Source organism: Tessaracoccus sp. ZS01, from assembly GCF_022342445.1.
GTDB lineage: Bacteria > Actinomycetota > Actinomycetes > Propionibacteriales > Propionibacteriaceae > Arachnia.
Genome location: NZ_PQFE01000002.1, coordinates 222,082 through 278,241, shown reverse-complemented (window position 1 = coordinate 278,241; position 56,160 = coordinate 222,082). Strand labels below are relative to the sequence as shown.

Here is a 56,160-nt window from a genome sequence, read left to right as displayed (position 1 = left end):
GGCAACCTGTGGCTCGCCGTCGCCGGCGTCGTGTGGCTCGTCGTCGGCCAGCCCACCTCCAGCGGCACCTACGACGCCGTCATCCACGGGGTCTTCCTGGGCTTCGGGCTGGCCATGATCATGGCGCACGCCCCCATCATCTTCCCGGCCGTCATCGGGCGGCCGCTCCCGTATCGTTCGTCCATGTGGGCACCGCTCGTCGTGCTCAACGTGGGCATGGTTCTGCGCCTCTTCGGGGGGCTGGCGGGCATCCAACCCCTCTACCGAACCGGAGGCATCCTCACCGTGCTGGCACTCCTGATCTTCGCCGTGACCGTCGTGGTGTCGGTGGTGCGTTCATGAGGGGGCGCCGGTCGCTGCGCGACTTCACCCTGCTGGTCTGGCTGGTCGGCGCCGTCGTCATCGCGCTGGTGCATCGCTGGGTGCCCGAATCCACCTGGCTGATGGTGCACCTCGTCGGGCTCGGCGCCATCACCCACTCGGTCATGGTGTGGAGCGCCCACTTCACCGCAGCCCTGCTCAAGACCCGGCCGGACGACAAAGCCAGGAAGGTCGCCGATGTGCGGTTGGGCCTCCTCGCCGTCGGCGCGCTGGCGGTGTTCGTCGGGGTGCCGACCACGCAGTGGTGGCTGGTGCTCATCGGCGCGGTGGCCGTGTCGACGGCGGTGCTGTGGCACGCCTGGACCCTCATCCGCGACCTGAAGCGCGCGCTCCCCGGGCGCTTCCGGATCAGCATCCGCTACTACGTGGTGGCCGCGCTCTGCGTGCCGGTAGGAGCCGGCTTCGGCGCCGCGCTCGCCTGGGGCCTGGGTGACCGCTGGCACGCCAACCTCCTCGTCGCCCACACCATGACGATGATCCTGGGCTGGGTGGGCTTGACGCTGGTGGGCACCCTCGTCACCTTCTGGCCGACGGTGCTGCGCACCCGGATGGACGACCGCGCGGAGCGCCTCGCCCGCCAGACGCTACCCATCCTGCTGGGCGGTCTGGCCGTGATCATCGCCGGCTCGTTGACGGGGCTGCGGCCCGTCGCCGCCGTCGGCATCGCGGGATACGCCGTCGGGCTCCTGTGGTTCGGGCGCTGCCTCGTGGCCCCCACCAGGAAGCGGCCCCCGCGCGAGTTCGCCTCCGCGTCGATCCTGGCTGCCTGCGTCTGGGCGTGCGTCGCGCTGGTCGCCACGGCGGTGCACGTGTGGCGCGCCGACGACATCGCGCTCGCCACGGACTACCCGCTGCTCGCCGGCATCTGGGTGGTGGGCTTCCTCCTGCAACTGGTCACCGGTGCGCTGAGCTACCTCCTGCCGTCGGTACTCGGCGGCGGCCCGCGCGTGGTCCGGGCGGGCGCTGCCTACTTCGACCGCTGGGCCACCGCCCGGCTGGTCGTCATCAACGGCGGCCTGCTGCTGTTCCTGCTGCCGCTGCCCAGCTGGGTGAAGGTGACGGTCTCCAGCGCCGTGCTGGTGGCGTTGGCGCTGTTCATCCCGCTGATGGTGCTGGGCATCCGGGCGTCGGTGAAGGAGAAGAGGGCGGCCATGGCCGGCCTCGAACCCTCGCTGCCCGCAGAGCGGCCCAACGCGCTGACCGGCAGCGGCCTGGTGGCCGGCGTCGCCGCGCTGGCCGTCGTGGTCTCGCTCGGGTTCGGAATGGACCCCGGAGCGGCCGGCATCGTCCCCCCGGGCACCACGACGCAGGCGGTGGCGCCCACCGGCGAGACCGTCCGCGTGGCGGTCACCGCGCACGACATGCGCTTCGAACCCGCCAGCATCCAGGTGGACCCGGGCGACCGGGTCATCATCGAGCTCACCAACCTGGACGACACCAACGTGCACGACCTCATGGTGGGCGACGTCCGCAGCCCCCGGCTCGCAGCAGGGGAGACGGCGGAACTGGACCTGGGCGTGGTCGGGCAGAGCATCGAGGGTTGGTGCACCGTCGTCGGCCACCGGCAGATGGGGATGACGTTCTACGTCGTCGTCGGCGACACCGCTCCCGAGCCGGCCGCCACTCCCGGCGACGGTCACGCGGCCCACCAACCCGCCGCAGGCAACCCCGAGGCGGAGTTGGGCCACATCGTCGACCCCGTCGCACCAGAGCTGACAGACGAAACCGTCCGCCGCTACGAGTTCCGCGTCACGGAGGAGCCCCTCGAGGTGGCCCCCGGCCTGTGGCAGCGCAGGTGGACGTTCAACGGGCAGAGCGTCGGCCCCACCCTGCGGGGCACGGTGGGCGACACCTTCGAGATCACCCTCATCAACGACGGCACGATGGGCCACTCGATCGATTTCCACGCCGGCGCGGTCGCGCCCGATGCGCCGATGCGGACCATCGCGCCCGGCGAGAGCCTCGTGTACCGCTTCACGGCGGAGCGGGCCGGAGCCTGGCTCTACCACTGCTCCACCATGCCCATGAGCGCCCACATCGCCGCCGGCATGCACGGCGCCGTGATCATCGAACCGGAGGACGGCTGGCCCGCGGTGGACCGTGAATACGTGGTGGTCCAGTCCGAGGTCTTCGCTGACGACGCCGCCACCGCAGACGAGGCCACCGAGATCAACCCGGACCGCGTGCTCGCCGAGCAGCCGGACCGGGTGGTGTTCAACGGCATCGCCAACCAGTACGACCAGCGGCAGTTCGAGGCGAAGGTGGGGGAGAAGGTGCGCTTCTTCGTGGTCGACGCCGGGCCCAACCGGGCGTCGAGCTTCCACATCGTGGGCGGCCAGTTCGACACCGTCTACCGCGAGGGTGGCTACCTGCTGCGCGACGGCGAGGACGCCTTCGGCAACACCGGAGGCGGGGCCCAGGTGTTGGCGCTCCAGCCGGCCGAGGGCGGTTTCGTAGAGATCACCTTCAACGAGGCGGGGCACTACCCGGTGGTCAGCCACATCATGGTCGACGCGGAGCGCGGCGCCCACGGCATCGTCGAGGTCACGGACTGAAGACGCATCCGAACTCCACGCTTTCAGGCTGCCGAGAGCTCCGTGTCGTCGCCCAGCGACTCGCCGGCGACAGCGGGGACGCCGCCCAGGTCCACGAGGAAGCCACCGGGGAACTCCTCCGACAACAGATCAGCCAACCGGCGCGCGGTGCGGGAGCGGGCGTCGCGTTCGGCGTCCGCCGACACCGGCTCCAGCGGGTCCGTGCCGTGCAGCATCGCGCCCAGGTGGTCGTCAAGGATGGGATGGCCGCCGAGCGCGTCCATGTCGCCGAAGACGTCGAGTTCCGCACGCACCACCTCAACGGCCGGCAGGAGCGCCTCGGGGTTCGAGGTCAGCAGGGTGGCGCGGGTGCCCAGGGCGGGGAAGGTGGCCTCGTAGGGGAGCAGCGACATGGTGGTGTCCGTTCTGTTCGTCGGTGAATACAACCAAACCGGAGCTTTCTGTGCACATCCTGTGAGGCGTCTGGCAGGTCGGTGTGACCGGTTCCACTGCCCGATCTGGCCCCACGGGGGCACCTGAAGGTGAGCAATCCGAGGTCGCCGGTTAGGATCGATGCGTTACCTAGGAAGGGAATCGTCGTGTCCGAAGCCGGCCTGCAGGCAGCACGCCAGAAGATGATTGATGCCGGGGTACCCACTCCGGCCATTGAGGTGTTCACGCGCTTCTACCATCTGCTCGAATCCGGTGAGACCGGTGTCATCCGAGAGGACACGATCGAGCCGCTGCTCGACCCGCCGATGCTGACGGACGTGGACATCACCGACGCCGAGGCCCGCGACGCCATCGGCAAGACGGTCATCATCAAGCTCAACGGTGGCCTCGGCACCTCCATGGGCCTCGACAAGGCCAAGACCCTCCTCCCCGTGCGCGACGGGCTCAACTTCCTGGACCTCATCGTCCGCCAGGTGCTCGCCGCCCGCGAGCGCTACGACGCGCGCCTCCCGCTGCTCCTGATGAACTCGTTCCGCACCGACGACGACACCCTGGCGCACCTGAGCCGCTACCCCGAACTCCCCGTCGAGGAACTGCCGCTGAGCTTCGTGCAGAACCAGGAGCCCAAGCTCCGCGCCGACGACCTCACGCCGGTGTCATGGCCCGCAGACCCGTCGCTCGAATGGTGCCCGCCCGGCCACGGCGACCTGTACCCGGCGCTGGAGGGCTCCGGCGTGCTCGACGCGCTGCTCGAGGCCGGCTTCCGCTACGCCTGCGTCTCCAACGGCGACAATCTGGGCGCGGCCCCGAACGCCACCATCGCCGGCTGGTTCGCCAAGTCCGGCGCCCCGTACGCCGCAGAGTTGTGCCGCCGAACCATCAACGACAAGAAGGGCGGCCACCTCGCCGTCCGCAAGGCCGACGGGCAGCTGATCCTGCGCGACACCGCGCAGACCGCGCCGGAGGAGATGGACTTCTTCACCGACGAGCACCGCCACCCGTTCTTCCACACCAACAACCTCTGGTTCGACCTGCAGGTCCTGAAGGACACCCTCGTCGAGCGCGGCTCGGTGCTGGGGCTGCCCCTCATCCGCAACGAGAAGACGGTGGACCCGACGGATTCGTCGTCCACGCCGGTCATCCAGGTGGAGTCCGCCATGGGCGCCGCGATCGAGGTGTTCGAGGGCGCCACCGCCATCTGCGTCGGCCGCGACCGCTTCCTCCCGGTCAAGACCACCAACGAACTGCTGCTGCTCCGCTCGGACGTCTACAACCTGACCGACGAGGGCAAGCTCATCGCCTGCACGGATGCCTCGCCGGAGATCAACCTGGACTCGCGCTACTACAAGACGGTGCAGAAGTTCGCCGAGCGTATCCCGTCGGCGCCGTCGCTGCGCAAGGCCAGGTCGTTCCGGGTGGAGGGCGACTACACCTTCGGCTCCGGCGTCGTCGTCACGGGCGACGTCACCCTGGCGGATCCGGGCGACAGCCGCACGGTCGCGGACGGTGCCCGGCTTGACGGCTGACCCGCTCGCGCGTGCCCTCGCCCTGGCGCTGACGGGGGAGGAACTCCCCGTCGGGTCTGTCGCAACGTTGGCCGAGGAACTGGCCGCATTGGGCTTCACCCATGAGCGGCTGTCCGCACTCCGCCACGAGGCCCAGGCGGCGGAGCGCGTCTGGCCGTTCCCGGTGCCGCTGGACGTGCGACGCGAGGTGGGCTTCGCTCGCTTCGACGCGGCGCTGGCCACCGGCCGCCAGCAGTTGGGTCTGACCGGTCTGGTCGCGAACCGGCCTGCGGAGCGGCCCCTGAACTGCGACGAACAACGCCTCGTTCAGGACCGCCCGCCGCACTGGTGAGCCTGGCGGGACATGAAAAGGGGCGCCTCCCGTGGGAGGTGCCCCTTCGTGTTCCTCGAGATCAGAGGGTGCGGGCGCGGATGGCGTCGCGGATCTCCTCGAGCAGTTCCTCGGACTTGGTGATCGTGGGCGCCTCCGCCGCGGAACGGTCGAAGCGCTCCTTGGCCCTGGTGTACGGCAGCACGACGCCGAAGTAGACCACCGCGGCGATGATGACGAACGCCAGCAGGGCGGTCAGGAACGCGCCGACCGAGACGCCGCCCGGCTTGAAGTTCGAGAAGTCCGGGGTGCCGCCCAGGAGTCCCAGCACGTCCATGAACATCGCGGTGAACGACTCGATGACGGTGGCGAACGCGGCGCCGATGACGAATGCGATGGCCAACTCGATGAGGTTGCCACGCATCAGGAATTCTTTGAAGCCCTTCATAGTTCTTCAGACTTTCTGTAAACCGCCGGAGCGAATGTCTCACGACGGACGAATGCCCCGTCGTCGGACCGTGGGCCCGGTTTGACTCTAGCGAGGCACCGGTGCACACACAAGGCGACTGGCCATCACCCGGTGGCAGCGCCCAGCACGATGCGCAGGCCGCCGTCCTGCCCGAGGGCGGCCACCATGGGGGCCTCGGACGTGGGCACGTCCACGAGGACCATCGGCCCGGAAGTGCCTGTTGCAGTGGCCAACGGTGAGCCTCCGGAGGGCGCGGCGGCCAGCACAGCCACGCGTGCGTCGGTGGTGAGGATCTCCACCTCGTCATAGCCCGTGGCGATCAGGGAGATCCGGTCACCGGGGTTCAGCAGCGAGCGGAGATTGTCGTCGCGCAGGACGATGGGGACCAGCGCCCGGCCGGGTTCTGTGCTGCGGCTGGCGGCCAACATGCCGGGCTGGAGCACGGTGCCCCCGCCCAGGGAGACTGCGGTGCTGCGCCCCACCAGGGCGTCGGCTTCAGTGAAGGCGCCGTCGGGCACGGACTGCGGTGGCAGATGGGCGAGGCTCAGGTCCGAGGCCGTCAGCACGTGGCCCGCCGGCAGATCCGCCGAGATCACGACGGCGGGCTCAGTGGGCCCGTCCGCGGGGGCGAGGGAATTGCCCAACATCAGGACGGCCGCCGCGGCGAGCACTGCGCCCACCGCGCGGCGGTGCCAGGACACCCGTTGGGCGATGAGATCGAGGAGGCGCTTCATGCCTCCACTGTGGCCGGTTGGACCATCGATCCACCGTTATCCACAGGTCTGAGTGCGCGTCAGGCGGACTTGGCCTCGACCTTGGCGGCCGGCTTGGCCTCGGTCTTCGCGGGCTCCGCTGCCTTGGCGGCAGGCTTCGAGGAGCTGCGGTTGTCCGTCTTGTAGAAGCCGGAGCCCTTGAACACGACGCCGACGGCGCTGAACACCTTGCGCAGGCTGCCTTCGCACTCAGGGCAGACGGTGAGCGCGTCGTCGGTGAACTTCTGCACGACCTCGAGGTCGGTGCCACAGTGGGTGCAGCGGTACTGATAGGTGGGCATTGACTTCCTCCGTAGAGACAACCGCCCGCCATGATAGTTCAGCGGTCAACGATGACCCAACCGAGCTCGGTGGCGTAGCCATCCATGGGCACGTCATGGGGAAGCATCGGCACGCTGTCGACCACCTCATCGGACCTCGCGAGGGCCACCAGCAGGGCGTCGGGCCGTCGTCCGGTCAGCGCCCGGTCGTACCAGCCGCCGCCCGTCCCAAGCCGTGATCCGTCGCGCCCGACGGCGAGGCAGGGGAGGAGCACGAGGTCAGCCTCAGCGATGGCCTCCGCGCCCAGCCCCGGGCCTGGCGGGTGCGGGATGGCTCCCCAGCCCGGCACCAGCGCGTCCCAGCCGGGGAAGACCGCCCAGTCGGGAAAGCGGGTCAGCCGCGGCACCAGCACGCTCCAGCCCAGCGCCAGCAGGCCGTCGATGATCGCTCGTGTGCCGGGTTCACCGGGCCGCGACACGTAGACCGCCGCCGTCCCCACCGGCAACTCCGCGACGGCGGCGAGCACATGCCGCGCGAGGTCGGCGTCCACGCTGAGCCAGGTCGCGTCGGAGACGGCCGTCCGGGCGGCCGACACGGCCTGGCGCAGCGCGTCCTTCCGGAGCTGTTCGGGCATTGGCATATCGTAAGGGCCATGGCCTGGTTTGGACGCAAAAAAGAGGACCCCGTCGTCGAGGAGATCCCCGAAGAGCCGCGGCTCCCGGAGGCCCCTGCCCTGAACGCCTCAGGGCTGCGCAGCGTCGCAGACCACACCGCCTATCTGCTCGGCCTCGTGGAGCCGCTCGAACCGTTCGGCACCCCGCTGCTGGAAGCCTGGGACCAGGTGATGTGCGAGGACATCGACTCGATGATCAACGTGCCGCCCAACTCCACCGCCAAGGTGGCCGGGTACGCGGTGCGCGCGGCGGATCTCGTCGACGACCAGGGACACCTGGCTGAGCCCCTGCAGATCGCCGAGGCCACCGTCGAGCGGTTGCCCGAGGGCGCGGCGGTCGTGGTGGCCGCCGGTGACGTGCTGCCGCGCGGCGCCAACGCTGTGCTACCCGCGACCTTCGCCACGCTGGAGGACAACCGTGCGCACCTGATCGAGAAGGTCACGGAGGGTGAGTACGTGCGCGCCGCCGGCGAGCATCTGAGCGTCGGCACCCGCCTCCTCAGCGAGGGCGAGGTCCTCGACGACCGCGCCATGGGCCTCCTGGCGGGGGCCGGCATCGACAAGGTGATGGTGCGGCCCCGGCCGCGCGTCGTGGTCGTCAGTTCTGGCGAGCATCTCGTGGACCCAGGCGCCACCCTGTCGCACGGTGACGCGACGGACGCCAACTCCTACATGATCTCCGCCGCAGCCCGGGCCGCCGGCGCCACGGTGTTCCGCGTGGCAGTGCACTCCAACGACCCCGAGGCGCTCCGCAACGCCATCACGGACCAACTCATCCGGGCAGACCTCGTCATCTCGACGACGGGTGGGCGCCGCGAGGACTACGAGGCCGTCGTCGACGTCATGAACGATCTCGGCATGGTGGATTCCGTCGACGTGGCCATGTCGCCTGGTCGCACCCAGACGTTCGGCCTGATCGGCGAGGACGACGAGCGGGTGCCCATGCTGATGCTGCCGGGCAACCCGGTGAGCGCCTATGTGTCGTTCCACGTCTTCGCGCGGCCGCTGATCCGCCGCCTGATGGGCGCGCGCACCGAACACCGTGCCTTCCGCGCGATCACCCGCACCATGTTGCGGTCCATGCACGGCACCATGCACCTGCTGCGTGGCCGGGTGCAGCTCGACGGCAGCATCCGCTACGTCGAACAGGTCTCGCTGCCGCACGCGCTGGGGGAGCTGACGGAGTCGAACGCCCTGATCCTGCTCGACGAGTCGCTCGAGTCGGTGAAGGCCGGCCAGGCCGTCAAGGTGTGGTTGTTCGACGAGGAGGACTGAGCCCCGCTGCCATCCGCCGCCTGCGCGGCGTGCGCGCGCGGTGCCGAGAGTGGCCGCGAGCATGAAGAAACCCCCGGGCTTCCACGCTGAAGGCGTGCGGGCCCGGGGGTTCTCCTTCGGTCAGCCTCGCTTCTCGGGTCCTCCGAACATCACGATGTTGTTGAACACCCACTGGTTGCTCTGCGAGAAGGTGTACCCACCCGCAGGCTTCGCCGTGGCCGCGTACACCGTCGTCCAGGTGTAGGAACGGCAGGCCCCACGGCCCGTGGCGGCGGTGTCGCACTCGGTGCGCCACTGGCGGCCCGCGGAGGTGAACTCGCCCGCGTAGCCGAGCGGGTTGCCCTTCCACGCCTCGCGCGTCATGTACGGCAGGTAGGTCAGGTTGTTGAACGCCCAACCGGACTCCCGAACGAACTGCCCGTTCTCCATCTTGACCACGGTGGCCCAGATCTCGGTGCGGCACCGCTCCGTCTGCGAGTACGCCTCACACGTGGTCATCCACTGGCGGCCGTTGAAGGTGTGCGTTCCGGCCTTGGTGTAGGGGACGGTCGGCACGTACTTGTCCGAGGCCGGCGTGGTCGTCGGCTTGGGCGAGGGCGTCGGCTTGGCAGACGGCGACTTCGACGGGCTCGGTGACTTCGACGGGCTCGGCGAAGGCGACGGAGACGGCGACGCGACCGGCTCCTCCTCGACCGTCAGCGGCACCGTGGCCGTCTGCGTCACTCCACCGGCAGTCACGCTGAGGGTGCCGGTGTGGTTACCTGCCGGCAGCGTGGCGGAGGACGACAGCTCGAAGATCGAGTTCACCTGACGGTGGTCGAAGTCGGCGCCGGCCCCGTCGAGGTACGGACGCTCGGCAGTGACCGTCAGCGGCAGCACGTCGTCGCCCACCTGCAGGGTGGCGGTGATGCCGGCCGGCGTCGCCTTGGGCAGCGAGGCCCAGCCGACCAGACCCAGTGCGTCGTCGACCTGCAGCGCAGGCAGTGCGTGGCCGCGGACGTCCAACTCCCACGTGCCGTCGCCCGGGTAGAAGTTGCGGCCGGAGACGGTGAGGGAGGTACCCAGCGTTGTCAGGCGCTCACGGAAGTCCACGATGCTGCGGCTTGCCTGCGGCGTCCAGCCCACCTCAGCGGTGGCCATCAGGCGCGGGTACAGCAGGTACTCCATGGAGCCCAGGCTGCGGATGTGCTCGCCCCAGATGGGAGCAGTGGGGCCAAGCACCGAAGCCTCGGGAACCTGTGCCTGTGCAGTCGGGTCCCAGTTGTAGAACTGGTTGATGTCACACGCGGTGCCACACGCCCAGGCGGGACCGAGGAGCTCGGCACCCGGGCGCTGCGGGAGATAGGCGTTGGGGGCCGGGGACATCACGAGCTTGAAGCCGCGTGTGTTGACCAGGTTGCGCACGTTGGCGCTGATGCCGGCCGACGTCCACTGCTGGACGACGGTGCCGTCGGGCAGCTGCGCCGCCGCCTTGTCCGCGGCTTCGTTCCACACCACGGGGATGGCGTCCAGCTCGACGGTGATGTCGCTGACGCGATCCATGTAGACCCGGTAGGCCTCGGCGGTGGTGTTGTGCGACTCGTCTCCACCGATGTGGAAGTAGCGCTTCCCGTTGACCAGGGTCTGGTTCTGCTCGATGAGCTGCTTGAAGACGTGGCGCATGAAGGTGTAGGTCGCAGGGTTGTTCGCATCCAGGCTGGACTCACCGACGCTGGTGTTGGTGATCGGCGGTGCCGTCGTCTCGCCCGGCGCCAGCTTCGGGAAGCTGCCCTCGGAGTTCAGCTGCGGAATTGCGTGCAGGATGGCGTTGGAGTGCGCGGGACCATCGACCTCGGGAACCACCGCGATGTTGCGCTCGTCGGCGTAACGGATCAACTCGGCGACATCCTCGGCGGTGTAGAAGCCGGTGCGGCCCGGGAGCGTGGTCCACTGCGACTGCGTCACTGCGGTGCCACCGGAGACGGAGGTCAACAGCGAGTAGTCGATGTCGTCACCCTCGACGCGACCCTCGTTGCTGATCGCGATCCGCCAACCCTGATCGTCGGCGAGGTGCCAGTGAAGCACGTTGAGCTTGTGCGCGGCCATCTCGTCGATGATCTCCTTGACCTCATCCTTGGGGACGAAGCTGCGGGAGACGTCGAGCATGAAGCCGCGGTACTCGTAGCGCGGTCCGTCAACGATCTCGACGGCCGGGACGGTCCAGTCCTGCGCGACCGGCTGGGCCGAACGGGCCCAGGGGCCGAGGAGCTGGAGCAGTGTCTGGGCGCCGTAGAAGAGCCCGCTGCGCTTCGGTGCCGTGATCACGACGCCGTCCGCGTCGACGGAGAGCTCGTAGCCCTCGTCGGTACGCCCGGGAAGGTCCGCCATGGAATCGTCGAGGACGAAGGAGATGGCGTTTCCGGTACCGCTGGCGGCGACTTTCAGGTCGAAACCGGTGGCCGGACGCAGGCTGGCGGCGAAGAGGTCCGCAACGGCGGTGGCGGCCTCGCCCGAAGCGACGACGGTGGTGCCGGCGTCGACGGTGAACGCGGCCTCGCCTTCAGTGGCGGAGACCGGCTTCGGGATCACGTCGACCTTCAGCGGCTCGACGACCTCGCCGTCCAGCGTGCCCATGACCTCGATCTCCCAGATGGCGACGGGCCACGTGGCGGACTTCGAGTTGACCTGCACCTTCACGTGGCGGTACCCCGAAACGTTGAGGGTGCTGGTGACCCAGTCGCTGCGCAGGCCCACCACGTTGGTGGCCAGGTCGGTCCAGGTGGCACCGTCCTTGGAGCCTTGGATGGTGTAGTTGGTGGCGAAGGTGTTGCCCCAGCGGATCTTGACGGTGTCGATGGTGGCTTCGGCCCCGAGATCGACGGCGATCCACGGGGTGTCGGTGAGCCCCGACCAACGCGATGCGTCCGGGCGGTTGTGCACGTCCGGGGGGATGCTGGTGCCTTCAGGGCCGGTGTCGCCGTCGAAGGCGCGATCCGCCGTCCATGTCAGTTCGCTGCCCGAGGACGTCACCGGCTGATTGAGGCCGAGGTTGATGGGAGCGGCGTGTGCGGCTCCCAGGGGGATGAGTGCGCCCAGGAGAGCCAGCGACGCGAGTAGCGCCGCCAGCTTGGGCCATGCTCGTTGTTTCATTGGTTCTCCAAATCGTGCGGGATGGGAAGAGCTTCAGGTGCTCCACTGGAGTCGGGGGGTTTGTGGGCCAACATAAGGTTGGTCAGCGAATTCCTCCTGGAGTCTGGCCAACTCGGACTCCAGTTCCGAGCGAACTGCTGCATAGGCGGGGTCGTCTGCGACGTTGTGGAGTTCGGCGGGGTCCGCCACCAGGTCGTAGAGCTCGTATTCGGAGGGCATCACCACACCCGACGAGCCGGGGGTGCCCAGGCCGTCGTTGTAGTAGTGGATGAACTTGTGGGTGGCGGTCCGCACGCCGTAGTGGGCGGGCGCGTGGTGCTCCGGGTCGTCGTGCTCCCAGTAGCGGTAGTACATCGAACCGCGCCAGCCCTCGACCTCCTCGCCCCGCAGCAGGGGCCTGAAGCTGCGTCCCTGCTGGGCGGGGAGCGCGTCGGGGCTCTCGCCGCAGACGTCGAGGAAGGTGGCGGCGAAGTCCACGTTGGTGATCATCGCCTCCACCCGCGTGCGGGGTGCGATCTCCGCGGGCCAGCGCACCAGCATGGGCATCGTCAGCGACTCGTCGAACATGAGGCGCTTGTCGAACCAGCCGTGGTCTCCGAGGAAGAACCCCTGGTCAGAGGTGTAGACGACGAAGGTGTCGTCGGCCAGCCCCTCGTCGTCGAGCCATTGGAGCACCGAGCCGACGGAGTCGTCGATGGCCTGGACGGTCTGTAGATAGTCGCTCATGTACCGCTGGTACTTCCAGCGGCTGCGTTCCAGCCACTGGTCGTCGCCCTGCAGTTCGGCCGGCACCGGTTCCTTGACGTCGCGCTCCGTGAGGTCGTCGAGCGCCATGCGGACGTTCTTGACGACGTCGGCCCGGTCCTCATGGGTGTCCCACATCGTCTCCGGTTCCGGGATGGTGCCCACCGGGTACAGGTCGCTGTGCCGCTCGTGCGGCACCCACGGACGGTGCGGGGCCTTGTGGTGCATGAGGAGGCAGAAGGGCCGGTCCCGGTCGATGCGGGAGAGGTAGTCCAGGCTGAGATCGGTGATGATGTCGGTGGCGTAGCCTTCCAGCCGGGCCGCGCCGTCGGGACCGTACATCTGCGGGTCGTGGTAGTCGCCCTGACCGGGGAAGATCAGCCACTCGTCGAAACCGCGCGGGTTGGCCTTCTCGGTCTCCCCGAGATGCCACTTACCGAACAGCGCGGTCTGGTAGCCGCGTTCCTGCAGCACCTGGGCGAAGGTCGGCACACGGTAGTCGAACTCTGAGTAGATGGAGCACGCCCCGTTGACGTGGCTGTACGCGCCCGTGAGGATCGTGGCCCGCGACGGGGTGCAGATCGAGTTGGTGCAGTAGACGGCGTCGAGCCGCGCCCCCTCGTCGGCGAGGCGGTCGATGTGGGGGGTGCGGTTGACCACGCTGCCGTACGCCGAGATGGCGTGGGCAGCGTGGTCGTCCGCCATGATGAAGATGATGTTGGGGCGGCTCATGCCTGCGCGTATTCCTCCGCCAACCAGTAGTTGCCCACGGGCACCACCTCGGGGGCCTTCTCCGCCTTGACGAACTCCTCGTTGAGGCCGGTGAGCCACGCCTCGATGGTGCCGTCGTCGGTCTTGGCGATGACGTCGTCGGCGCTGAACACCTCGACGAACTCCTGCTCGCTGGCGATGGCGTCGGCTGGGGCCTTGATGAAGTCGGCGAGGATGCCGTTGAGCTCTTCGCGGTTGGCGGCGGCCCAGGTGAAGGCCTCCTTGCAGACCGCCTGGAACTTGGCCAGCACCTCGGGGCGGTCCTGGATGTCGGTGCCGGCCACCTGGGCGGCCAGGAACGCGAGGTCGCCGAAGTCGGTGGACTTGGCCACCTCCACCAGGTCGGGCACCTGGTTCTTGATGGTCTCGACGTGCGGGTACCAGATGCCGGCCGCGTCGATCTGCTTCGAGGCGAAGGCGGAGATCGTGGTGGGCGGGTCCATCGGGATGCGCTCGATGTCGTCGATGGTCATGCCGGCCTCTTCGAGGGCGAGGTTGAGCAGCATGTCACCGGAGGTGCCCTCCGGGACGCCCACCTTCTTGCCCTTGAGGTCGGCCATCGAGGTGATGCCGGGCTGGGCGATGACGCGGTCCGCGGTGCCGCGGGAGTTGATGCTGACGACCTTGGCCTGGTCGCTCATCGGCAGCCAGAGGGCGCCGAAGCCGATGTAGCCGAAGTCCAGGTCGCCGGTGCCCAGCGCCTGGATCTGCAGCGGGCCGTTGGTGAAGGCGAGGGTGTTGGCCTTGAGGCCGTGCTTCTCCCACAGGCCCTGCGTCTCGGCGACGGCCACCAGCATGCAGCCGTTGCCATCTTCGATGTAGCCGACGTTGATGTCGTCGACGGTGGCGGGGGCCTCGGCGGCGGAGGTCTCGCTGGCCGGGGCGGACGTCGGGTCGGTGGCGGCGCCGGAGGTGGTGTCCGCGGGCGCCGGGGTGGTGGCTGCGTCGTCAGTGCCGCAGGCGGCAAGGACAGCTGCGCCGGCGATGCCGGCGGTGCCGAGCAGCATGTGTCGTCTGGTGATCATGGGTCTCCTTGGTTTGTCGAGCGTCATTGCTTGTAAACGGCGTTCCAGACCTGGTTGCGCAGGTCTGTGAACTCGGGCGAGGTGCGCAGGTCGTCGTTGCGGGGGTAGGGGAGGTCCACGTCGATGATCTGGTGGATCCGTCCGGGGCGGGCTGCCATCACGATGACGCGGTTGGCGAGGAACACCGCCTCGTCGACGTCGTGCGTGATGAACATGACGGTGCGCTTCTCCTGTTGCCAGGTGTCGAGGAGCGCGGTCTGCATGTGGACCCGTGTGAGGGCGTCGAGCGCCCCGAACGGTTCGTCCATCAGCAGGATCGAGGGGTTGGCAGCGTAGGCGCGCGCGATGGCGCAACGCTGCTTCATGCCGCCGGACAGGTTCTTCGGCAGGGCGTCGGCGAACTGGGTGAGACCGGTGAGTTCCAGCTGCCGGTCCGCGATCTGGCGGCGCTTGGACTTGGGGATCTTCTGGAGTTCCAGCCCGAACTCGACGTTCTTGCGCACGGTGAGCCAGGGGAACAGGGCGTACTGCTGGAAGATCACGCCGCGCTCCGGGCCGGGGCCGGTCACCGGCTTGCCGTCCACACGCACCTGGCCGCCAGTGGGCTTGAGGAGGCCAGCCGCCTGGTTCATGATGGTGGACTTGCCGCACCCCGAGGGGCCCACCACCGTGACGAACTCGTTGTCGGCGATGGTGAGGTTCAGTTCCGTGACGGCGGTGAACGGTTTGCCGCTCAGCTCGAAGACCTGCGTGACGCGGTCGAAAACGATCTTGTCGGACATCAGTGGCGCTCCTGCCAGCTTGTGAGGCGATTGTCGAGCCAGAGGAGTATGCGATCCATGATGAGTCCGAAGACGCCGATGGTGATGAGGCCGACGAAGATGGTGGAGATCTGGTAGTAGATCTGGGCGTGTTGCATGCGGTAGCCGACGCCCTCCTGGGCCGCGATGAGCTCTGCGGCGACCAGCGTGGCCCAGGCTGAGCCGAGCCCCTGACGCAGGCCGACCATGATGAACGGCAGCGACGCGGGTACGGCGATGCGGCGGAAGATCGTCCAGTCCTTGGCGCCGAGGACACGGCCGGCGTTGATGAGCGTCTTGTCGACGTTGACCACGCCCTGGAAGGTGGCGATGATCGACACGAGGAAGCTCGCGAGAGTGATGACGAAGACCTTCGGGACTTCGCCGATGCCGAGGAACACGATGGCCAGCGGGATGATGGCCAACGGGGGGATCGTCCGGAAGAACTGCGTCCACGGCTCGACGATCGCGCGGACTGGGCGGTACCAGCCCATCGCGAAACCAAGGGGGATCGCCAGGCCGGAACCGAGGAAGAAGCCGAGGAGGACGCGGCGCAGTGAGGCCGCGATGTCACCGAGGAGGGTCCCGTCCTCGATGAGTTCCCACGCCCTGATGGCGACTTCGCTGGGGGAGGGGAGGGTGTCTTGGGTGAGGGAGAGCAGCCACCACAGAGCGATTCCGCCCAGCACCGAGACGACGCTCAACCACGCCCACGGGTTGCGGGTCCGTTTGATCTTGACTTCGAGCTCCGGCGGAAGGGTGGTCGGGAGGGGCGTCGTCAGGTCCATGCCGACGTGTGTTTCGGTGCTCATGCGGTGACTGCTCCGACCTGTGAGTGGGGGTTCTCGGCCCGGACGATGCGCTCGAGCTGACGTTCCGTCGTCTCCAGCCAGCCGATGAACCAGGACGTGCTCTGCCAACCGCGGTCTTTGGCGGTCGCGTCGATGAACTGGAGCCACTGGGAGTCGATCTCGGGCACTGGGTCTGCGTCCTCGCTGGCGAGGGCGGTGCTCTCCTCCGCGCGCTGCTGCTGGCGGAACGCCAGCTCGGTGCGGACGATCTCCAGGGCGTAGGTGGGGCCCAGCTGGCCGGCGAACTGGAGCCGGACGGTGAAATCCGGGGCCATCGGCCGCTCGGCCGGCTCATACGGGCTGGCTGCCCACTCCAGGAGGGCCTGGCGGCCAGCGGGCGTGAGGCGGTAGACCTTGGCGTCGGGCGCCGCGTCCCGCTGGTCCAGAGTGCAGGTCACCCAACCCCGCCGCAACAGTTCGCCGAGGGCGCGATAGATGGGTGTCATGGACGGCCGACGCCCGAGAAATCTGCCGTCGCTGCGTAACCATTTGCCGATGTCGTATCCGCTTGCCGGCTTCCTCGCCAGCAGCCCCAAGAGGGGATAGTCGGGCTGCATTGCGCCTCCTAGTACCTTACGGGCATAGTTTGGTCAACCGCTGGGCAACTTGTCAACGGTCATCCCGAAAGTGACTATCGCCGGATGGGTAGAGCACGCTGGATCCGCGCAATCTCGTTAGAATCAATATCGCGACGCGCCGCGGCCGAGCGGTCGAATTACACGGATGTTGTTAACGTATGGGCATGCTCGCCGGGATCATCATCGCTGTTGTCGTCTGCGCCGGCCTTGCGTTCGCTCTTCCCTGGGTGAGCGCGCAGCGGCCCTCTGACCTCGAGCTCGAGGGCGACCCCACTGAGCGATTCGCAGACTCCATGCGCATCCTGCGCCGGGACGTGGAGGATTTCGTCGAGGACGAGAACCTCGCCTCGGTGTCCACCCCCTTCACCCGGCGGGCCGAGTTGAACGAACTCCGCCTCATCGCGCGCCAAGCCGCCCGACGACGCCTCACCGTCGTCGTCGTGCTCCTCGGCGCACTGGTCATCCTCACCGTGCTGGCCGCGTCGAACATCGTCGCGTGGTGGACGCTCGCCGTGCCCGGGGGAATGCTGGTCGCGTTCCTGTGCGTGGCCCGGCTCACCGTCGTCGCGATGCACCGCAGCCTCGACCGTCGGGCAGCGGCCGTCAACGGCGGCTTCGACGAGCACGAGGACACCACCACCATCGACATCGGCCAGCCGGAATCGGAGAGCACCGAGATCTCCATCGAACTCACCATGCCCACCACCATGGGTGCGTTGTGGGATCCCATTCCCGTGACGCCGGCCACCTACGTGTCGCAGCCGCTGCTGCCGCGCACCGTGCGAACCATCGACCTGTCCGCGCCCGTTGCGGCCACCTCGCCCCTGGTGCCGACGGCGGACAACCCCGCGGCCCCGGTCGAAGAGGGCGAGGCCACCATCACGGCGTCGGGTGGCGCGGCGAGCATCGCCGAGTTCCGCCCTCGCGCCGTCGGCGAGTGACGCTGGTCACGGGCGAGTGCCCCGTGGGGACCCCAAACTTGGAGCGATTCCCGACGCGGTGCTAAAGTTGTCGATGCTCTGGGGCTATGGCGCAGTTGGTAGCGCGTCTCGTTCGCAATGAGAAGGCCGGGGGTTCGAATCCCCCTAGCTCCACCAGACAAATGCCCCGCTCCGGCGGGGCATTCTGCTTCTCCGGGACGATGCTCGAAATTCGCAGGGAGATATCTGCCACATCGCCCTCTGTAGCGCCGATGTGGTAGAAATCTCCCTCCTATTTCTGGAGACTCAACCCTGGTCGGCGAGTAGTTCGACTTCCGCCGTGGCGCTCTGCTTGATCGTGCGGCCGACGGAGCACAGTCGGTCGACTGCCTTCACCGCACGCTCCACTAGCGCGGTCTGCTTCCCCTCGTCGATCTCCGACATGTCCACCACCACTGTGCTGCTGATCGCGGAGTAGCGGTTCTCGCCCCGCACCCCGTCCCCCTCGACGGAGAACGTCGCGTCGAAATCCGGCCCCAGCTTGCTGGAGAGGACATGATCGGCGGAGAGCGCGGCGCAGGCTGCCGCCGCGATCTGCAACAGCTCGCCGGGAGTGAAGGCCGCCTCTGCGTCAGGTCCGCCGATGCGCACCTCGGCGCCGCGGTCGTTGCGGGCCACGTACACGGCCCGCTCGACCCTCACTGCGGTCAGCCTCCGGGGTGGTCTCCCGCCGATGTCTGCCTCGGGACGCTCGGGATCGTCGGTCATGGCGTCAGTCTGCCACGGGACGATGTCCCACCCGATAGGCCTCGATGTGGTCTCAGTCCAGGCACCGCCCACCGCGACACCCTGGCCTGCTGCGCCAAGGGGATGAAGCCCAACGCCGCGACCACCGTCGCCGCCGCGATCAGCCATGGGTACGCCACGGCGCCGATCAGGGCGGCAACGACGGCGGATGTGAGCACCTGGGGCACATTGAACATCATGTTCATCGCCGCCCCGCTGCGGCCCTGCAGGTTGAGCGGCAGTTCGAGCTGCCGGAGCGTGACGGTGGCCACGATCATCAACGGCATGGACATCCCGAGCAGCGCGATGGCGAACACCACCACCACTACATGCTGCACCGTCAGCGCCGCGAAGGACGCCACGAACAGGGCCAGGCCGACCATCATCAGCCGGTCGTAGCCCCACTTCTTCAACAGCCGGGCGGCGTTGAGCCCGGAGACGACAGCGAACACCCCCTGCACCGAGATGAACACCGACAGCATCTCCGCCCGCAGCCCCAGACCTGTGTCGAGGATGGGGAAGATCAAGGCGTTGATGGCGCCGGCGGCGAAGACCGCCATCGCCAGGGCGAGGGTGAAGCGCCAGAGCCGGGGGCGGGAGTGCAGCGCCCCGAAACCCTCGAGAGACGTGTGGAACCAGTGCCTCTCACTGGAGATCTCATTGCGGGTCTCCGTGATCCGGAGGTTGGCCAGCAGTAGCGCGTAGGTCAGGAAGGCCACGGCGGTGACCACGAGGACCGGACGGATCCCCCACAGCGCGAAGGCGCCGGCGGCGGCCAGTGGCGCGATGATCCGCAGGCCCTGGTCGATGCTCCCGAACAGCCCGTTGGCGGCCGCCAGCAGGTGATCCGGCAGGGTGTCCCGCAGCAGCCCGCCCTGCGCCGCGGCGTTGACGTAGGTGGCCAGCGAGTAGACGAAGGTGACCGCGTAGATCAACCACAGGTGCGTCGCGTCGTTCACGGGCAGCAGGCTGAGCACGGCCAGCGCGATCACGATGTTGCTGATCACCAGGATCCGTTTGCGCGAGAACTTGTCGGCCAGCAGCCCCAGGGCGGGGGCGAACAGCGCGGGCACGCCGAGGACGATGAACACCGTCGCGGCAAAGACATCTGAGCCGGTCAGCACCTTGACCCAGATGCCGATGGTGAGGAAGAGCGCGGAGTCGCCGAGGTTGCCGATGGACCAGGCCGCCACCAGCTTGCGGTAGGCGGGAATCCGCAGCGCCTCGCGGGTGGTGCCGAACTCCTCTGTGCCGATGCTCATTGCACGGCCCCCTGCCTGTCGGTGTCGAAGTTGGACAGTTCCGGGGTGCTCGCCATGAACACCGTGTTGCGGAGCGCGCCCTCGGGCCGCAGCGACTCGTCGGCGTTGCGATCCCGGTACCGCTCGAAGAGGGCGAGGACGGCGTCCATGAGTTCCTCGTGCTCGTCGTGGGTGACCCAGAGCGAGGTGTGCGAGACCAGCGTCCGGTCGATCGCCTCCGTCGGCAGGCCCGGTGCCGCCTCGATGAACGCGTTGAGGCGCCTGGCCTCCTGCGTGACGACGGCGGTGCCCAGCGCGAGGACCGCCGGCAGCGACTCGGGCTCCTCGGCGGAGAACATCTGGCGTTGACGGCGGGCGGCGACCTGCCACGGGCGGCTCTTGGCGTCGCCCGATTCGGCCCGCGTGATGTAGCCGTGCTTGGCCAGCGTCCGCAGGTGGAAGGAGCAGCTCGCCACGGACTCGCCGATCGCGTCCGCGCACTGCGTGGCGGTGGCGGAGGCGACTCCGCTGAGGTAGTCAAGCAACGCCAACCGGATGGGGTGGGCGAGCGCACGGATGCGCGTCGGGTCCGTGGTGGCGTCGTGCTCGTGTCCGCTCATGCCACGAGAATAGATGCTAAAGAAGTCTTTAGCAAGAGTTCTTTAGCATTCCTTCCGGGGGGATCAGCGCGACCGGCCGGCCGCCCGCGGCCGCACGTCCTTGAACTCGCGCAGGTGGTAGCCGAGGCTGGAGTCGCCGAACGTCTCGGCGTCCGCCACGGAGGCCAGCACGACGGTGTGGTCACCGCCCGGCACGAACTGCAGGTGGTCGCAGCGCAGCCACGACACCGCCCCGTCGATGCGGGGGAGGCCATGGTCCTCGCGCCAGCTGAGGTCGGCGAACCGGTCGGCGGCGCCCCGGCGCGCGAAGCGCACGCCCACGTCGGCCTGGTCCCCGGCCAGCACGTTGACACCCACCCGCCCGGCGGCGCGGATGCGTTCGATCATCCCGCCCCTGTTGTCCAGGGCGAAGAAGACCATGGGCGGATCCACGGAGAGGGAGGCGAACGCCGAGACCGTGGTGCCCGTGGGGGTGCCGTCGACGGTGGTGGTGATGATGGTCACCGGGGCCGGGACGCGAGCCATGGCTTCGCGGAAGCGCACCTCAAGTTCTCTCACGCGTCCCACGGTAGTCGCTCGACGCCGTCCGCCCCGGTCCCGTTCCGGGGACACCCCGGGAGCCGTCAGCGCTCGTCCGCGGTGTACATCCCCGGGCGGTCGTACTGGAGCGTGGCGCCGTCGGCCTCGTCCCGCATCTGGCGCGGCGCGATGGCGCGGGCCAAGTGGTAGATGCCGATGGTCACGATGGTGCCCAGCGCGATGCCGCCCAGCTCGAAGTCGCCGCCGAGCGGTACCTTGACGTCGCCCACGCCGATGATGATGCCGGCCGCGGCGGGGATCAGGTTGAGGGGGTTGCCGAAGTCCACGTTGTTCTCTTTCCAGATCTTCGCGCCGAGCAGGCCGATCATGCCGTACAGCACGACGGTGATGCCGCCGAGGACGGCCGACGGCGTGGCGGAGATCACGGCGCCGAAGATGGGGGAGAAGCCGAACAGGATGGCCACGATGGCGGCGACGACGTAGGCCGCCGTCGAATAGACGCGGGAGGCGGCCATGACACCGATGTTCTCGGCGTAGGTGGTGGTGGGGCCGGCGCCGACAGCGGTGGCGAGCATCGACGCGGCGCCGTCGGCCGCGATGGCGCGGCCCATGAGCGGATCGAGATCCTCCTTGGTCATCTCCGCGACGGCCTTCACGTGGCCGGTGTTCTCCGCGATCAGCGCGATGACGACGGGGATGGCGATGATGATCGCACCCAGCGAGAACTGCGGCAGGTGCAGGCCCACCACGTTGGCGGTGGAGCCGAACTCCCAGTTGGCCAGGTCCGTCACCGGGGGCAGACCGAACCAGTCGGCCTCCTTGACGGCGCTCCAGTCGACGCGGAGCTGTTCGGTGACCGTGCCGTCAGCGCCCTCCTTCTGCAGCGGACCGAACGCGAGGTCGGCCAGCCAGCTGATCACATAGCCGATGACCAGCGACAGGAAGATGGCGATGCGGCCCCAGAAGCCGCGCAGGCCGATGGACAGCCCCACGACGATGAGCATGACCACGAAGGCCAGCCAGGGGTCGACGGGCCAGTAGACGCCGGCGACCACCGGTGCGAGGTTGAAGCCGATCAGCATGACGACGGCGCCGGTCACCACGGGCGGCAGCGCCTTGTGGATCACGCGGGCCCCTGCGAAGTGGATGATGAGGCCGGCCATGAAGAGCAGGAGGCCGACGACGAACAGCGCGCCCGTCAGCGTGGCGGGGTTGCCGCCCGCCGCGTAGATGGCCGTGGCGACACCGACGAAGGAGGCCGACGAGCCGAGGTAGCTCGGCACGCGGTGCTTGACCACGAACAGGAACAGCAGGGTGGCGATGCCCGACATCATCACCGCGAGCTGCGGGTTGAGGCCCATCAACAGGGGGAATACGAAGGTGGCGCCGAACATGGCCACGACGTGCTGGGCGCCCAGCCCGATGGTGCGTCCCCAGCCCAGGCGTTCGGTGGGCTTGACCACCGCGTCGGGGAGGAGGACTCCGTTATTGTGCAGCTTCCACATGCGGTCGCTTCCTTTCGTCGGCGTGATGTTACTCGGAGCGCCCCTCGGGTGGCATCTCCGGGTGTCCTAATGGGCGGCCATGTTGCGTGTGCGCCCGGATGCCGCGCGCGGCGATGGATACTGTTGGGTCATGGCGCATGACGTGGTGGTCCTCGGCGCGACGGTGGCAGGTCTCACCGTCGCACGGCTACTCGCGTCTGAGGGCTTCGGCGTGGTGGTGCTCGACCCGAACGACGAGGGGGTCAGCGCCGCCACCTCCCACGGTGTCGCGGCCATCGGCCACGCCTCCACCGTCGCCACCATGGCCCACTTCTACGGTCTGGCGGCGGCGCGCGAACACACCCGCCGCAACATCGCCGGCCTCGCGCAGATCACGGAGGTCTATCCGGACGCGCAACCGATGATGCTGCGCGACCGATCGCTGCCCGGCGGCGACGAGGCCGAGACGCTGCAACTCGCAGACCTGTACCGCGGGGAGGGCGGCGCGGCCGACGTGCTGGTCGCACCGGATTCGATCAGCCTCATGTCGCAGGCGTTGGTCGTCGACCCCGTCGCCTACGCCGCCGAATTGCGCGCGGCAGCTGTGCGGGCGGGCGCCAATGTCGTCCATGGCGTCACTGTGACGCACCTGACGCGGCGCGAGGGAGCCACCCGGATCTACTTCCGCAACAACATGGCGTGGCTGCACGACGTGGGGCACGTCACCGGCATGGCCGTGATCGACACCCTCGGCGTCAGCCCGTGGGGCAGGGTGGCGCGGATCGGCCCCGCCGAGTGGGTGCCCGTCGTGCGGTGCCGCCCGGCCGCGCCGCTCACCGAGGTGTCGCTGTACGCCCGCCCCGAGGTGTGGATGGTGCGCCCCACCGGCGACACCGCGCTGCTGCTGGGCCAGAAGACAACCCTCGGCGGGGTGGAACAGGCCGCGGAGGCGCTCGGGGCCTGGGCCGTCGACCACCTCGGTGCCACTGAGATCGAGCACAGCCGCCTGGCGATCGACCCCAGCGACCACGGTCGCCCCGTCGTCGGCGCCTCCGCCATTCCGGGCGGGTTCTACGCGCGCGGCAACGGTCGCGGTGAACTGATGAACGGGACGGCGAGCGGCCACTACCTGGCCAGGTTGCTGGCCGGGCACCAGCGCAGCGACAATGCGCTGCCACCCATCAGCAAGATCCGCGCCCTCGGGTCGCGGATGCTGCGCAGCCTCTGACCGACGTGAAGAAGCCCCGGACTCGGCGAGTCCGGGGCTTCCTGCAGTGCTGACTAGGGGGTCTTGAACATCACGATGTTGTTGAAGACCCAGTCGTTGCTCTGGCTGAAGGTGTAGCCGCCGGCGGGCTTCGCCGTGGCGGCGTAGACCGTCGTCCACGTGTAGGACCGGCAGGCCCCGCGGCCGGTGGCCGGGGTGTCGCACTCGGTCTTCCACTGGCGCCCGGCCGAGGTGAACAGCCCGTTCGTGGTCGAGCCCAGGTCACCCAGCGGGTTGCCCTTCCACCCCTCGCGCGTCATGAACGGGAGGTAGGTGAGGTTGTTGAACACCCAGCCGGACTTCCGGACGAACTCCCCATTCTCGATCTGGACGACGGTGGCCCAGATCTCGGTGCGGCAGCGCTCGGTCTGCGAGTAGTCCTCGCAGGTGGTCATCCACTGACGGTCGTTGAGCAGGTGCGTGCCCGCCAGGGTGTAGGGCGCGGTCCGCACGAACCCGCCGCCTGGCTTCGTCGGCGTCGTGGTCGGCTTCGCCGTGGGCGACTTCGAGGGCTTGGGCGACTTCGACGGCGACGGCGAGGCGGACGGGGACGGTTCCACCGCCGGCTCCACGGTCAGCGCGAAGGTCACCGACGAGACGTTGCCCTCAGCGTCGGCCACGCGGACCGTCACGTTGTAGCTGCCGGCCCCGGTGGGGGTGCCGGTGAGCTTGCCCGCGGTGTCGATCGTCAGCCACGACGGGGCGTTGGCCACCGTGTAGGTGAGCGGCACGGACGGATCCGATGCGGTCACCTGCAACTCGAAGGCCTCACCGACGGTGGCGCTCTGCGCAGCGATGGGCGTGACCACCGGCCCCGTGGCATCCGCGACGGTCAGCGTGGTGGACGCGACCGCCTTCGATGCCCCGACCGCAACCACTTCGAGTGCGCCGGAGGCAGTGCCAGTGGGAACTACGTGGGACGCGGTGAAAGCGCCCTCGGCGTTCGCGGTGGCGGTCACCATGGCGTCGCCGACGGTGATGGTCACCGCTTCTCCTGAGGTCCAGCCGGCACCGGTGATGGTGACGGTTTCGCCCGGCTCAACTGATACCGGCGAGACCACGACGGATGGGTTGGGCAGCGGCTCCGGGTCGGCGGCCGGGGTACCCCGCACGCCGAGTTCGCCGGCGTGCGCCCACGCCTGGCCGGTGGCGGCCGGGCTGGTGGCGAGCAGCTTGACGTAGCGCGCGGTCACCGGAGCCTCGAGCGTGACCACCTTGGGGGCGGTGTTCTTCTCGAACGAGCCCGAGGCGATCGTCTCGAACGCTGCATCCGCGGGCTGGGCGTACTGGGCCTGACGCAGCTGCGCGGCGGTGGGAGGCACCCAGGTGCCGGCTGTCGGGACCTGGATCTCGTAGCCGCCGATCTGGCCGTTGCAGACAGCCGGATCGTTGGACGAACCACAATCGCTCTTCGGGCGTGGGGTGTAGGTGAAGGACGTGAACTCCTTCTCCTCTCCCAGGTCCAGCACGATGTAGTGCGGGTAGTTGGGGGTGCCGGCGCTCCACTGGGTGTGCCAGAAGGTGGACGGGTTGCCATCTATGGCCGCCGACACGTAGCCGTTCACGGCGCCTTCGCCGCCGGCTTCGGCGCTGTTCCAGGCGGCCACGGTCTGAACCGGGATGATCGCGGGATCGGTGAGCTGGATCCCGACGGTGGCACTCACCTCGAGATCCGTTGCCACGAGGCGGATCCGCAGCGTTCCCTGCGTGCCGGTGTTCGGGGTCCTGACGGTGAACGACGCGGTACCGTCGCCCTCGGCGACCACCTGACGCTCAGGCGACACCTGCCAGCCTTCGGGGGCCTCGACGACGAGCTGGGCGCCGGCGGGGGCGCCGACGTAGTCGACGCTCACGACACCGTCGGTGGAGTAGACCAGCGACTCAGGCGCGTCGGTCACGACCAGCTTGGTGTCGCCGTCGATGGTGTAGGTGCCACCGGCGGTGGCGGTGAAGGAGATGACGCCGTCGGCGCGGGTGGCGGCGACGGTGGCGCCGGAGCCGTCACGCACGGTGACGGGGGCTCCGGCCAGGGTCGTCTTGACCTTCACCGGGCCGGCGTTGCCGGTGCTGAGGCGGATCTGTTCGGCTGCCCCGGAGGCCCAGGTGGTGCCCACGGTGACGTCGTTCCAGGCCTTGATGCCGTCCACGGAGCCGTTGCTCCAGGCTGCGGGAAGGGCCGGAAGCACCGTGATGAGGCCCGGGTCATTGGCGACGAGCATCTCGTTGATGCCGGAGGTGGCGCCGAAGTTGCCGTCGATCTGGAAGGGCGGGTGCGCGTCCCAGAGGTTGGCGTAGGTGGAGTTCGAGATGATGTTCTTCACCATCTGGTGGGCGTGGTCGCCGTCGAAGAGCTTGGCCCAGAAGTTGATCTTCCAGGCCATGGACCAGCCGGTGCCGCCGTCGCCGCGGTGGACGAGCGACTTGCGCGCGGCCTCGGCGAGCTCAGGGGTGGTGTTGGCGGAGATGTTGCGTCCGGGCCACAGCGCGTACAGGTGCGAGACGTGGCGGTGGCCGATCTCGCCGAGTTCCTCGGTGCCCTTCCATTCGAGGATCATGCCGGTCTGGTCGCTGATCGTCAGGCCGGGATCGGTGTCGGCGAGCGTGCTGCGCAGGGCGGCCACCTCCGAGTCGACGCCGAGGATCTCCGCGGCCTCGATGGTGGACTGGAACAGTTCCGTGGCGATCTGCTGGCTCATGGCCGCGCCGGCCACGAACGGGCCGTGCTCGGGCGAGTACGACGGGTTGGCCACGAGCGTGCCGTCGCGGGGGTCCTCGACGAGGTACTGCTCCCAGAACTTCGAGGTCTTCTTGAGCATGGGGTAGGCGGTGGTGCGAAGGAAGTCCTCATCACCGGTGTACAGGTACTTCCACCAGAAGGCCTGCGCCAGCCAGGCGTTGGCCTCGGGGAACCAGAACGCGGTGGACCAGTCGAAGACGCCGGTGAAGCCGTAGGGCGTGGTCTCGTTCATGACCATCCAGGAGTCCTGGATGCCCAGCACGTTCTCCGCGGAGGTGGCGCCGGCGTCCACCAGCGAGGTGATGTAGTCGAGGTAGGCGTCGTAGCTCTCGGGCATGTTGCCCGACAGCGCCGGCCAGTAGTTCATCTGCACGTTGATGTTGGTGTGGTAGTCCGCGGACCACGGCGGGTTGTTCCGCTCGTTCCACACGCCCTGGAGGTTGGCGGCGCCGAGTGTCACGTCGCGCGACGACGAGATCAGCAGGTAGCGGCCGTACTGGTAGTACAGGGTCTCGAGCGTGCGGTCCTGGTCCGAGGTGCCGCGGTAGGCGGAGCGGGCCTGGTTGGTGGGCAGCGTGAGCGCCGCGCCGTCGAGGTCGAGCTTCACGCGGTCGTAGATGTTCTTGTAGTCGGCCTGGTGGGCGGTCATGACGCCGCTCCAGCCCTTGGCCCTGGCGTCGCCGACCCGCTTGGTCACTTCAGCGGCCACCTGCTCGGCCGTGCGGCCGTCGCGGTAGGACCTGGTGATGTCGGCGTTGTACTGCGGGCCGTAGTCGGTGGCGGCGGCCCACACGAGGGTGGCCGAGTCCGCGCCGGCCACGGTGATGGTGGCGCCGGCCGCCGTCGTCGTGCCGCCGTCGGTGGCGATGTCAGCCTGGGCGTTGTACTTGAGGCCGTTGTTGGGGGAGACACCGCTCAGCGTGATGCGGCTGCCGCTGGCGGTGACGGTGCCGGAACTGAGGGCTTCCTGGTTGTCGGCGACGTCGCCCTGCAGCTTGCGGTCATAGGTGGTGGTGAAGTTCACTGCGCCGGGCTTGTCGGCGGAGATCTTCATCATGACGACGTTGTCCGGGTAGGACGCGATGTACTCGCGGGTGAACGTGGTGTCGCCCACCTTGTAGGTCACCTTGGCGACGGAGTTGTCGATGTCGAGGGAGCGTTCGTAGTCCGTGGGGGTGCCGACGCCGTTGTTGAAGGCGAACTGCAGCTTGCCGAACGACTGGTAGTTGCCGTAGCCCACCTTCGGCTGGCCGAGCTTGCCGGCCACCCAGCCGGGATCCGCCTGACCGACGGTGTCGATCCGGTCGCGCACCTCCTGCAGGTTGGCGCGCCGCTGGGTGATCTGGTCCGCGGGGTAGTTGCCGTACCGGTAGCCGGTGACTCCGGGGCCGCCGGTCCAGAGCGTCTTCTCGTTGAGGAAGAGTTCATCATTGACGACCTGGCCGAAGACCGACGCTCCGAGGGCGCCGTTGCCGATCGGGAGGGACTCCTCCTGCCAGCGGTTGAGGGGGGCGGGCGCCGAGTACCGCAGGACCAACGGGTCCTGCTGGGTCGTCGTCGGGGCCGCCGTGGCTGTGGTGGAAAGCATGGGCGTTACAGCTGTCGTCGCAACCAGGGCCGCGGACAGAGCTGCAACGATTGCCTTGGAAAAGCGGGACATCGTTGACCAACCTGTGTCGTAATGAACAGTTCGGCCCTCATTGTTCATGGGGTCCCGGGAAACCGGAACACATTCGGTCAAAGCGCTCAGGCCTATTGCGGGCCTTGTGACCGGCCGGTCAGACCCAGGTGTTGCCCAACCACATCCGCGCCCACCAGCTGCTCCTGCTGACCAGTTCGGCCGTGAGCACCGGATAGAGGTAGGCGAAGTTCACGATCACCAGCGCGACGATCAGCCCCGCGACGATGGCCCGCACCCGCCTCTTCGGATGCTCCGGTGGCCCGAGGATCTTGCCGATCGCCATCGCCAGGGCGATGGAGCTGAACGGGATCATCATGATCGCGTAGAAGAAGAAGATGGGCCGGTCCGCGTACTGGAACCAGGGCAGCCAGGCCGCGCCCAGCGCGAGCACCGGCACCGCGAAGCGCCAGTCGCGCTTGATGATCCACCAGTAGAGGCCGGCGAGCAGCGCCAGGGCGGCGGCCCACCACAGGACCGGGGTGCCCATGCCGGAGATGATCCGCATGCACGTGTCGCCCACCGCCTCGCAGCCCTGGGTGCCGGGCTGGATGTCGTTCTCGGCTTCGATGCCGATGGGGCGCAGCATGAGGATCCAGCTGGCCGGATGCGACTGGTACGTGTGCGTCGTCTCCGTCATCATCTTGTCGCTGGTGTGGAACTCGTAGGCCTGGTGGTGGTACCACATGAGCGAGCCGAGGGCCTTGCCGAAGAACTTCACGAGGGGGTGGTCCGGATTGCCCTCTCCCCAGTCACGGCTGTAGCCCCCAGAGGTGCTGAGCCAGCCCCACCAGGTCGCGATGTACACCGGCACCGCCACGACGACGAGCTGGACGAACGCGGCGGGGGCGTCGATCACGAGTGAGAGCCACTTCCGGTGACGGGCGCCGGCCAGCTGCCTGGCCCCGAGATCCCAGACCACGGTCACGATCCCGAAGACGGCGAGCACGTAGATGGAGTTCCACTTCACCGCGCAGGAGAGGCCGAACAGGACGCCCGCGGCGATGCGCCAGGGGCGAAGGAGCATGAGCGGACCGAACTGGCCGCCCAGGTCGTCGAGGTTGTTCTTCCTCAGGTGCTGGCCGAGGCGGTGTCGGAACCAGTCGCGGTCCGCCACCAGGGCGGCGATGGCCGCGACGGCGAGGGTGGCCTGGAAGATGTCCAGCAGCGCCAGCCGGCTCATCACAAAGGCGAGGCCGTCGAACGTCAGCAGCAGGCCGGCGACCGCGCCGATGAGCGTGGAGCGCGACACCCGGCGGGCGAGCCGGATGGTGAGGAACACCAGCAGCGTGCCGAAGATGAGCGCCATGAACCGCCAGCCGAACGGGTTCATCCCGAACATGGTCTCGCCGAGGCCGATCAGGATCTTGCCCAGCGGAGGGTGGACGACGAACGCGGCCGTGTCCTCCATGCCGCTGAGGTCGCCCTTGAGGAGGAGGTCGTTGGCGCCGTCGGCCCAGTTGCGCTCGTAGCCGGACTGCATGATGGCCCAGCCGTCCTTGGCGTAGTACGTCTCGTCGAACAGCACCTTGTGGGGGAAGCCGATGTTGTAGAACCGCAGCGCGAAGGCCATGAGGGTGATGGAGATCGTCACGATCCAGCCGACGGTCCGGTCACGGAGTTTGCCGTCGTCGAGCGCCGTCAAGGTCGTTTGCACACAGGCATCATAGGCTCTACCCATGCATGACCCGAGCGATGGAACACTGATCCTGGCAGCCACACCGATCGGTTCGTCCGACGACGCCAGTCAGAAGTTGCGCGACGCTCTGACCTCGGCAGATCTCATCGCCGCGGAGGACACCCGCCGGTTCCTGACGTTGGCCAGGCGCCTCGGCATCACGCCGAAGGCGCGGGTCGTCAGCTACTTCGAGGGCAACGAGGCAAGCCGCACGCGCGAACTGGTGGAGGCGGTGGCCTCCGGGCAGCGCGTGGTGCTCGTCACCGACGCGGGCATGCCCTCGGTGAGCGACCCGGGGTACCGCGTCGTGACAGCCTGCATCGACGAGGGCCTGCGCGTGACGGCAGTGCCCGGCCCGTCGGCGGTGCTGACCGCGCTGGCGGTCTCCGGGCTGAAGGTGGACCGGTTCTGTTTCGAAGGGTTCCTACCGCGCAAGACGGGTGAGCGCCGGCGGCGGTTGGCCGCCCTCGCCACTGAGGAGCGCACGATGGTCTTCTTCGAGGCCCCGCACCGGCTCCAGGAGTTCCTGGCCGACGCCGCCACTGAGTTGGGCGAGGCGCGACGCGGGGCGATCTGCCGCGAACTCACCAAGCCGTACGAGGAGATCATCAGGGGGCCGCTAGCGGAGTTGGCGCAATGGGCCGCCGGCGAGGTGCGCGGTGAGGTCACCGTCGTCATCGGTGGCGCCGAGCCGCAGGAGACCTCGGCCGACGATGCGCTGGCGCTGGTTCGGCAGGCCATGGCCGGTGGTGCGAAACTATCTGCGGCGGTGGCCGATGTCGCCAAGATCACCGGCACCAGCCGCAAGGCTTTGTACGCGGCCGCTCTGGCCGACAAGGAGAAGTGATGAGCGTCATCGACGAACTGGGGCTGCCCCCGCTGCCGGAGTCGTTGCCGCGCGCGGTGATCGACAACCACACGCACCTCACCTCGACGGAGGAGTACTCAGGCCTGAAGGTTGCCGACAACCTTCGCCTGGCCGCCGGGGTGGGGGTGACGAGGGTGATCGAGGTCGGCTGCGACGTGCCGAGTGCCCGGGCCGCCGTCGCGCTGGTGGAGGCAGACCCGCAGGTGCGCGCCGCGGTGGCGCTGCACCCCAACGACGTTGCCCGCACTTTCCTGAAGCACGGGGAGTCGCGGCTGGACGAAGACCTGGCGGTCATCGAGGAGTTGTGTGCGCATCCGGGTGTCGTGGCCGTGGGGGAGACGGGGCTGGACTACTTCCGCACGCGGGAGGCTGAGGGTCGCCGGGCGCAGGAAGTCGCCTTTCGGCGCCACATCCAGTGGGCCGAGCGCCTGGGCAAGACGCTGATGATCCACGACCGTGACGCCCACGACGACATCCTGCGGGTGCTGGACGACGAGGGCGTGCCGGAGCGGTTCGTGATGCACTGCTTCTCCGGCGACGCAGATTTCGCTGCCCGGTGCCTCGAGAGGGGCGCCTGGCTGTCGTTCCCTGGTGTGGTCACGTTCGGCTCGGCGGAGTCGCTGCGCGAAGCCGCGCTCGCCACGCCGGCCGACCGGATCCTGGTGGAGACCGACGCCCCCTACCTCACACCCAAGCCGCAGCGTGGCAAGGCCAACGCGCCCTACCTGCTGCCACACACCGTCCGGTTCCTGGCCCAACTGCTCGAGGTGGACCTCGCGGAGTTCTGTGACCAGTTGACCGCCAACACGTTCGCCGCATACGGCGGGAGGTGGGGAGATGCCTGAGACCGGACTGCTGGACCCGTCGTCGGTCCGCAAGATCGCCGCGGAACTGGACCTGCGCCCCACCAAGCAGCGCGGCCAGAACTTCGTGATCGACCCCAACACGGTGCGCCGCATCGTCGACATCGCCGACGTGCGGGCCGACGACGTGGTGCTCGAGATCGGGCCCGGCCTGGGTTCGCTGACTTTGGGCCTCCTGGAGCGCGGCGCCACCGTCGTCGCCGTGGAGATCGAGCAGCGGCTCGCGCGGCGGCTGGAGCAGACTGTTCGCGAGCGGATGGGCGGTGACGCGGCCGGGCGGCTGCATGTCGTCGAGGCCGACGCCCTCCAGGTGGAGCAGTTGCCGCTTGCGCCCACCGCGCTGGTGGCGAACCTGCCCTACAACGTGTCGGTGCCCGTGTTGCTGCGGATGTTCGAGTTGTTCCCGGACTGGACGCGTGGCCTGGTCATGGTGCAGTTGGAGGTGGCGGACCGATTGGTGGCGCCACCCGGCTCCAAGGTGTACGGCGTACCCAGCGCCAAGGCCGCCTGGTACGCCGAGACGGCGCGGGTGGGCACGGTGCCGCCGAAGGTCTTCTGGCCGGTGCCCAATGTCGACTCGGGGCTGGTGCGGATCAGGCGCCGCCCCGCACCGGAGACGACGGCGACCCGCGCGCAGGTGTTCGAGGTGGTCGACGCGGCCTTCGCCCAGCGTCGCAAGATGTTGCGGGCCGCGCTCTCCGGGATGGCCGGGTCGTCGTCGGCGGCGTCCGCGGCGATCGAGGCGGCCGGGCTCGACCCGCAACTGCGCGGGGAAATGCTTGACATCGAGGCATTTGCGCGCATCGCCGAGCGACTTCTGGGGTAGGTTCATGCCGTGAGTAACACGGTGCGGGTGCGCGTACCTGCGAAGGTGAATCTCGCTCTGAGGGTCGGTGGGACCGACGCCCAGGGCTATCACCAGTTGGCAACCGTTTTTCAGGCCGTGTCGCTGGGCGACGAGGTCGCCGCTGAAGAAGCCCGAGCCGGCCAGTTCAGCCTCGCCTTCCACGGTGAAGGCGCCGCATTTCTGCCCGTGGACGACACCAACCTCGCCATCCGGGCCGCAAAGTTGCTTGCCCGGCACGCCGGGCGTGACGACGTGGGTGTCTCGTTGACCATCCGCAAGCGCATCCCTGTCGCCGGGGGCATGGCCGGCGGGTCAGCAGACGCCGCCGCGGTGCTCATGGCGTGTTCCGCGTTGTGGGGGTTGGGGCTCTCCCGCGAGGAGCTCCACCCGTTGGCCGCGGAACTGGGTTCCGACGTACCGTTCCTGCTGCTGGGAGGCACCGCGATCGGCACCGGCCGGGGCGAACAGCTGGCCCCGCTGATGACCGAGGGCACCTACCACTGGACGTTCGCGTTGTCGCACACCGGCCTGTCGACCCCCGCGGTGTTCAGGGAGTTCGACCGGGTCAGCACACCCAACGCAACAGACATCCCGCACGACCTGGTGGAAGCGCTCCGCGCGGGAGACCTCCCCGCGGTGGGGGCCGCGCTGTCCAATGACCTGGAGGAGGCTGCCATCGCGCTGCAGCCCACCTTGGCCCACACGCTGCGGTTGGGCCGCGATGCCGGCGCGCTTGGCGCCATCGTCAGCGGTTCGGGCCCCACGTGCGCCTTCCTGGCAGGGTCGGAGGCCCACAGCCATGAGATCGCCGAGGCGTTGGCCGTGTTCAGCGGTGTCCGCGCCGTCCGGCGTGCCTACGGCCCGGTTTCCGGAGCGCAGGTGATGCCGTGAGTGACGAGGTCGACGGCGTCGTCGCAGCCTGGGAACGGGTGCGCCCGGATCTGAAACTCGCGCCGCTGCAGGTGTGGTCCCGGATCGACCGCCTCGCCGGCACCTTGGCGGTCCAGCGCAAGGCGGCGTTCGCCCGCCACGAGATCGAGGGCTGGGAGTTCGACGTGCTCGCGGCGCTCCGCCGCGTCGGCAGCCCCTACCAGATGACGCCGGGGCAACTCCTCAAGGAGACCCACGTCACGTCGGGCACGATGACCAACCGCGTGGACCGGCTGGTGAGCAGGGGAGCGGTGACCCGCGAACCTGATCCCCACGACGGCCGGGGCGTGCTGGTGTCGCTGACGGACTACGGGCTGACGCTGGTGGACGCGGCGATGGCCACGCTGATCGAACTCGAGGCGGATCTGCTGGAGCACTGGAACCAGGCCGATCAGGACCGGCTGGCCAACTACTTGCGGCGCCTGCTCCTGGGTTCTTCCTGAGGCCCGTCCTCCACGGCAATCTTGTCGCGTCGCTTGTCGATGGTCTCCATGATCAGCTTCGGGTCCGGCTTGAGGTGCGCCATCCCGTTCCAGGCCAGGTTGATCAGGTGCCGGGCCACGATCTCGCGGGACGGCTCACGGCTGTCCAGCCACTGTTGACCCGTCTGTGCCACCAGCCCGACAAGGGCCTGCGCGTAGAGGCCGGCGAACTGGGGGTCGTGACCGGTGCGGCTGAACTCCGACGCGAGGATGTCTTCCACCTGCACCGCGATGTCGCTGAGGATCGACGCGAACGAGCCGCCGGTCTGGCCGGCGGTGTGGACCGACGACGGGTCGCGCGACAGGATGCGGAAACCGTCGGGCCGGTTCTCGATGTAGTCCAGCAGTGCCATCGCGCCTCGCTCGAGCAACTCGCGTGACCTTGCGCCGGGGGTGGTGAGGGCGTTGCGGATGGCGTTGTGGAGCGTCTGGGTCTCGCGGTCCACCACGACGGCGTAGGCGCCCTCTTTCCCGCCGAAGTGTTCGTAGACCACCGGCTTGGACACACCGGCCCTGGCCGCGATCTCCTCGACCGCGGTTCCCTCGTAGCCGCGCTCGGCGAACAGTTCGCGGGAGATCTCGATGAGCTGCTCCCTGCGTTGGACCGCCGTCATGCGCGTCCGCGAGCGGCGGGCACGGTTGGGCGCAGCGGGAGTGGTCACCCCTCCAGTCTGGCCCATCGCTCAGACGGGCGCCAACCATCCGATCTCTGCGGGCGACAACGCGCTGCGTCCGAGCGGCCGCCGGGGACGCGGGATGGATCAGGCCCGGGCGAGCCAGCACCCCTTGATGTGGTCATCCACGTGCCCGATCGCCTGCATGAGTGCGTACATCGTGGTGGGGCCGACGAAGCGGAATCCGCGCCGGCGCAATTCCTTGCTCAGCGCCACCGACTCGTCGGTGCTGGCCGGCACGTCGAACCCCGTCAGGGGTGCCTGCTCCCGCGGCCCCGGCGCGTACTCCGCGATCAGGTCCGCCAGGCGTTCGCCGTCCTCGTGCATCTTGTTGAGCGCCCGGGCGTTGGCGATGGTGGCGAGGATCTTCAGACGGTTACGGATGATGCCCGGGTTGGCCATGAGCTCCTCCACGTCGTCCTCAGTGAATTGAGCGACGATGGCGGGATCGAAGCCCGCGAACGCCTCACGGAAGGTGTCCCGTTTGCGCAGGACGGTCAGCCAGCTCAGACCGGCCTGGAAACCTTCGAGGCAGACCCGTTCGAGCAGCTCGCGTTCGTCGTCGGAATGGTCGAGGGGGCGGCCCCACTCGTCGTCGTGGTAGGCCTGATACAACGGGTCATCGGCGCCGAAGCAACGCACCTTGTCCATCTGGTTCTCCTTCGTGGCAGGAACAAGTCTCCCCTCCACTGTGGCCGGTGCGCCAGCCGATTTTCGATGGCTTTGGCTCCTGTGGATAACCGGGCTGTCGGCTTGATAGACTCTCGGGAGCCTCAGATGAGGTTGATCCCCGGTTGGTCTTTCGGTAGGGCCCGCCTGACTTTGAATCAGGATTAGCGAAGCAGGTTCGACTCCTGCCCGGGGAGCTGAAAAAGCACTTGACAAGGCAAGGCCCCCTCTGGCTCCAACGGGGCGGGTCCGAGCGTCCTCACAGGTAGCGGCCCCGGCGATGCTCGAGGGCCTCCATCTCGGACTCAGGTAGCTCGAGGGATTCCACCACGGCCCGCACGAGCAGCCCCCACCCGGCATGCCCCGGATCCGCGTCGACGAGTCGTACACCGGCCCAGGCCGCAGCGTGGACCAGGCGGGGGCCGTGGGCGTCGTCGCTCCACTCTCCGGTGCGGAAGGGCCCGCCAGGTGACGGCGCCACCCGGGCGAACACGTCGGAGAGCCAGCCCTGCCCCTGGCGCAGCACGTTGACGGTGGCCAACTCAGTCCTTCGGAACAGATCCCACCAGTCGCTGTCCTCGTCCACGAGCGCCACCAGTTCAGCGGGTTCTCCGTCGGCCACCAGCACGGACGAGATGGTCCATCCGTCGCGGGTGGTGCCTTCGGCGCTGGTCCAGATCGTGACCGGGGAGGGCATCAGGCCGCGGAGCCTGCGAACCGGGTCGCGCCGGTCTCGCGGTGGCAGGAACGGATGGTCACTGTGGATCGACATGGTTCCAGTGTTCCCCACGGGGACGGCCGCCGATGCTGGCCGCGCAGGCGCGGCTTCTCCACATGAGCACGTGGTTGATCGCGCAACAAGTTTGAGCGATGACGCTGGAGGAGTCCCGTTTCCGGCACGGTGACCCGCTGCCCTGCCTAAGTTCACCGAACGACTCGAAGGAGTCGTGACTGTTGAGCGACAAGGTTGTCGTTGCCGCAGCGGGTGGCTTCCCGCTGCTCAGGATCAAGGAGGAGACCTGACGTGACCAATCCATTCAAGGCGTCAAGACGCGGCTTCCTGGCCGGAGGAGTCGGCGCGGGGATACTGGCCGCCGCTGGCGCCGGCGTAGCAGCCCACGCCAATCTGGGCGCGCAGGACAGTGCCGCCCCCAGCAACGTCGGGGGCCCCCGCCCGATCGGCCAGGAATCGATGGTGGAGGTTCCATTCGAACAACTCGGCACCGTCCGGATCGGCCTGGTGGGACTCGGCAACCGGGGCCACAGCATGGCCTCCGGATGGGCACGGCAGCCCGGCGCACAGGTGGTTGCGGTGTGCGACATCCGTGACGATCGCGCCCAGCGCACCGCAGACACGCTGCAGGCAGAGACGGGGACCAGACCCGCCACCTACGGCGGGTCGGCGGATTCCTATCAGAAGATGTACGCCGAGATGGACCTGGACCTGGTCTACGTCGCCAGTCCGTGGGAATTCCACTACGCACAGGGGCGAGACGCTCTGTTGGCGGGCGCGCATGCGATGGTGGAGCTGCCCGTCGCCATGGAGCTCGACGAGTTGTGGAGCCTGGTCGACACGTCGGAACAGACCCGCAAGCACCTCATGCTGGCGGAGAACTGCAGCTACGGCCGCAACGAGCTGGCGATGCTGAAGATGGCCCACGAGGGGGTCTTCGGCGATGTCCACAACGGCCACGGGGGTTACCTCCACGACCTGCGGAGCCTGCTGTTCGCCGACGGGTACTACACGGACGACTGGCGCCGCCTGTGGCACACCCGGCTCAACGCCAGCTTCTACCCGATGCACGGCCTGGCGCCGATCGCAGCGGCGATGGACATCAACCGCGGGGATCGTTTCACGACGCTGTCGGCGACGGCGACCCCGGCGAAGGGCCTCGCTGACTACCGGGAACGCTACGTCTCGCGCAACCATCGCTCCTGGAACGAGACCTACGTCAACGGCGACCTCATCACCTGCATGATGACCACCGACATGGGCCGCATCGTGCGCGCCGAGCACGACGTCTCCACGCCGCGTCCGTACAGCCGGATCAACAGCCTGGCCGGCACGCGCGGCCTCATGGAGGACTACGTCGGTGGTGGCTCCGGCGCCCGGATCTACATGGAGCCTGACCACACCGACCACGGCTGGCGCGATTTCGGCTCCTACCGCAGCGAGTACGACCACTGGCTGTGGACCGAGGTCGGCGGCCAGGGCGGCCACGGGGGCATGGACGGACTCATGCAGTGGCGCACCATCCAGCTCATGCGCACGGGCGGGATCCCCGACATCGACGTCTACGACTCGGCGGCCTGGTGTTCACCGGTGCCGCTGAGCGCCGCCTCACTTGCGCTCGGCGGACAGCCGGTGGACGTCCCCGACTTCACGCGCGGTGACTGGAAGTTCCCGCGTCTGGGGCTCGACTCCCAGCCCGGAACCATGCCGGGGGCCTGACCGATGCAGACAATGATCTCTTCCCTCCGAACCGCGTCGCGCAGAACCAAGGCGGCCACCGCCATGGTCACCGCCGTGGTGCTCGCACTGTTCGGGGTGTTCGTCGTCAGTCCCTCGCTGGCCCAGGGGGAGGTTCTGGCGGTCGAAGTGTCGATCGCACCCGTGAACCTCGACGGGCCCGTGATCTCCGACATCGCCGTCACCCTCACCAATACCAGCGGCAAGGCCGTCAGCGACATCGCCGTCGAGGTGACCGGGCCCATCAACTGGACGCTGTACCCGAGGGTGCACCACGTCGAGGCTGAACTGGCGGCCGACGAGTCGATCGTCCTCACCACCGAGATCCACGCCCCCAACGACCCGCCCAGCGCCACCACCCGCACGTTCAGGGCCAGCGCCAACTACGAGACCAGTCCTGGCGTCCGCGAGACGTCCACGGCCACCCGCCAGCAGCCTTCGGGTGAACTGGTGGTCCTGACTCTCGAGGAGGCCCGCAACAACGTGGGAACCACCACCCTCGACACCGTCGAACTCGGCGACTACGACGGCGAAGGAAACTCCTTCTCCCGCGAACTGCTGGCAGAGCTCGGGGTCACCCCGGGAGCCGCGCTGGAGGTCGGCGGCGCCACCTTCACGTGGCCCGACGTCGAACCGGGCCAGCCGGACAACGTCTCCAGCCGGGGGCAGGCCATCTCCCTCGAGGGCAGCGGCACCACGATCGCAGTGCTGGGCAGCGGGCTGGGTGCCTCGGGTGTGTCCGGGGAGTTCACGGTGAACTACTCCGACGGCACGAGCTCCACCGGCATGGTGGGCTTCGGCAACTGGTTCTCGGCCACACCGGCCTTCGACGAAGTGGTCGCATTCGCGATGAACGGACGCAACACGCCAGACGGCCTGGCCAACACGGAGTACCGCTACGGGATCTACCTCAGCACGTTCGACATCGATCCCTCCAAGACGGTCGAGTCCGTGCTCCTGCCCAACGCACCGGCGCTGCGGATCTTCGACATGGCCTTCGTCGGACCCGCGGCCTCGCCGACGCCGAGCGAGTCGCCGACGCCGAGCGAGTCGCCGACGCCGAGCGAGTCGCCGTCGGTGTCGCCGAGCCCGTCGGTGTCGCCGAGCCCGTCGGTGTCGCCGAGCCCGTCGGTGTCGCCGTCGGCCTCGAAGTCGCCGTCCGCCAAGCCGACGACGCCACCGGCCACTCCGACATCTCCCCGCGTCGACAAGTTCGTGCCGCAGGCGCCGTACACCAAGGCCGGCACGCACAACATCAACGGTCGTCAGTGGATGACGTCGTGTGAGTCGTACTCGCAGACGCAGCGGTGCCGCACTGAGATCTGGGCCACGGTGGTTCAGATCGAGAACGGTGAGTTCGTCCGTGAGTCGGGTTGGGCCTTCAACAACTTGACGTACCTGCCGTACATGACCCGTGAGGCGTGGAAGGGTAACCCGCTGGGTGACCTCGGCTCGACTCAGAACGGTCAGTTCTCGTCGGCCGGTCGTCAGTGGCGCACGGAGTGCGACACCGCCGCGACCGGTCGGGGCGCGTGTCGCTCGTACACGATGACGACCGTGTATGCGGCGACTGCCAAACCCGGCGGTGGTTACGCGTTCAGCCAGTCGAACCAGTGGGTGTTCAACAACATTGTGATGTTCGGAGGCCCAGAGAAGCGCTGACCGTCGTCGGGTGATCCCGCCGCTGGTTGAGCCGACCGCCTCCGAGCTTGCGAGGGACCCGGTCGGGTCGAGACCTCTGAAGCTGCCAGGCTTCAGGGGTCTCGGCATCTCCAGGGTCGGTCGGTGAGCATCCCCTACGGGGCAGGAGCCGAGGCTGCGCGGCACTGGCCGCCGCGCAGCGGCCCGTCGACTGCGGCGCTGACGTAGCAGATGGCGAAGAGGACTCAGCGGAAGCTGTCACGGGGCGCGCGGCGGCCGCCTCTTGGCTCAGTGCTCCCCGTGAGAGGTCCGGCTCACCCCGCGAGAGTGCCGCCGAAGACCTGCCAGGCAAGCAGCGACTTCGCCACCAGGCTGAGGATGATGTAGCTGCGCTCCCCGAACAGGTAGTCGGCCCATCGACCCTTGGCGCGGTACTGCAGCCACTGGTTGAGGCCGAACACGTTGAAGAACAGGAAGAGCGACACGACGATGGCGTAGACGAAGCCGGGCGGCTCCGCGTTGGACCCCGGGGCGATGGTGTAGAGCAGGATCGCCAGCCAGGGGACTATCCCGGCTATGCAGCCGAAGATGAAGGGCAGGAAGCCCCCGGTGCCCGCAACTTCGTACTTTTCCTGCAGCCATCCGAACAAGATCATTGACACGTTCGCCCCGGCGATCCCGATGAGCGCGGAGACATCAGTGATCCCCACCAACTGTGAGATGACGACGATCATGAGGGTGGACGAGAAGGAGTACTCCACCCAGCGGGCGCGATTGATCTGGCGGGACAGATCCCTGACATAGCGTCGGAACCACACGGTGCCGACGATGAGATGCGCCAGGAAAGAGAGGAACAGGAAGCCGGCGACTGCGAGGCCCGTGGGTAGATCCGCCAGCACCGTCGCGGGGCCGGGCGGCGTTCCGGGCGGCCCCGCCAGGTAGGAGGCGGTGATCGGCAGCGCGAAGTCCGTGGCCAGAATCAGCACTGCTATCGCCTGAGCCAGATGGAGCCCCGCAGCCCCCAGGTTCAGGGTACGGAGTCTGCCCTGTTCCGATGCCGTGATCTCGCGTGACCTCATTCTGACAATTTAGCTCCAGCCTCTCCCTCTGGGGCGATCCACGCAATTTCTCGATCCGCACCGCTCTTGCGGGGGTGACGGAGGCTATCGTCGACCCATGGGGCAGCCCCGACGTGACCAGCCCAGACCCGGACAGGAATCCGTGTGGGATTATCCGCGCCCGCCTGTCCTTCGCCGGTGCGCTCTGCCCATCCAGGTCGTCCTGGGCGGCGAGGTGATCTGCCGGACATCGGAATCCTGGCAGGTGCTGGAGACTAGCCATCCGCCCACCTATTACCTGCCACAAGCGAGTTTTGCGAAGGGTGCGTTGCGGGCCGCGCCCGGCGGGTCCTTCTGCGAGTGGAAGGGATCGGCACGCTACCTGGACGTGCATGGTGGTGGCAGTGTCGCGCCGGCGGCGGCATGGTTCTACCCGTCGCCAGCCGAGCCCTTCGCCCCACTCCTGGATCACGTGGCGCTATACGCCGGGCCGATGGACGCGTGCCTCGTCGACGGCGAGAGGGTCACCCCGCAACCCGGTGGGTTCTACGGGGGGTGGATCACCTCGACGGTGAGCGGGCCGTTCAAGGGACTTCCTGGAACCAGTGGGTGGTGAGACAGCGGACCAGGACGAACGCGGCTGCTGCGCCGGTGCCGGATGAATCAGGCGCCCGACAACGCCTATGTGGGGGCCGACGAGGCTGCACGGCACTGACCGCCGCGCAGCGGCCCACCGGCGGCGGCGCTGATGAAGCAGATGTCGAAGAGCCCGGCGGTGAGAGGGAGGGCGCTCCAGGCGATCGATGCCAGGCCGAGCGCACTTCCGCGGCCCGCGAGGCCGGCGGCCAGGAAAGCAGCGCCGGCGACCACCCTGAAAACGCGGCCGCTGGGGCTGTTGACCCACCTGCCGAACCTCGACCTGTTGAAGGACTCCGCCATGGCGCTCATGCGCGCATCGTAGGCATCCCGGCATGCCGGGAGCAATGGCTCACGGCTGTGGACGTGCGGCCCGGCGGTTCGGCGGCGGCCGGACCGGCGTGGATAGGGCGCAGAGATCCTGACCGAACGCTCCGATATTGACTCTATGCTCGTTTATAATAGCTCACATGAGCGACGTGGGGGATCTGGTGCAGCAGGGCATCGCCGCGCTCTGGCACGCCGCTGCCGCCCTGAGTGCTGACCCCCTGGTGTCTTCAACCAGGCGGTTGAGCCTGGTTGATCAGGTGGCACAGGCGAAGGCGCAGTTGGCCGGCCTGGAACTGCACCTGCTCCATGAGGCCCGGCTCGCCGCCGACGACGCGACGGTGGATGGGGTGAAGCAGTCGGTGCGCACCACCACGGCGCAGGCCACCGCGTCGCTGAAACTGGCGCTGGATCTCGGGGAGCGGTTCCCGCTGATCGCCGGAGCCTTGAACGACGGGGAGATCTCCTTGGCGCAGGCCGAGGCGATCGTCTCCGGGCTCCGGAAGCTACCCGGCCGGTTGACGCAGGCAGATCTGGTGGAGTGCCAGAAGTCGGTGCTTGAACACGTGGACACCCTGGGCCCGGCCGAGTTGCGCGAGGTGGCGTCGCGGCTGGTCGAGGTGATTGATCCTGACCTTGCCGACGCCGACGAGGCGAAGCGTCTGGCGGCCGAGGAGCGGGCCGCGCGGCGAGGCAGGTTCCTGCGCCTTTCGCCGGACCATCACGGCTCGATCCGGATCACCGGCCTGCTACCGGTGGCAGATGCCGCCTTGCTGGCCGCGCAACTGGAGGCGTTGCTGCCGTCGGCCTCCTCCTACGCGGACGCGGGCGAGACGCCGGGGCCGGACGTTCGCCGCGCCGACGCGCTGGTGCTGCTCGTCCAGGCCGCGGGCGCGTCCGGCGAGCTTCCGGCCCATGGCGGGGACCGGCCTCGGGTCCACATCACCATGAAACTCGACACGCTGGCCTCGGGTCTAGGGGCGGTGGGATTACCCGGCCTGGACGTCGACAGCATCACGGCTGGCGAGGCCCGCAGGATGGCGTGCGACGCGGGCGTGATCCCTATGGTGCTCGGCAGCGAATCCCAGCCATTGGACGTCGGCCGCGAGCATCGGTTGTTCACCCCCGCCATCCGCGCCGCCCTGGTTCTCCGTGACGGGGGCTGCGCGTTCCCCCACTGCACCGCCACACCGGCCTCGTGTGAGGCGCACCACATCGTCCCGTGGTGGGCTGGCGGAGAGTCATCGATCAACAACGCGGTGCTGTTGTGTCCGCACCACCACCGGCTGGTGGAGCCAGATCCGCAACAGTCAGCCGAGTCGCAGTGGCAGGTCCACCTGGATCCGGTCACCGGGAGGGCGTGGTTCACCCCACCGAGACATGTGGACCCGGCCCGCAGGCCCAGGCAACACCGAAGACACCTGCTGCGCGAACTCGTGGCCTCCGCCAAGGCATCACCCTGCCCACCCGAGGCAGATGGAACCAACTACAGCCTGGATGAACTCCTCGAACGCAGCGCGACGATCTGGCACGCGGACGGCGGGAATGGTTCTGCGCCAAGCGGCACCGCGCCAGCACGAGTCACCGTCCGGCCGAGAGGCCGGCTCCCTGTGGGAACCGGCCTCTCCTTGCGTCGACGATGACGGCGATCCACGCAACCGCTGATCAACGCAACCGCATCGAAATCAGTTCGCCCTGCGGCGGATCGAAGAGGGCCTTGGTGGTGGCGTAGAGCGTCGAGCCCTTGACTTCGACGTCAACCGCCATCGGGAGCGCCTCGTAGAGGCTCACAGCCCGGGTATCGGCATCGACCTTGTAGATGCCCTCGCCGAACAGGGACGCGATGTACAGGTTGCCGTCGCCGTCGAAAGCCAGACCTGTGGGGGTCATGAGGCCGTCGACGTAGAGCTCGTGGTGGCCACTGGCGACGTCAATGCGATGCACCGAACCGCGGGCGCCCAGGCTCGGGTCTTCAGGTCCACCGGGAAGCAGGCCGACGTACAGCATGCCGTCGGGCCCGAACTCAAGATCAGTCGGCACCGCTTCGAAGGCGTACTCGAGGCCGGCGCAGGACGGCACTCCCAGCATCTCCGCCGCTTCGGCCGTGATCTCCGCGGGCTGTGGGGGAAGGACTGCCACGGTGCTGATGCTGCCGGTCTTCAGGTTGATGTCCAGGACGGCATTCGCGCCGGCGTCGGCCACGTAGGCGGTGTTGCCGCGCACTGCGAGCGAGTAGGCGTGGGAGTCCACTTCGACGTCAGCGCCGGTGTAACTGGCGGGGAATCCAACCACTCCCAGCTCGGCGACACAGTCGGGATTGGCCACCGCGTCGGCAGGGGACAAGCCGTATTGAACGTCCGCATCGAGGTTGTTGTCTATCTCATACTGCGCGATCTGGTCCGTGATGGTGGTCACATTGCCCGCCGCATCGATGGCCTTCAGGGTGCCCACCATGGGGCTCGGGTCGAATGGGCCTGCGCCCACGCTCTCCAGGAAGTACAAGGTGCTGCCGCGATAGTCCGCACCGCCCACCTCCCATCCGGGGGAGGAGTACACGGTGGTGGACTCGCCCTTGCTGACAGTTGTCAGCATCCCGGCGAACGACTGTGAGATGGCCACAGTGCCGCCCGGGCCCACGGCGAGGTGGAGTGGAGTGATGAGCCCGTCCTGCAGGACGGTGGGGCCTGGGTCGGGCGGTGCTGCCTGGGACATGCCCGCCGGCACGAGCGCGAGGAGGGTGGCAGAGGCTAGAGCGACGCTGCGGAACTTCATGAGATCCCCTTCGGACGCAGAGCCGGCCGACGTGGCCGGTCGCATAAGGGCCAGCCTCATCTGAGGCGTGAGTCATGTCAATAGTTTTCATGCCTGGGAAACTGCGCTGACCATGATCCACGCGGCCGGTCGTCGCGCTTCGCTAGGGTTCAGATATGCGAGAGCGTAAAGACATCAAGAGCTGGCTGACGGACATGGACGGCGTGCTGGTGCACGAGAACGTCGCGCTGCCCGGAGCCGTCGAACTCATCGAGCAGTGGAAGGCCGACGGCACCGAATTCCTCGTCCTCACCAACAACTCGATCTTCACGCCCCGCGACCTCGCGGCCCGCCTCCGTGCCTCCGGCCTGGACGTTCCCGAGGAGCGACTGTGGACGTCCGCGCTGGCGACAGCTGATTTCGTGTCCCAGCAGAAGCCCGGTGGCTCCGCCTACGTCATCGGCGAAGCGGGCATCATCACAGCTCTGCACGAGCGCGGCTTCATCATGACGGACCGAAACCCGGATTTCGTGATCGTGGGGGAGACGCGCACCTACTCCTTCGAGCAGGTGACCACCGCCATCCGGCTGATCGCGGCAGGTGCCCGGTTCGTCGTCACCAATCCGGACGCCACGGGTCCGAGCCCGGATGGCATCATTCCGGCCACCGGCGCCATCGCGGCGCTGATGACCGAAGCCACCGGCCTGAAACCTTATGTCGTCGGCAAGCCGAATCCCATGATGTTCCGGTCGGCGCTGAACAAGATCGGCGCCCACTCGGAGGAGACGGGCATGATCGGCGACCGGATGGACACCGACATCGTCGCCGGCATGGAAGCCGGGCTGCACACGGTGCTGGTGCTGACGGGAATCGAGACCCGGGAGAGCCTGAAGATCCGGCCCTTCCGTCCCGTCGAGGTACTCGACGGGGTGCACGAGCTGGTCACGGACTACCGGGGCCCTGCGCACCCGCAGGGATGAGTCCCACCTCACGAAAACGTGAGGAATCTGAGCCTGCGCCGCAAGACGCGGTAGGCATCACAGCAATCTTCGAGCCGTTAGCTATCCATGTGCCCGCCACTTCGGGCAGACAGCTTTCGCATCACCAGCTCGAGGAGACCACCATGGAACGCAAGAAGCTCAAGACCTCCCTCCGGATCACCGCCGCCGTCCTGATCGGCGCCTCCGCGCTCGCCGTCGGCGCCAACGGTATCTACGCCACCCTGAACGCCACTGCCGAAAACGTCAAGCCCCAGGAAGCCGCGTCGGGCACCCTCAGCCTGAGGCTGGGCGCCGGTGCGGATTCGGTCGGCTTCGCCGCCAACATCGAGAACCTGGCCCCCGGCGACGTGGCCAACCGCTACGTCGACCTGACCAACGACGGGTCGCTCGCGTCCACGGGCCTGAGCCTCGGGGTCTCTGCCACGGGCACGCCTTCGCTGATCACGGACGGCGTCACGAGCAAGGCCGTGCGCGTGTCCATCACGTCGTGCTCGGTCGCCTGGGACGTCACCGACGGTACCTGCGCCGGGATGACGAAGACCGAGGTGGCCGCCGCGCCGCTGTCCGCTCTGGCCGCGGCCAACTCCTTCGTGGGGACCACCCGGCTGGCAGTGGGAGGCGTCGCGCACCTCCAGGTGGGAGTCACCCTGCCGGAACAGAGCGAGACCACGGTCAACGGGCAGCTGCCCGCGGGCACCGTCCAGGGCGGCGAGGTGGCACTGACCTACACCTTCAGCGAGACCCAGGCCACCGCTGGCACCACCCACCGCTGACCACTCACCGGAAGAGGATGAGGAGTAAGCCATGAGGCGCAGTCTGGCTGCGGCCACGCTCGTCCTGGCCATCCTCGTCACCGTCCTGCCCGCAGCCTCCGCGTCCAGCCGCGCGGAGGCCCGGGTGGGGGCGACCACCACCGCTGCGGCTTGGGGCGTAGCGGCGGTGGGGCAGGGCGCTGCGCCCACGGGCTCCCCCCTGATCCTCATCTGGACCAATCTCAAAGGCTTCCGCTACTCGTTCGTCGACCTCGTCAACGTCGGCACCGTCGAGGTGTCCGGAGCGAGCCTGCTGCTCGACTCGGTGGCGCTGTCCGGCGGAAACAACCCGAGCCCACAGCTCACCTTCGACGCCTGCGTAGGCGCGGACTGGAACCCGGCCACCGCCACCTGCTCAGGTGAGGTGGTGCACCTCGGGATGAGCGCGGGAGGGATCCTCGACGCGAGGGTTGTCATGGCCGCAGGAGCGCGGATCAGTCTCCGCGTTCTGCACTCGGCCAACCCGAACCAGTTCCAGTCCACCCTGCAGGTGGCCGTCTCGCGAGGCCAGGTTCGCGACGCCACCACCACCAACAGCTGACCGAAAGGCGCTCGACGGATGACCGATCACGCAGCCGCCCAACCTGCTGCCGTCCGTGCCGGCCGGTGCCGTCGGCTCCGAGCCGTCGTTGGCTGGGCCATGGTCACGGCAGTGGTCCTCTGCTGCGTGGCGCTGGCTGTCGTCACGAACATGGGCAACTACCACCTCACCCGGGTGCTCTCGAACAGCATGGCGCCCACCTTCTCTGTTGGCGACCACGTCATCGTCCAGGACCGTCCGGCCGCCGAACTGGCCGCGGGTCAGATCGTCGTGTTGCCGCAGCCGGGCAGCAGCAACCTGTTCATCCACCGGATCCTCACCGTTGAGCACGGCGGAGACGGGCCCATCGTCACCACGCAGGGCGACAACAACCCTGCCCCCGATGCGTGGACGCTGCGCGTGACCTCGCCCACCGTTCCGGTGTTCGTGGCGGCTCTCCCCACCCACGGCCTGCCGTTGCCGACGCTGCCCGCAGCCACCTCGCAGGTGCTCCTCGCACTGGGGCTGGCCGCGCTGTCCCTCCTCCTTCTCCTGCCCGGCCGCACCGACCGCAGCGCCCGCTCCGGAGGAGACCCCGCTAACCCGTAGCCCGAGTGTCAATCGCCTCCCACTACTGCCATAATCGCGGTGGGGAGAGGGGGAACGACCGTGAGGGCGTCGTTCAGTGGCGGTGAGACCGCCGACATCGATCAATTCGTCGCGGAGCGTCGTGAGCGCGTCGCCACCACAGCGATCAGCGAGCTGCGCGCCGCGGAAGCTGCAGAACTGCCGGCGCTGCTGCACCGGCTCGCCGGCAAACTGGACTCGTTCGGCCTACCCATGGCCGGGGAAGCAGTGCGGGAGCTCCTCGGCGACTTACCGGGCGAGGCCTCTGAACTGAGCCGCCGGGCACACCGGATCGCAGCTCTGCTCAGCTCTGAGGTGGCTTCGTGACCCAGCCGCTCATTCTCGTCGTTGAGGACGACCCGGATCTGCGGGAGCTCATGATGGTGAGTCTCACCAACTCCGGCTACCGCACTGTTGCCGCGTCGGACGGTGACCGCGCCCTCGAGCGGTTCCACGCCTCGGCGCCGGATCTGGTGCTGCTCGACATCGCGCTCGGCCCGCACTCCATCGACGGCCTCGAGGTATGTCGCCGGATCCGTCGGGAGAGCGACGTGCCGGTGGTTTTCCTCACCACGCACAGCGACGCCGTCGACCAGATCGTCGGTTTCTCGTCAGGTGCCGACGACTACGTCACCAAGCCCGTCAACCACCGGCTGCTGCTGGCACGCATCGCGGCGATCCTGCGCCGCGTCCACGGCGCATCCCGCTCGTCGGACCCCACCGAGCTGGTCGCCAACGGCATCGCCCTGGACCTGGTGGCACGCACCGTCATGGTCAGCGGCACCCTCGTGGATCTGACGCGTATCCAGTTCGACCTGCTGGTGCCGCTGGTGGAGGATCCTCGACGCGTGGTGACACGCGACCAGCTCGTCGGGCGCGTGTGGGGAGAGTGGTACGGTACCGACCACCACCTCGACGTTCATCTGTCCCGGCTGCGCCAGCGCATCATCGACGCCGGCGGACCACGCGTAGCCCACGCGGTCAGAGGGGTGGGCTACCGCCTGACCAGCTGAGGAGAAGCGATGTCGCCAACGGTCCTTGTCGTCGAGGACGACGCAGATGTTCGATCATTGATCGCGTTCGCCCTCGGGCTCGACGAATCCTGGCGCGTGCTGACGGCGGACTCAGTTGCAGCCGCTTTGACGGTCCTGGAATCGGACGGGGACGTCGACATCGTGCTGACCGACGGCCAGTTGGGCGACGGCACGTCCGAGACCGTGCGGGCGGCTGCCGCCCCGCGCCCGGTGGTGCTCCTGAGCGCGTGGGCCGACGGCCCATCGGCCAATAGAGTTCCGGAAACCGGGTATGCCGTCAGGATCGCGAAACCGTTCGACCCCATGACCCTGTCCGCGGCCTTGTCCTCGGCCCTGGCTGCCCGCAGCCAGCATCCGGACGGGGAGTAGCGGAAGGTGAGCACCACCGAGAGCCTCCTCACCGCCGCCCTCGACGGGCTCATCGACCTGCATGTGCTCGTCGAACCCGTGCGCGACGCAGACGACAGCATCGCCGACTTCGTAGTGCTCCTGGTCAACCAGACAGCTCTCGACGCGTGGGGGGTGACGCGCGAGGAGGTGCTCGGCGTCGGCCTGCTCGAGATTCTCCCCGGTCTCCGGGACGCCGGCATCTTCGGGCATCTCGTCACGACCTCCCGGACCGGCGAGCCAACCGTGTTGGTGGAGCAGGAATACGCCAGCGAGATGCTGGGCAGCGTCGCCTACTTCGACGTGCGTGCCACCAGGGCCTCGGGCGACCTTGTCAGCATCAGCTGGGCGGATGTCACCGCACGGCACCTCGCCTCTGTCGCCGCGGACGAAGCCAGGGAACGCTACCGGCTGCTCGCCGAGAATGCCTCCGACGTGGTGCTGTGCACCACGGAATCGGCGTTGGAATGGGTCTCGCCCTCGGTCGAAGCGATCCTGGGCTGGCGGGCGGAGCAGCTGCTCGGGTCGAGTCCGGAAGATCTGATGCACCCCGACGACGCAGCCATGGTGTGGTCGGCGAGAGCCCCGCGCGCGGCGGGTCCGCAACGCACGGAAGCCCGCGTCCGATGCGCCGATGGCAGCTACCGCTGGATGGATGTGCGTTTCAACCTGGCCGGTTCGCAGGCCTCGGGGCAGGCACTGTGGGCGGTGTCCTGCCGCGACATCGATGCCGAGGTGGCGGTTCGTGCCCACCTGCGTGACGAACGCGCGATGTTCGAGGCGATCAAAGAGTCTGTCACTGACGCCTTCGCCACCGTCGACCGCTTCGGAACCGTCATTGCCTGGAACGGGGCCGCCGTGGACATGTTCGGCTATGGCGAGCACGAGGCGCTCGGCCAGAGCTACCGGCTGTTCATGCCGGAGATGTATTGGGCCATCGTCGAGCGCTGGCTCGGGGACGTCGACGGCAGGGAACTGCGAGAGGCGGCGTCCCGCACCCACCGGGTGCGCCTGCTTCACCGCGACGGCACGACGTTCCCAGGCGAATACTCCATGGCGGTGTGGAGCCGAGGGGACGCCCGCCACGTCACCGTGATTCTCCGTGACGTCACGCGCCAGCAAACTGTCCTGGACAACCTCGAATACAGCCGCCAGGAGCTGGCCGAGGCCCAGCGGCTCGCCAACGCCGGCAGTTGGACCTACCACCCTCGGATCGGCCGCTTCGAATGGTCCGACGAACTGCGTCGCATCTACCGGCTGCCGGTCACGGGCGAAACCACCACGATGGAGGAACTGACTGACCCGATCGTCGAGGGGCAACGGCAACGGGTGATCACGGCTATCGAATCCGCGCTCGCCGGCGGCGTGGAGGCGGACGTGGAGTTCGACCTCCGCTGCGCCGACGGTGAACTGAAGCGTCTCCGCGGGCGGGTCGCCACGGCGACCGACCCACGGGATGGCAGCCTGCGTGTACGCGGCAGCGCCGTCGACATCACGGGAGCCCACCGGGCGGCAGAGGCCCGCGTGCGCCGCACCGCACGCCATGCCGACTACCTGGCCCGGGTGGAACACACCCTGCGCACTCATCTGTCCGTGGTGGAGGGGTGGTCCGGCATCCTCGAGAAGACGTTCGACGACCTGCCGCCGACTGTCCGCGACGAGGCGATCGGGGCGATCCGCCGCAACGCCACGTCTCTGGTGACCCACGTCAAGGGACTGATGAACGAATCGGCCTTCCTCGCCCAGGCCGATGTCATGGAAGTGGGCCCGGTGGACGTGGCCATCGTCGCCGCCGCAGTGGCTGCCGACTACCGGGGCCTGGCGGAGGGCCGCCGCCTGGAGGTGTCGCCCAGGTCTGGGGTGGTGGCGACCGCCTCGGCCGAGGGCCTCGACACCATCGTGCGGCACTTGGTGGAGAACTCGGTCCACCACGCAGGAGAAGGCGGCTCTGTGGAGGTCCTCACGCGCTCGCTTCCGGGCCGCACCGTGGAGATCGTGGTGCGCAACGACGGCGCCCCCATCCCCGACGGCGTGGAGTTGTTCACCGCGTTCGCCAAGGACCGCAGTTCAGGGGGCAACGGGCTGGGGCTCCATGTCGTCTCCACGCTGGTGGAGGCCATGGGTGGTCGTGTCAGCGGCGGCAACCGGGCTGATGGGCCGGGTGCGCAATTCGTTGTCGCGCTTCCGGCCGCCGACTGAACGCGCCGCTACCCGGCTCCCTGGAGCCGCCGGAGCAGGGACTCGACTTCGTGGCGTAGCTGAACCGTGCGCCCCCTCACCACCTGCGCCGCCCGCTGCCGTATCGCCGCGTCGACGCGGTCGTCGTCGAGCAGCTCGAGCCATCCCTCGATGACGCTGAAGTGCGTGGTGATCAGGTGCTGTTGCTCCGTGATCTGGGCGCGGCTGGGCCCACTGCTCCCGGCGGTGTCTCGGTTGAGTGGAACGGTGGCTGTCACCTTCCCATCATCCACGTCGACCCCTGTCATCCCTGTCCCGGTTTCCTCACCGCAGGCTCACAATGTGCCGGCGCGGCGATGCGTGGGATTCATCGTCCCGACACCTGCCGTCCATCTGAGCGAAACCCGCTGTTCGGGACGGTGCCTTAGGAAGTTAGGCAGGACATTTCCCGACCCCCAGGAGCCCCCGTGCCAATCCTGTCCACCCGCTCAGCGTGCGCGCTGGTGACGGCCGCGTCGTTGATCAGCCTCTCGCTGATCACCCCGGCGCAGGCCGAGCCAACCGCATTCCGCGACGATTCCCCCATCGTCATCCCGAACGTGCAACTCGCCCCCGAAGGCACCCTGCTGACCAACCGCGAGGACGCGGCGATCGCGCCCGGCGTGCACTACACGTCGTTCGACCGGTACGAACCCAACGGCTGGGTCCGCGGCGACCTGCTCACGCTCGACCTGACCAGCAACGGTTTCCACCTCGACTACGTGAACTCCGGCAAGGTGGCCAAGACGGACACGCTGAGCCGCCAGCTGACCAATGCCGGGGCCATCGCCGGCGTCAACGGTGACGGTTTCGACATCAATGACACCGGCGCGCCCGTCGGGCTCGGGATCCGCCGCGACGGCGAGGTCGTCTCCGGCTACGCCGAAGGCACCGCGCAGCGGCGCGGCCCCAGCGCGGTCATCGGCAAGGACGGCCTGGCCCGGGTCGCGCAGCTCTTCCTCGAGGCCAGCGCCACCGACGGCGAACACACCTTCCGCGTCGACTACCTCAACGCACCGCACGTATCGGCCGGCACCATCGGCCTGTTCACGCCCGAGTGGGGCGACGTGGCCGTCTCCCGCACCCTGGATTCCGGGGCCACCCCCTGGCAGGTGCTGCTGCGCGACGGCGTGGTCGTCTCGTCCGGACCCACCGTCGACGCCGCGCAGCTGGCCGACAACGAGCAGGTCCTCATCTCCCGCGACGGCGGTGCCACGAAGCTGGCCGAGTTCACCGTCGGCGAGAGCGTCGACGTCGAGTACGCCATGCGCGACTCCGCCGACATCGCCGCCGCCATCAACGGCTTCTTCCCCGTGGCCATTGACGGCGAGGTTGTGACCGGCAACACCACGGACCTCCACCCCCGCACCGTGCTGGCGCTGACCCGCGACGGCAGCCGGATGGCGCTCATGACCGTGGACGGCCGCCAGGCCAACTCCCGCGGCATGACCGAGGTGGAGACCGCAGACTTCTTCCTCAGCAAGGGCTTCCACCACGTCCTCAACCTCGACGGCGGCGGCTCCTCCCAGCTGAACGCCCGCCTCGCGGGCCAGGACGCGGCCACCATCCGCTCAGCACCGTCCGACGGCGGCGAGCGCCACACTGCCAACTCGCTCGGGATCTTCCCCACCGACGACGGCTCCGGCCAGGCCAGGGGTTACTCCGTGGTCGCCACCAACTCGCTGGTGCAGTCGGCCGACGCGGACGCCTCGAAGGACCTGTACGTCTTCACCGGGCTCAGCCGCGTCGTCACCGCGCAGGCGTTCGACGAGACCTACGCGCCCGTCGATGCCGCACCGAAGTTCACCGTGCTCGGTGAGAACGCCCGCGTGGGCGCCACCGACTCGGCCGACACCGTCGTGCTCACCGGCCGCGCCGCCGGCACCACCGAACTCGTCGTCGGCCGGGGCCAGGACGTGAGCAGGCAGGAGATCCTCGTGCTCGGCCGGCCCGTGCGAATCTCCACCAGCACCCCGCAGGTCAGTTTCGCCTCCATCGAGGCCCGGGACACGTTCCAGGTCTTCGGTCATGACGAGCGGGGCTTCACCACCTGGATCGAGCCGCGCGACGTCCAGCTCGACTACGACCCGGCCCTGATCTCCATCACCGCGGAGGGGGACCACTTCGTCGTCACGCCCAAGGTTGAATCCGGCTCGGCACTCATCAAGGTGGCCGCAGCCGGCATCCAGACCGAGCTCGCCGCCAGCATCGGCCTGGCCAGCACCGTCGTCGACACCATGGACTCCATGACCGGCTGGTCCGCCACCAAGTTCCCCGCAGCGGTGGGTGCCTCGGCCTCCCTCGCAGTGGGTCAGGGTCGCGACGGCGGCAACGCCATCGCCCTCGACTACTCGCTCACCGGCACCACCGCCACGCGCGCCGCCTACCTGGGCATCAACCCCACCATCACGCTCAGCGGCACCCCGCAGAAGATCGGCGCGTGGGTCCACGGCGACGGCCAAGGGGCATGGCTCCGCGCCAACGTCTACGAGGCGACCGGCGGCTCGGCCAAGACCATCAACATCGCCTCCAAGGTGGACTGGACGGGCTGGCGCTACGTGGAGGCCGACGTGCCGGCGGGCCTCAACATGCCGCTGCGCTTCTTCCGCCTCTACCTCGTGGAGACGAACCCTGCGATGCAGTACTCCGGGCGCGTGCTGATCGACGACCTCACCGTCCGCTCCGCCCCCGAACTCCCGGCGCTCACCATCCCGCGGGAGACCACCCCGGTCCTCGTCACCGACGGCTCGGTGCCTGAGAGCTTCTGGCGCTACGCCGTCGTCTCCGACGCCCAGTTCACCGCCGACAACCCCACCTCCGACGTCGTGGCCCAGGCCCGACGCACCCTTCGTGAGGCGCTGGCCGCGAACCCCGAGTTCATCGTCATCGCGGGCGACTGGGTGGACCGCGGCTTCGCCCGGGACATCGCGCTGGCCAAGCGGGTCATCGACGAGGAGGTGGCCGGCCGGGTCCCGGTGCACTACGCCCCGGGCAACCACGAGTACGCAGGCCCCTCCAGCCTGACCGAGTGGATCAAGGTCTTCGGCGAACCCAGCCACACCTTCGACCACAAGGGCACGCGCTTCATCTTCCGTTCGACGCCGGGCTACACCCTGCGCTCGGGCGGCTTCGACCAGATCGTGGACCTCAAGGCCCAGCTCGACGACGCCGCCACCAACGAAGCGGTGCGCAACGTCGTCGTGGTCCAGCACCACCCGATGACCGACCCTTCCGCGACGGGCGGCTCGGCGCTCAGCGACCCGAAGGAGGCCACGATGCTGGCCGACTGGCTCGCCGACTTCGCCCTGACGTCCGGCAAGGGCGTCGCCCTGCAGGCGGCGGGCGTGGGCGTCTTCCACGCCTCCAGCACCGACGGCGTGCTCCAGCTCATCAACGGCAACGCGGGCAAGGGGCCCTCGGGTGACCCGGCCTGGGGCGGTTTCACCGGCTGGACGCTGGTGGGTATCGATCCCGCCGCCGAGCCGCAGCCGCTGGACGAGCGCCGTTGGGAGGAGCCCCGACAGTGGATGTCGGCGGAGTTCCGCCCGCACGTCGACCGACTGGAGGTGAGCGCCCCAGAGGCGGTCGCCGTCGGGGCGGCCGTCGAGGTCTCCGCCGAGGTGGTCCAGGAGAACCGCCGGGTGCCGGTGCAGTACCCGGTGGCGGCTGACTGGACCGTTTCGGAAGGAGTGGAGTTCGATCCCGCCACCGGCCGGCTCGTGGCACTCGTGGCCGGAACGCACACCGTTTCGGTGATGGTCAACGGCACGACGACGGAAGCCACCATCGTGGCGTCCTGAGCGTCCATACCCGATCGGGGGCTCCGCGGATCACCGCGGAGCCCCCGTCGTTTCGTGTCGTGCCCTGCGTTCGGGCTGGTAGTTTCTGGGGTGAGCCCCCTGGCCGTCGTCGAAGGGAAATTCTGGTGTCCAACACTGACAACGAGCTCGCGCAGGTCGCGGCGGTCATCGTGCTCGCCGCGGGTGGCGGGACGCGCATGAAGTCCAAAACCTCCAAACTCCTCCACGAAGTGGCCGGCAAGCCCATGCTGAGCTTCGCGGTGTCGGCCGCGGCCGCGCTGGACCCGGAGCGACTCGTCGTGGTCGTCGGGCATCAGCGCGAAGAGGTGGTGGCCCATCTGGAGCAGCTGTCCGAGCAGCTCACCACCGCCGTCCAGGAGGAACAGCTCGGCACCGGGCACGCCGTGGAGTGCGGGCTCGCCGGCCTCGGCGACATCGAGGGCGACATCGTCGTCACCTACGCCGACGTGCCGATGCTGGCCGGCGAGACGCTGCGGCAACTCGTCGCGGTCCACCGCGGCCGCCGCAACGCCGTCACCGTCATGACCTCGCGCGTCGAGGATCCCACGGGCTACGGCCGCATCATCCGCGAGGACGACGAGGTCGCCGGCATCGTCGAGGACCGTGACGCCACGGAGGAACAGCGCGCCATCACGGAGATCAACTCCGGTATCTACGTCTTCGACGCGGCCAGTCTCCGCGAGGGCCTGGCATCGCTCAAGACCGACAACGACCAGGGCGAGCGCTACCTCACGGACGTCGTGAAGTTCTGTCACGAGCGGTCGCAGAGGGTCGGCGCCCACCTCGTCGACGACGTCTGGCAGACCGAGGGTGTCAACGACCGGATCCAGCTGGCCCGCATCAACCAGGAGATGCAGCGCCGCATCCGGGATTCGTGGATGCTCAAGGGCGTCACCATGATCGACCCGGCGTCCACCTTCATCGACGTCGACGTGGATCTCGCGCCCGACGTGCTGCTCAACCCCGGCGTCATCCTGATGGGTGCCACCACCATCGGCGAGGGCGCCATCATCGGCCCCGACAGCAGCCTGATGGACGTCGAGGTGGGCCCTGGCGCGGAGGTGATCCGCACGCACGGATCGTTCGCCGTGATCGGTGAGGGCGCCACAGTGGGGCCCTTCGCCTACCTCCGGCCGGGCACGATCCTGGGCGACGACGGCAAGATCGGCAGCTTCGTCGAGACGAAGAACGCGCAGATCGGGGCGGGTACCAAGATCCCGCACCTGTCCTACGTGGGCGACGCCATCGTGGACGAAGGGGCCAACATCGGGGCCGGCACGATCTTCGCCAACTACGACGGCGTCCACAAGTCCACCACCCACGTCGGCAAGGCCGCCTTCGTCGGATCGAACTCCGTCCTGGTGGCACCCGTCGACGTCGGCGCTGGCGCGCTGGTGGCCGCTGGGTCTACGATCACGGACGACGTGCCTGCGGGTGCGTTGGGCGTGGCCCGGGGGAGGCAACGCAACGTCGAGGGCTGGATGACCCGCGGTCGTCCGGATTCCAAGCAGGCCGCAGCAGCGGCTGAAAGCGACGGCACCATCCATCCGGCAGTGATCGAGTCCCGAGAAAAGAAGGCCTGAGCCACATGTCCCACCAGATCGCCAAGAACGACAAGCACCTGATGCTGTTCAGCGGGCGCGCCTACCCCGAGCTCGCTGAGGAGGTGGCGAACCTGATGGGCTGCCCGCTGGTGCCAACCCGCGCTCTGACCTACGCCAACTCCGAGATCTACGTCCGGTTCGAAGAGTCCGTCCGTGGCTGCGACGCGTTCGTCATCCAGTCGCACACCGCTCCGGTCAACGAGTGGATCATGGAGCAGCTCATCATGGTGGACGCGCTCAAGCGGGCCTCGGCCAAGCGCATCACCGTGGTGGCCCCGTTCTACCCCTACGCCCGCCAGGACAAGAAGCACCTGGGCCGCGAGCCCATCTCCGCGCGCCTCGTGGCAGACCTGTACAAGGCCGCAGGCGCGGACCGCATCATGTCGGTGGACCTGCACGCCGCCCAGATCCAGGGCT

The 56,160-nt window shown here is 68.4% G+C and carries 52 protein-coding genes and 2 tRNA genes (2 of these 54 cut by a window edge); 29 read left to right on the top strand and 25 right to left on the bottom strand.

The genetic code is table 11. The features are described 5' to 3' along the window. A protein-coding gene (locus C3E87_RS05130; RefSeq protein WP_076060136.1) for a hypothetical protein crosses the window boundary here: on the top strand, positions 1 to 342 show its end. The gene continues 687 nt to the left of window position 1, outside the view; only the last 342 of its 1,029 coding nucleotides appear in the window; its start codon lies off the left edge, out of view; its stop codon occupies positions 340 to 342. Further along, complete coding sequence (locus C3E87_RS05125) at positions 339 to 2,936, top strand: multicopper oxidase domain-containing protein (protein WP_076060133.1); 2,598 nt, start codon at positions 339 to 341, stop codon at positions 2,934 to 2,936. The genes C3E87_RS05130 and C3E87_RS05125 overlap by 4 nt, the downstream gene beginning before the upstream one ends. A 23-nt stretch (positions 2,937 to 2,959) precedes the next feature. Here C3E87_RS05125 and C3E87_RS05120 read toward each other — a convergent pair whose 3' ends face one another. Beyond that, positions 2,960 to 3,328 carry a hypothetical protein gene (locus tag C3E87_RS05120; protein WP_076060131.1) on the bottom strand — a complete coding sequence of 123 codons (369 nt, stop codon included), beginning with the start codon at positions 3,326 to 3,328 and terminating at the stop codon, positions 2,960 to 2,962. A gap of 186 nt (positions 3,329 to 3,514) precedes the next feature. On the opposite strand from C3E87_RS05120, the gene C3E87_RS05115 reads away from it, so the two are divergent. Then, positions 3,515 to 4,894, top strand: a complete 1,380-nt coding sequence (locus C3E87_RS05115; protein ID WP_076060129.1) for a UTP--glucose-1-phosphate uridylyltransferase — start codon at positions 3,515 to 3,517, stop codon at positions 4,892 to 4,894. Continuing rightward, positions 4,884 to 5,225 carry a hypothetical protein gene (locus tag C3E87_RS05110; protein ID WP_143570896.1) on the top strand — a complete coding sequence of 114 codons (342 nt, stop codon included), beginning with the start codon at positions 4,884 to 4,886 and terminating at the stop codon, positions 5,223 to 5,225. The genes C3E87_RS05115 and C3E87_RS05110 overlap by 11 nt, the downstream gene beginning before the upstream one ends. 61 nt (positions 5,226 to 5,286) lie before the next feature. Here C3E87_RS05110 and mscL read toward each other — a convergent pair whose 3' ends face one another. From mscL to C3E87_RS05090, 4 genes are all read right to left on the bottom strand, one after another. Continuing rightward, a complete protein-coding gene (gene mscL / locus C3E87_RS05105; RefSeq protein ID WP_076060123.1) occupies positions 5,287 to 5,652 on the bottom strand; it encodes a large conductance mechanosensitive channel protein MscL in 366 nt (121 codons plus the stop codon). A gap of 125 nt (positions 5,653 to 5,777) precedes the next feature. Beyond that, on the bottom strand, positions 5,778 to 6,407 hold the full coding sequence (locus C3E87_RS05100) for an SAF domain-containing protein (RefSeq protein WP_076060120.1): 630 nt from the start codon (positions 6,405 to 6,407) through the stop codon (positions 5,778 to 5,780). 59 nt (positions 6,408 to 6,466) lie between these two features. Next, positions 6,467 to 6,727, bottom strand: a complete 261-nt coding sequence (locus C3E87_RS05095) for an FmdB family zinc ribbon protein (protein WP_076060118.1) — start codon at positions 6,725 to 6,727, stop codon at positions 6,467 to 6,469. A gap of 38 nt (positions 6,728 to 6,765) precedes the next feature. After that, complete coding sequence (locus C3E87_RS05090) at positions 6,766 to 7,341, bottom strand: 5-formyltetrahydrofolate cyclo-ligase (protein ID WP_158069045.1); 576 nt, start codon at positions 7,339 to 7,341, stop codon at positions 6,766 to 6,768. Between the two features lie 18 nt (positions 7,342 to 7,359). Here C3E87_RS05090 and glp point away from each other — a divergent pair, with 18 nt between their 5' ends. Next, positions 7,360 to 8,655 (top strand): gephyrin-like molybdotransferase Glp, encoded by a 1,296-nt coding sequence (gene glp, locus C3E87_RS05085; protein WP_076060113.1) that lies wholly within the window; start codon positions 7,360 to 7,362, stop codon positions 8,653 to 8,655. A 120-nt stretch (positions 8,656 to 8,775) separates the two neighbouring features. Here glp and C3E87_RS05080 read toward each other — a convergent pair whose 3' ends face one another. The 6 genes from C3E87_RS05080 to C3E87_RS05055 are packed head-to-tail and all read right to left on the bottom strand — an operon-like array spanning position 8,776 to position 16,532. After that, the gene (locus C3E87_RS05080) at positions 8,776 to 11,784 is read right to left on the bottom strand and encodes a family 20 glycosylhydrolase (protein WP_076060111.1); all 3,009 of its coding nucleotides are present in this window, start codon (positions 11,782 to 11,784) and stop codon (positions 8,776 to 8,778) included. Positions 11,785 to 11,817: 33 nt separating this feature from the next. Continuing rightward, the gene (locus tag C3E87_RS05075) at positions 11,818 to 13,260 is read right to left on the bottom strand and encodes a sulfatase (protein WP_076060108.1); all 1,443 of its coding nucleotides are present in this window, start codon (positions 13,258 to 13,260) and stop codon (positions 11,818 to 11,820) included. Next, positions 13,257 to 14,324 carry an aliphatic sulfonate ABC transporter substrate-binding protein gene (locus C3E87_RS05070; protein WP_233120708.1) on the bottom strand — a complete coding sequence of 356 codons (1,068 nt, stop codon included), beginning with the start codon at positions 14,322 to 14,324 and terminating at the stop codon, positions 13,257 to 13,259. Before C3E87_RS05070 ends, C3E87_RS05075 begins: the two co-directional genes overlap by 4 nt. A 23-nt stretch (positions 14,325 to 14,347) precedes the next feature. After that, the gene (locus C3E87_RS05065) at positions 14,348 to 15,106 is read right to left on the bottom strand and encodes an ABC transporter ATP-binding protein (RefSeq protein WP_076060106.1); all 759 of its coding nucleotides are present in this window, start codon (positions 15,104 to 15,106) and stop codon (positions 14,348 to 14,350) included. Beyond that, positions 15,106 to 15,936 (bottom strand): ABC transporter permease, encoded by an 831-nt coding sequence (locus C3E87_RS05060; RefSeq protein ID WP_198928208.1) that lies wholly within the window; start codon positions 15,934 to 15,936, stop codon positions 15,106 to 15,108. Before C3E87_RS05060 ends, C3E87_RS05065 begins: the two co-directional genes overlap by 1 nt. Beyond that, a complete protein-coding gene (locus tag C3E87_RS05055) occupies positions 15,933 to 16,532 on the bottom strand; it encodes a PadR family transcriptional regulator (RefSeq protein WP_076060104.1) in 600 nt (199 codons plus the stop codon). Before C3E87_RS05055 ends, C3E87_RS05060 begins: the two co-directional genes overlap by 4 nt. Positions 16,533 to 16,717: 185 nt before the next feature. Between C3E87_RS05055 and C3E87_RS05050 the strand changes: the two genes are divergently transcribed. Together C3E87_RS05050 and C3E87_RS05045 are read left to right on the top strand one after the other, a co-directional pair. Beyond that, the gene (locus C3E87_RS05050; RefSeq protein WP_143570895.1) at positions 16,718 to 17,494 is read left to right on the top strand and encodes a hypothetical protein; all 777 of its coding nucleotides are present in this window, start codon (positions 16,718 to 16,720) and stop codon (positions 17,492 to 17,494) included. Positions 17,495 to 17,574: 80 nt separating this feature from the next. Then, positions 17,575 to 17,650, top strand: a tRNA-Ala gene (locus tag C3E87_RS05045). 129 nt (positions 17,651 to 17,779) lie between these two features. Here the strand turns inward: C3E87_RS05045 and C3E87_RS05040 are convergent. The 5 genes from C3E87_RS05040 to C3E87_RS05020 form a co-directional block, all read right to left on the bottom strand. Then, positions 17,780 to 18,241, bottom strand: a complete 462-nt coding sequence (locus C3E87_RS05040; protein WP_076060100.1) for an OsmC family protein — start codon at positions 18,239 to 18,241, stop codon at positions 17,780 to 17,782. Next, positions 18,238 to 19,521: an MFS transporter gene (locus C3E87_RS05035; protein WP_076060098.1), complete on the bottom strand. Its 1,284-nt coding sequence runs from the start codon at positions 19,519 to 19,521 to the stop codon at positions 18,238 to 18,240. Before C3E87_RS05035 ends, C3E87_RS05040 begins: the two co-directional genes overlap by 4 nt. After that, complete coding sequence (locus C3E87_RS05030; RefSeq protein ID WP_076060096.1) at positions 19,518 to 20,120, bottom strand: helix-turn-helix domain-containing protein; 603 nt, start codon at positions 20,118 to 20,120, stop codon at positions 19,518 to 19,520. The genes C3E87_RS05035 and C3E87_RS05030 overlap by 4 nt, the downstream gene beginning before the upstream one ends. 63 nt (positions 20,121 to 20,183) lie before the next feature. Beyond that, on the bottom strand, positions 20,184 to 20,678 hold the full coding sequence (locus C3E87_RS05025) for a flavin reductase family protein (RefSeq protein WP_143570894.1): 495 nt from the start codon (positions 20,676 to 20,678) through the stop codon (positions 20,184 to 20,186). Positions 20,679 to 20,743: 65 nt separating this feature from the next. After that, a complete protein-coding gene (locus C3E87_RS05020) occupies positions 20,744 to 22,165 on the bottom strand; it encodes a uracil-xanthine permease family protein (RefSeq protein ID WP_076060094.1) in 1,422 nt (473 codons plus the stop codon). 130 nt (positions 22,166 to 22,295) lie between these two features. On the opposite strand from C3E87_RS05020, the gene C3E87_RS05015 reads away from it, so the two are divergent. Then, entirely contained in the window at positions 22,296 to 23,372 is a 1,077-nt protein-coding gene (locus tag C3E87_RS05015) for an FAD-dependent oxidoreductase (RefSeq protein ID WP_076060092.1), read from the top strand. Positions 23,373 to 23,425: 53 nt separating this feature from the next. Here C3E87_RS05015 and C3E87_RS05010 read toward each other — a convergent pair whose 3' ends face one another. Continuing rightward, complete coding sequence (locus C3E87_RS05010) at positions 23,426 to 27,736, bottom strand: glycoside hydrolase N-terminal domain-containing protein (protein WP_076060089.1); 4,311 nt, start codon at positions 27,734 to 27,736, stop codon at positions 23,426 to 23,428. A gap of 190 nt (positions 27,737 to 27,926) precedes the next feature. Next, complete coding sequence (locus C3E87_RS05005) at positions 27,927 to 29,507, bottom strand: dolichyl-phosphate-mannose--protein mannosyltransferase (RefSeq protein ID WP_076060086.1); 1,581 nt, start codon at positions 29,505 to 29,507, stop codon at positions 27,927 to 27,929. Here C3E87_RS05005 and rsmI point away from each other — a divergent pair. The 5 genes from rsmI to C3E87_RS04980 are packed head-to-tail and all read left to right on the top strand — an operon-like array spanning position 29,506 to position 33,455. After that, positions 29,506 to 30,351, top strand: coding sequence for a 16S rRNA (cytidine(1402)-2'-O)-methyltransferase (rsmI, locus tag C3E87_RS05000; RefSeq protein WP_076060084.1), 846 nt, complete (start codon positions 29,506 to 29,508; stop codon positions 30,349 to 30,351). The two genes, C3E87_RS05005 and rsmI, sit on opposite strands and share 2 nt — an antisense overlap. Next, positions 30,351 to 31,217 (top strand): TatD family hydrolase, encoded by an 867-nt coding sequence (locus tag C3E87_RS04995; RefSeq protein WP_076060081.1) that lies wholly within the window; start codon positions 30,351 to 30,353, stop codon positions 31,215 to 31,217. Before rsmI ends, C3E87_RS04995 begins: the two co-directional genes overlap by 1 nt. Then, positions 31,210 to 32,061 carry a 16S rRNA (adenine(1518)-N(6)/adenine(1519)-N(6))-dimethyltransferase RsmA gene (gene rsmA, locus C3E87_RS04990; RefSeq protein ID WP_076060079.1) on the top strand — a complete coding sequence of 284 codons (852 nt, stop codon included), beginning with the start codon at positions 31,210 to 31,212 and terminating at the stop codon, positions 32,059 to 32,061. Before C3E87_RS04995 ends, rsmA begins: the two co-directional genes overlap by 8 nt. Positions 32,062 to 32,070: 9 nt before the next feature. Further along, entirely contained in the window at positions 32,071 to 32,973 is a 903-nt protein-coding gene (locus C3E87_RS04985; protein WP_143570892.1) for a 4-(cytidine 5'-diphospho)-2-C-methyl-D-erythritol kinase, read from the top strand. Further along, a complete protein-coding gene (locus C3E87_RS04980) occupies positions 32,970 to 33,455 on the top strand; it encodes a MarR family winged helix-turn-helix transcriptional regulator (RefSeq protein WP_076060077.1) in 486 nt (161 codons plus the stop codon). The genes C3E87_RS04985 and C3E87_RS04980 overlap by 4 nt, the downstream gene beginning before the upstream one ends. Here the strand turns inward: C3E87_RS04980 and C3E87_RS04975 are convergent. Together C3E87_RS04975 and C3E87_RS04970 are read right to left on the bottom strand one after the other, a co-directional pair. Then, complete coding sequence (locus C3E87_RS04975; RefSeq protein WP_255433508.1) at positions 33,422 to 34,108, bottom strand: TetR/AcrR family transcriptional regulator; 687 nt, start codon at positions 34,106 to 34,108, stop codon at positions 33,422 to 33,424. The two genes, C3E87_RS04980 and C3E87_RS04975, sit on opposite strands and share 34 nt — an antisense overlap. A gap of 147 nt (positions 34,109 to 34,255) precedes the next feature. Then, positions 34,256 to 34,819 (bottom strand): DNA-3-methyladenine glycosylase I, encoded by a 564-nt coding sequence (locus C3E87_RS04970; RefSeq protein ID WP_076060072.1) that lies wholly within the window; start codon positions 34,817 to 34,819, stop codon positions 34,256 to 34,258. Positions 34,820 to 34,955: 136 nt separating this feature from the next. Here C3E87_RS04970 and C3E87_RS04965 point away from each other — a divergent pair. Next, positions 34,956 to 35,034: transfer RNA gene (locus C3E87_RS04965), tRNA-Gln, on the top strand. Positions 35,035 to 35,096: 62 nt separating this feature from the next. Here the strand turns inward: C3E87_RS04965 and C3E87_RS04960 are convergent. After that, the gene (locus C3E87_RS04960; RefSeq protein ID WP_076060070.1) at positions 35,097 to 35,609 is read right to left on the bottom strand and encodes a flavin reductase family protein; all 513 of its coding nucleotides are present in this window, start codon (positions 35,607 to 35,609) and stop codon (positions 35,097 to 35,099) included. Positions 35,610 to 35,861: 252 nt separating this feature from the next. Here C3E87_RS04960 and C3E87_RS04955 point away from each other — a divergent pair, with 252 nt between their 5' ends. Both C3E87_RS04955 and C3E87_RS04950 read left to right on the top strand, forming a co-directional pair. Continuing rightward, entirely contained in the window at positions 35,862 to 37,289 is a 1,428-nt protein-coding gene (locus C3E87_RS04955; RefSeq protein ID WP_076060067.1) for a Gfo/Idh/MocA family protein, read from the top strand. A gap of 12 nt (positions 37,290 to 37,301) precedes the next feature. Beyond that, a complete protein-coding gene (locus C3E87_RS04950) occupies positions 37,302 to 38,969 on the top strand; it encodes a hypothetical protein (RefSeq protein WP_158069044.1) in 1,668 nt (555 codons plus the stop codon). 293 nt (positions 38,970 to 39,262) lie between these two features. On the opposite strand, the gene heR is transcribed toward C3E87_RS04950, so the two are convergent. Further along, entirely contained in the window at positions 39,263 to 40,027 is a 765-nt protein-coding gene (gene heR, locus C3E87_RS04945; RefSeq protein ID WP_076060062.1) for a heliorhodopsin HeR, read from the bottom strand. A 97-nt stretch (positions 40,028 to 40,124) separates the two neighbouring features. Between heR and C3E87_RS04940 the strand changes: the two genes are divergently transcribed. Further along, positions 40,125 to 40,622: a DUF427 domain-containing protein gene (locus tag C3E87_RS04940; RefSeq protein ID WP_076060060.1), complete on the top strand. Its 498-nt coding sequence runs from the start codon at positions 40,125 to 40,127 to the stop codon at positions 40,620 to 40,622. 65 nt (positions 40,623 to 40,687) lie between these two features. Here the strand turns inward: C3E87_RS04940 and C3E87_RS04935 are convergent, their stop codons facing one another. Beyond that, positions 40,688 to 40,954, bottom strand: coding sequence for a hypothetical protein (locus tag C3E87_RS04935; protein ID WP_076060058.1), 267 nt, complete (start codon positions 40,952 to 40,954; stop codon positions 40,688 to 40,690). A 158-nt stretch (positions 40,955 to 41,112) separates the two neighbouring features. Here C3E87_RS04935 and C3E87_RS04930 point away from each other — a divergent pair, with 158 nt between their 5' ends. Beyond that, a complete protein-coding gene (locus tag C3E87_RS04930) occupies positions 41,113 to 42,612 on the top strand; it encodes an HNH endonuclease signature motif containing protein (protein WP_076060055.1) in 1,500 nt (499 codons plus the stop codon). Between the two features lie 22 nt (positions 42,613 to 42,634). On the opposite strand, the gene C3E87_RS04925 is transcribed toward C3E87_RS04930, so the two are convergent. After that, positions 42,635 to 43,741, bottom strand: coding sequence for a ScyD/ScyE family protein (locus C3E87_RS04925; RefSeq protein WP_076060053.1), 1,107 nt, complete (start codon positions 43,739 to 43,741; stop codon positions 42,635 to 42,637). Positions 43,742 to 43,896: 155 nt separating this feature from the next. Between C3E87_RS04925 and C3E87_RS04920 the strand changes: the two genes are divergently transcribed. The 8 genes from C3E87_RS04920 to C3E87_RS04885 all read left to right on the top strand — a co-directional run bounded on the left by C3E87_RS04920 (position 43,897) and on the right by C3E87_RS04885 (position 50,300). Continuing rightward, a complete protein-coding gene (locus tag C3E87_RS04920) occupies positions 43,897 to 44,700 on the top strand; it encodes an HAD-IIA family hydrolase (protein ID WP_076060050.1) in 804 nt (267 codons plus the stop codon). 143 nt (positions 44,701 to 44,843) lie between these two features. Beyond that, entirely contained in the window at positions 44,844 to 45,494 is a 651-nt protein-coding gene (locus C3E87_RS04915) for a TasA family protein (RefSeq protein WP_076060048.1), read from the top strand. Positions 45,495 to 45,525: 31 nt separating this feature from the next. Next, positions 45,526 to 46,074 (top strand): hypothetical protein, encoded by a 549-nt coding sequence (locus C3E87_RS04910; protein WP_076060045.1) that lies wholly within the window; start codon positions 45,526 to 45,528, stop codon positions 46,072 to 46,074. 18 nt (positions 46,075 to 46,092) lie between these two features. Then, on the top strand, positions 46,093 to 46,662 hold the full coding sequence (locus tag C3E87_RS04905; RefSeq protein ID WP_076060042.1) for a signal peptidase I: 570 nt from the start codon (positions 46,093 to 46,095) through the stop codon (positions 46,660 to 46,662). Between the two features lie 60 nt (positions 46,663 to 46,722). Continuing rightward, positions 46,723 to 47,007 (top strand): hypothetical protein, encoded by a 285-nt coding sequence (locus tag C3E87_RS04900; RefSeq protein WP_076060040.1) that lies wholly within the window; start codon positions 46,723 to 46,725, stop codon positions 47,005 to 47,007. Beyond that, positions 47,004 to 47,693 (top strand): response regulator transcription factor, encoded by a 690-nt coding sequence (locus tag C3E87_RS14845; protein WP_076060038.1) that lies wholly within the window; start codon positions 47,004 to 47,006, stop codon positions 47,691 to 47,693. The genes C3E87_RS04900 and C3E87_RS14845 overlap by 4 nt, the downstream gene beginning before the upstream one ends. Positions 47,694 to 47,702: 9 nt before the next feature. Next, positions 47,703 to 48,083 (top strand): response regulator, encoded by a 381-nt coding sequence (locus tag C3E87_RS04890; RefSeq protein ID WP_076060036.1) that lies wholly within the window; start codon positions 47,703 to 47,705, stop codon positions 48,081 to 48,083. Between the two features lie 6 nt (positions 48,084 to 48,089). Then, positions 48,090 to 50,300 (top strand): PAS domain S-box protein, encoded by a 2,211-nt coding sequence (locus C3E87_RS04885; RefSeq protein ID WP_076060034.1) that lies wholly within the window; start codon positions 48,090 to 48,092, stop codon positions 50,298 to 50,300. 8 nt (positions 50,301 to 50,308) lie between these two features. Here the strand turns inward: C3E87_RS04885 and C3E87_RS04880 are convergent, their stop codons facing one another. Further along, positions 50,309 to 50,557 carry a hypothetical protein gene (locus C3E87_RS04880; protein ID WP_143570890.1) on the bottom strand — a complete coding sequence of 83 codons (249 nt, stop codon included), beginning with the start codon at positions 50,555 to 50,557 and terminating at the stop codon, positions 50,309 to 50,311. Positions 50,558 to 50,746: 189 nt separating this feature from the next. Between C3E87_RS04880 and C3E87_RS04875 the strand changes: the two genes are divergently transcribed. The 3 genes from C3E87_RS04875 to C3E87_RS04865 all read left to right on the top strand — a co-directional run. After that, complete coding sequence (locus tag C3E87_RS04875) at positions 50,747 to 54,118, top strand: phosphodiester glycosidase family protein (protein WP_083665407.1); 3,372 nt, start codon at positions 50,747 to 50,749, stop codon at positions 54,116 to 54,118. Between the two features lie 125 nt (positions 54,119 to 54,243). Continuing rightward, a complete protein-coding gene (gene glmU / locus C3E87_RS04870; protein ID WP_076060029.1) occupies positions 54,244 to 55,722 on the top strand; it encodes a bifunctional UDP-N-acetylglucosamine diphosphorylase/glucosamine-1-phosphate N-acetyltransferase GlmU in 1,479 nt (492 codons plus the stop codon). Positions 55,723 to 55,727: 5 nt separating this feature from the next. Further along, a protein-coding gene (locus C3E87_RS04865) for a ribose-phosphate diphosphokinase (protein WP_076060027.1) crosses the window boundary here: on the top strand, positions 55,728 to 56,160 show its 5' portion. Its footprint extends 545 nt past the window's final position; the window shows 433 of its 978 coding nt (coding positions 1-433); its start codon is at positions 55,728 to 55,730; its stop codon lies beyond the right edge, outside the window.

Coding starts and splice junctions, on each gene's coding strand:
- C3E87_RS05125 (WP_076060133.1), top strand. CDS start 339: ATGAGGGGGCGCCGGTCGCTGCGCGACTTCACCCTGCTGGTCTGGCTG.
- C3E87_RS05120 (WP_076060131.1), bottom strand. CDS start 3,328: ATGTCGCTGCTCCCCTACGAGGCCACCTTCCCCGCCCTGGGCACCCGC.
- mscL (WP_076060123.1), bottom strand. CDS start 5,652: ATGAAGGGCTTCAAAGAATTCCTGATGCGTGGCAACCTCATCGAGTTG.
- C3E87_RS05100 (WP_076060120.1), bottom strand. CDS start 6,407: ATGAAGCGCCTCCTCGATCTCATCGCCCAACGGGTGTCCTGGCACCGC.
- C3E87_RS05095 (WP_076060118.1), bottom strand. CDS start 6,727: ATGCCCACCTATCAGTACCGCTGCACCCACTGTGGCACCGACCTCGAG.
- C3E87_RS05090 (WP_158069045.1), bottom strand. CDS start 7,341: ATGCCCGAACAGCTCCGGAAGGACGCGCTGCGCCAGGCCGTGTCGGCC.
- glp (WP_076060113.1), top strand. CDS start 7,360: ATGGCCTGGTTTGGACGCAAAAAAGAGGACCCCGTCGTCGAGGAGATC.
- C3E87_RS05080 (WP_076060111.1), bottom strand. CDS start 11,784: ATGAAACAACGAGCATGGCCCAAGCTGGCGGCGCTACTCGCGTCGCTG.
- C3E87_RS05075 (WP_076060108.1), bottom strand. CDS start 13,260: ATGAGCCGCCCCAACATCATCTTCATCATGGCGGACGACCACGCTGCC.
- C3E87_RS05070 (WP_233120708.1), bottom strand. CDS start 14,324: ATGATCACCAGACGACACATGCTGCTCGGCACCGCCGGCATCGCCGGC.
- C3E87_RS05065 (WP_076060106.1), bottom strand. CDS start 15,106: ATGTCCGACAAGATCGTTTTCGACCGCGTCACGCAGGTCTTCGAGCTG.
- C3E87_RS05060 (WP_198928208.1), bottom strand. CDS start 15,936: ATGAGCACCGAAACACACGTCGGCATGGACCTGACGACGCCCCTCCCG.
- C3E87_RS05055 (WP_076060104.1), bottom strand. CDS start 16,532: ATGCAGCCCGACTATCCCCTCTTGGGGCTGCTGGCGAGGAAGCCGGCA.
- C3E87_RS05050 (WP_143570895.1), top strand. CDS start 16,718: ATGCTCGCCGGGATCATCATCGCTGTTGTCGTCTGCGCCGGCCTTGCG.
- C3E87_RS05040 (WP_076060100.1), bottom strand. CDS start 18,241: ATGACCGACGATCCCGAGCGTCCCGAGGCAGACATCGGCGGGAGACCA.
- C3E87_RS05035 (WP_076060098.1), bottom strand. CDS start 19,521: ATGAGCATCGGCACAGAGGAGTTCGGCACCACCCGCGAGGCGCTGCGG.
- C3E87_RS05030 (WP_076060096.1), bottom strand. CDS start 20,120: ATGAGCGGACACGAGCACGACGCCACCACGGACCCGACGCGCATCCGT.
- C3E87_RS05020 (WP_076060094.1), bottom strand. CDS start 22,165: ATGTGGAAGCTGCACAATAACGGAGTCCTCCTCCCCGACGCGGTGGTC.
- C3E87_RS05015 (WP_076060092.1), top strand. CDS start 22,296: ATGGCGCATGACGTGGTGGTCCTCGGCGCGACGGTGGCAGGTCTCACC.
- C3E87_RS05010 (WP_076060089.1), bottom strand. CDS start 27,736: ATGCTTTCCACCACAGCCACGGCGGCCCCGACGACGACCCAGCAGGAC.
- rsmI (WP_076060084.1), top strand. CDS start 29,506: ATGCATGACCCGAGCGATGGAACACTGATCCTGGCAGCCACACCGATC.
- C3E87_RS05005 (WP_076060086.1), bottom strand. CDS start 29,507: ATGGGTAGAGCCTATGATGCCTGTGTGCAAACGACCTTGACGGCGCTC.
- C3E87_RS04995 (WP_076060081.1), top strand. CDS start 30,351: ATGAGCGTCATCGACGAACTGGGGCTGCCCCCGCTGCCGGAGTCGTTG.
- rsmA (WP_076060079.1), top strand. CDS start 31,210: ATGCCTGAGACCGGACTGCTGGACCCGTCGTCGGTCCGCAAGATCGCC.
- C3E87_RS04975 (WP_255433508.1), bottom strand. CDS start 34,108: ATGACGGCGGTCCAACGCAGGGAGCAGCTCATCGAGATCTCCCGCGAA.
- C3E87_RS04970 (WP_076060072.1), bottom strand. CDS start 34,819: ATGGACAAGGTGCGTTGCTTCGGCGCCGATGACCCGTTGTATCAGGCC.
- C3E87_RS04960 (WP_076060070.1), bottom strand. CDS start 35,609: ATGTCGATCCACAGTGACCATCCGTTCCTGCCACCGCGAGACCGGCGC.
- C3E87_RS04950 (WP_158069044.1), top strand. CDS start 37,302: ATGATCTCTTCCCTCCGAACCGCGTCGCGCAGAACCAAGGCGGCCACC.
- heR (WP_076060062.1), bottom strand. CDS start 40,027: ATGAGGTCACGCGAGATCACGGCATCGGAACAGGGCAGACTCCGTACC.
- C3E87_RS04940 (WP_076060060.1), top strand. CDS start 40,125: ATGGGGCAGCCCCGACGTGACCAGCCCAGACCCGGACAGGAATCCGTG.
- C3E87_RS04935 (WP_076060058.1), bottom strand. CDS start 40,954: ATGAGCGCCATGGCGGAGTCCTTCAACAGGTCGAGGTTCGGCAGGTGG.
- C3E87_RS04930 (WP_076060055.1), top strand. CDS start 41,113: ATGAGCGACGTGGGGGATCTGGTGCAGCAGGGCATCGCCGCGCTCTGG.
- C3E87_RS04925 (WP_076060053.1), bottom strand. CDS start 43,741: ATGAAGTTCCGCAGCGTCGCTCTAGCCTCTGCCACCCTCCTCGCGCTC.
- C3E87_RS04920 (WP_076060050.1), top strand. CDS start 43,897: ATGCGAGAGCGTAAAGACATCAAGAGCTGGCTGACGGACATGGACGGC.
- C3E87_RS04915 (WP_076060048.1), top strand. CDS start 44,844: ATGGAACGCAAGAAGCTCAAGACCTCCCTCCGGATCACCGCCGCCGTC.
- C3E87_RS04910 (WP_076060045.1), top strand. CDS start 45,526: ATGAGGCGCAGTCTGGCTGCGGCCACGCTCGTCCTGGCCATCCTCGTC.
- C3E87_RS04905 (WP_076060042.1), top strand. CDS start 46,093: ATGACCGATCACGCAGCCGCCCAACCTGCTGCCGTCCGTGCCGGCCGG.
- C3E87_RS04890 (WP_076060036.1), top strand. CDS start 47,703: ATGTCGCCAACGGTCCTTGTCGTCGAGGACGACGCAGATGTTCGATCA.